The 57,187-nt window shown below is 69.3% G+C and carries 52 protein-coding genes (1 of these 52 cut by a window edge); 28 read left to right on the top strand and 24 right to left on the bottom strand.

Translation table 11 applies throughout. The features are described from left to right. Both lgt and D9V41_RS08215 read left to right on the top strand, forming a co-directional pair. Positions 1–733 carry the 3' portion of a prolipoprotein diacylglyceryl transferase gene (lgt, locus tag D9V41_RS08220; protein WP_121794080.1) on the top strand. 131 nt of this gene lie to the left of the window's left edge, so the window shows 733 of its 864 coding nt (coding positions 132–864); the start codon falls outside the window, past its left edge; the stop codon is at positions 731–733. A gap of 17 nt (positions 734–750) precedes the next feature. Then, positions 751–1,356 (top strand): class III extradiol ring-cleavage dioxygenase family protein, encoded by a 606-nt coding sequence (locus D9V41_RS08215; protein ID WP_133434142.1) that lies wholly within the window; start codon positions 751–753, stop codon positions 1,354–1,356. A gap of 13 nt (positions 1,357–1,369) precedes the next feature. On the opposite strand, the gene D9V41_RS08210 is transcribed toward D9V41_RS08215, so the two are convergent. Continuing rightward, complete coding sequence (locus D9V41_RS08210; RefSeq protein ID WP_121794078.1) at positions 1,370–1,600, bottom strand: antitoxin; 231 nt, start codon at positions 1,598–1,600, stop codon at positions 1,370–1,372. Positions 1,601–1,673: 73 nt separating this feature from the next. Here D9V41_RS08210 and miaA point away from each other — a divergent pair, with 73 nt between their 5' ends. Genes miaA through galE form a run of 5 tightly spaced genes read left to right on the top strand, consistent with a single transcriptional unit; the run spans position 1,674 to position 7,790 of the window. After that, positions 1,674–2,591 (top strand): tRNA (adenosine(37)-N6)-dimethylallyltransferase MiaA, encoded by a 918-nt coding sequence (gene miaA, locus D9V41_RS08205; protein ID WP_243697202.1) that lies wholly within the window; start codon positions 1,674–1,676, stop codon positions 2,589–2,591. 10 nt (positions 2,592–2,601) lie between these two features. Further along, positions 2,602–3,423 (top strand): diaminopimelate epimerase, encoded by an 822-nt coding sequence (dapF, locus tag D9V41_RS08200; protein WP_121794076.1) that lies wholly within the window; start codon positions 2,602–2,604, stop codon positions 3,421–3,423. Then, entirely contained in the window at positions 3,420–4,802 is a 1,383-nt protein-coding gene (gene hflX, locus D9V41_RS08195) for a GTPase HflX (protein ID WP_243697201.1), read from the top strand. The genes dapF and hflX overlap by 4 nt, the downstream gene beginning before the upstream one ends. Before the next feature lie 58 nt (positions 4,803–4,860). Further along, on the top strand, positions 4,861–6,804 hold the full coding sequence (locus D9V41_RS08190; protein WP_121794074.1) for an ATP-dependent DNA helicase: 1,944 nt from the start codon (positions 4,861–4,863) through the stop codon (positions 6,802–6,804). A gap of 26 nt (positions 6,805–6,830) precedes the next feature. Continuing rightward, positions 6,831–7,790 carry a UDP-glucose 4-epimerase GalE gene (gene galE / locus D9V41_RS08185; protein ID WP_121794073.1) on the top strand — a complete coding sequence of 320 codons (960 nt, stop codon included), beginning with the start codon at positions 6,831–6,833 and terminating at the stop codon, positions 7,788–7,790. Between the two features lies 1 nt (position 7,791). Here the strand turns inward: galE and lexA are convergent, their stop codons facing one another. Together lexA and D9V41_RS08175 are read right to left on the bottom strand one after the other, a co-directional pair. Then, positions 7,792–8,514 (bottom strand): transcriptional repressor LexA, encoded by a 723-nt coding sequence (lexA, locus tag D9V41_RS08180; RefSeq protein ID WP_121794072.1) that lies wholly within the window; start codon positions 8,512–8,514, stop codon positions 7,792–7,794. 65 nt (positions 8,515–8,579) lie between these two features. Next, the gene (locus D9V41_RS08175) at positions 8,580–9,530 is read right to left on the bottom strand and encodes a YihY/virulence factor BrkB family protein (RefSeq protein ID WP_121794071.1); all 951 of its coding nucleotides are present in this window, start codon (positions 9,528–9,530) and stop codon (positions 8,580–8,582) included. Between the two features lie 213 nt (positions 9,531–9,743). Here D9V41_RS08175 and D9V41_RS08170 point away from each other — a divergent pair, with 213 nt between their 5' ends. Continuing rightward, positions 9,744–10,145 carry a LysM peptidoglycan-binding domain-containing protein gene (locus tag D9V41_RS08170; protein ID WP_166375956.1) on the top strand — a complete coding sequence of 134 codons (402 nt, stop codon included), beginning with the start codon at positions 9,744–9,746 and terminating at the stop codon, positions 10,143–10,145. Positions 10,146–10,235: 90 nt separating this feature from the next. Here the strand turns inward: D9V41_RS08170 and D9V41_RS18320 are convergent, their stop codons facing one another. Beyond that, positions 10,236–12,038 (bottom strand): DUF6596 domain-containing protein, encoded by a 1,803-nt coding sequence (locus tag D9V41_RS18320; protein ID WP_208006791.1) that lies wholly within the window; start codon positions 12,036–12,038, stop codon positions 10,236–10,238. Between the two features lie 315 nt (positions 12,039–12,353). On the opposite strand from D9V41_RS18320, the gene nrdR reads away from it, so the two are divergent. From nrdR to D9V41_RS08105, 12 genes are all read left to right on the top strand, one after another. Beyond that, a complete protein-coding gene (gene nrdR, locus D9V41_RS08160; protein WP_121794069.1) occupies positions 12,354–12,869 on the top strand; it encodes a transcriptional regulator NrdR in 516 nt (171 codons plus the stop codon). Between the two features lie 38 nt (positions 12,870–12,907). Next, complete coding sequence (locus D9V41_RS08155; protein ID WP_121794068.1) at positions 12,908–15,808, top strand: vitamin B12-dependent ribonucleotide reductase; 2,901 nt, start codon at positions 12,908–12,910, stop codon at positions 15,806–15,808. Positions 15,809–16,013: 205 nt separating this feature from the next. Further along, complete coding sequence (locus tag D9V41_RS08150; protein WP_121794067.1) at positions 16,014–16,313, top strand: hypothetical protein; 300 nt, start codon at positions 16,014–16,016, stop codon at positions 16,311–16,313. A gap of 4 nt (positions 16,314–16,317) precedes the next feature. Then, the gene (locus D9V41_RS08145) at positions 16,318–17,511 is read left to right on the top strand and encodes a hypothetical protein (protein ID WP_121794066.1); all 1,194 of its coding nucleotides are present in this window, start codon (positions 16,318–16,320) and stop codon (positions 17,509–17,511) included. Next, positions 17,508–18,158 (top strand): hypothetical protein, encoded by a 651-nt coding sequence (locus D9V41_RS08140; protein ID WP_121794065.1) that lies wholly within the window; start codon positions 17,508–17,510, stop codon positions 18,156–18,158. The genes D9V41_RS08145 and D9V41_RS08140 overlap by 4 nt, the downstream gene beginning before the upstream one ends. A 34-nt stretch (positions 18,159–18,192) precedes the next feature. Further along, positions 18,193–19,275: a hypothetical protein gene (locus tag D9V41_RS08135; RefSeq protein WP_121794064.1), complete on the top strand. Its 1,083-nt coding sequence runs from the start codon at positions 18,193–18,195 to the stop codon at positions 19,273–19,275. Next, positions 19,272–20,396: a hypothetical protein gene (locus tag D9V41_RS08130; protein WP_121794063.1), complete on the top strand. Its 1,125-nt coding sequence runs from the start codon at positions 19,272–19,274 to the stop codon at positions 20,394–20,396. Before D9V41_RS08135 ends, D9V41_RS08130 begins: the two co-directional genes overlap by 4 nt. Positions 20,397–20,492: 96 nt before the next feature. Then, positions 20,493–22,127: a phosphoglucomutase (alpha-D-glucose-1,6-bisphosphate-dependent) gene (pgm, locus tag D9V41_RS08125; protein ID WP_121794062.1), complete on the top strand. Its 1,635-nt coding sequence runs from the start codon at positions 20,493–20,495 to the stop codon at positions 22,125–22,127. 87 nt (positions 22,128–22,214) lie between these two features. Next, positions 22,215–22,607 (top strand): acyltransferase family protein, encoded by a 393-nt coding sequence (locus D9V41_RS08120; protein ID WP_121794061.1) that lies wholly within the window; start codon positions 22,215–22,217, stop codon positions 22,605–22,607. 171 nt (positions 22,608–22,778) lie between these two features. After that, complete coding sequence (locus D9V41_RS08115) at positions 22,779–23,216, top strand: SRPBCC family protein (RefSeq protein WP_121794060.1); 438 nt, start codon at positions 22,779–22,781, stop codon at positions 23,214–23,216. Beyond that, the gene (locus tag D9V41_RS08110) at positions 23,213–24,793 is read left to right on the top strand and encodes a phytoene desaturase family protein (RefSeq protein ID WP_121794059.1); all 1,581 of its coding nucleotides are present in this window, start codon (positions 23,213–23,215) and stop codon (positions 24,791–24,793) included. The genes D9V41_RS08115 and D9V41_RS08110 overlap by 4 nt, the downstream gene beginning before the upstream one ends. Positions 24,794–24,851: 58 nt before the next feature. Beyond that, positions 24,852–26,030, top strand: coding sequence for an alcohol dehydrogenase catalytic domain-containing protein (locus tag D9V41_RS08105; RefSeq protein WP_121794058.1), 1,179 nt, complete (start codon positions 24,852–24,854; stop codon positions 26,028–26,030). Between the two features lie 65 nt (positions 26,031–26,095). Here the strand turns inward: D9V41_RS08105 and D9V41_RS08100 are convergent, their stop codons facing one another. The 3 genes from D9V41_RS08100 to D9V41_RS08090 all read right to left on the bottom strand — a co-directional run bounded on the left by D9V41_RS08100 (position 26,096) and on the right by D9V41_RS08090 (position 28,860). Further along, positions 26,096–27,430: a stress response protein gene (locus tag D9V41_RS08100; RefSeq protein WP_121794057.1), complete on the bottom strand. Its 1,335-nt coding sequence runs from the start codon at positions 27,428–27,430 to the stop codon at positions 26,096–26,098. 165 nt (positions 27,431–27,595) lie between these two features. Continuing rightward, positions 27,596–28,540 carry an ADP-ribosylglycohydrolase family protein gene (locus D9V41_RS08095; RefSeq protein ID WP_121794056.1) on the bottom strand — a complete coding sequence of 315 codons (945 nt, stop codon included), beginning with the start codon at positions 28,538–28,540 and terminating at the stop codon, positions 27,596–27,598. Next, on the bottom strand, positions 28,537–28,860 hold the full coding sequence (locus tag D9V41_RS08090; RefSeq protein WP_121794055.1) for a putative quinol monooxygenase: 324 nt from the start codon (positions 28,858–28,860) through the stop codon (positions 28,537–28,539). Before D9V41_RS08090 ends, D9V41_RS08095 begins: the two co-directional genes overlap by 4 nt. Before the next feature lie 106 nt (positions 28,861–28,966). On the opposite strand from D9V41_RS08090, the gene D9V41_RS08085 reads away from it, so the two are divergent. The 4 genes from D9V41_RS08085 to D9V41_RS08070 are packed head-to-tail and all read left to right on the top strand — an operon-like array spanning position 28,967 to position 32,881. Beyond that, a complete protein-coding gene (locus D9V41_RS08085) occupies positions 28,967–29,995 on the top strand; it encodes an iron-siderophore ABC transporter substrate-binding protein (RefSeq protein WP_121794054.1) in 1,029 nt (342 codons plus the stop codon). An 11-nt stretch (positions 29,996–30,006) separates the two neighbouring features. Next, the gene (locus D9V41_RS08080) at positions 30,007–31,038 is read left to right on the top strand and encodes a FecCD family ABC transporter permease (RefSeq protein ID WP_121794262.1); all 1,032 of its coding nucleotides are present in this window, start codon (positions 30,007–30,009) and stop codon (positions 31,036–31,038) included. Next, positions 31,035–32,060, top strand: coding sequence for a FecCD family ABC transporter permease (locus D9V41_RS08075; protein WP_121794053.1), 1,026 nt, complete (start codon positions 31,035–31,037; stop codon positions 32,058–32,060). Before D9V41_RS08080 ends, D9V41_RS08075 begins: the two co-directional genes overlap by 4 nt. Continuing rightward, positions 32,057–32,881 carry an ABC transporter ATP-binding protein gene (locus D9V41_RS08070; RefSeq protein WP_121794052.1) on the top strand — a complete coding sequence of 275 codons (825 nt, stop codon included), beginning with the start codon at positions 32,057–32,059 and terminating at the stop codon, positions 32,879–32,881. The genes D9V41_RS08075 and D9V41_RS08070 overlap by 4 nt, the downstream gene beginning before the upstream one ends. On the opposite strand, the gene D9V41_RS08065 is transcribed toward D9V41_RS08070, so the two are convergent. The 8 genes from D9V41_RS08065 to trxA form a co-directional block, all read right to left on the bottom strand. Beyond that, positions 32,874–33,728: a hypothetical protein gene (locus D9V41_RS08065; RefSeq protein WP_121794051.1), complete on the bottom strand. Its 855-nt coding sequence runs from the start codon at positions 33,726–33,728 to the stop codon at positions 32,874–32,876. The two genes, D9V41_RS08070 and D9V41_RS08065, sit on opposite strands and share 8 nt — an antisense overlap. Positions 33,729–33,777: 49 nt before the next feature. Then, positions 33,778–34,488, bottom strand: a complete 711-nt coding sequence (locus D9V41_RS08060) for an anti-sigma factor (protein ID WP_243697200.1) — start codon at positions 34,486–34,488, stop codon at positions 33,778–33,780. Next, entirely contained in the window at positions 34,488–35,081 is a 594-nt protein-coding gene (gene sigK / locus D9V41_RS08055; protein WP_121794049.1) for an ECF RNA polymerase sigma factor SigK, read from the bottom strand. Before sigK ends, D9V41_RS08060 begins: the two co-directional genes overlap by 1 nt. Positions 35,082–35,101: 20 nt before the next feature. After that, complete coding sequence (locus D9V41_RS08050; RefSeq protein ID WP_121794048.1) at positions 35,102–35,725, bottom strand: fasciclin domain-containing protein; 624 nt, start codon at positions 35,723–35,725, stop codon at positions 35,102–35,104. 73 nt (positions 35,726–35,798) lie between these two features. Continuing rightward, on the bottom strand, positions 35,799–37,304 hold the full coding sequence (locus tag D9V41_RS08045; protein WP_121794047.1) for a molybdopterin-dependent oxidoreductase: 1,506 nt from the start codon (positions 37,302–37,304) through the stop codon (positions 35,799–35,801). Positions 37,305–37,339: 35 nt separating this feature from the next. Beyond that, positions 37,340–39,916, bottom strand: coding sequence for a DEAD/DEAH box helicase (locus D9V41_RS08040; RefSeq protein WP_121794046.1), 2,577 nt, complete (start codon positions 39,914–39,916; stop codon positions 37,340–37,342). 144 nt (positions 39,917–40,060) lie between these two features. After that, positions 40,061–41,566: an acetyl-CoA hydrolase/transferase family protein gene (locus tag D9V41_RS08035; RefSeq protein WP_121794045.1), complete on the bottom strand. Its 1,506-nt coding sequence runs from the start codon at positions 41,564–41,566 to the stop codon at positions 40,061–40,063. 50 nt (positions 41,567–41,616) lie between these two features. Then, positions 41,617–41,988, bottom strand: a complete 372-nt coding sequence (trxA, locus tag D9V41_RS08030) for a thioredoxin (RefSeq protein WP_121794044.1) — start codon at positions 41,986–41,988, stop codon at positions 41,617–41,619. 102 nt (positions 41,989–42,090) lie between these two features. Between trxA and D9V41_RS08025 the strand changes: the two genes are divergently transcribed. Beyond that, entirely contained in the window at positions 42,091–43,215 is a 1,125-nt protein-coding gene (locus D9V41_RS08025) for a PQQ-dependent sugar dehydrogenase (protein ID WP_208006789.1), read from the top strand. A 175-nt stretch (positions 43,216–43,390) separates the two neighbouring features. Here the strand turns inward: D9V41_RS08025 and D9V41_RS08020 are convergent, their stop codons facing one another. Then, complete coding sequence (locus tag D9V41_RS08020; protein WP_121794043.1) at positions 43,391–43,594, bottom strand: cold-shock protein; 204 nt, start codon at positions 43,592–43,594, stop codon at positions 43,391–43,393. Between the two features lie 424 nt (positions 43,595–44,018). On the opposite strand from D9V41_RS08020, the gene D9V41_RS08015 reads away from it, so the two are divergent. Then, entirely contained in the window at positions 44,019–46,397 is a 2,379-nt protein-coding gene (locus tag D9V41_RS08015; RefSeq protein WP_121794042.1) for an immune inhibitor A domain-containing protein, read from the top strand. A gap of 60 nt (positions 46,398–46,457) precedes the next feature. Here D9V41_RS08015 and D9V41_RS08010 read toward each other — a convergent pair whose 3' ends face one another. From D9V41_RS08010 to D9V41_RS07975, 8 genes are all read right to left on the bottom strand, one after another. Further along, on the bottom strand, positions 46,458–47,264 hold the full coding sequence (locus tag D9V41_RS08010) for an exodeoxyribonuclease III (protein WP_208006787.1): 807 nt from the start codon (positions 47,262–47,264) through the stop codon (positions 46,458–46,460). A 453-nt stretch (positions 47,265–47,717) separates the two neighbouring features. Then, positions 47,718–48,542 carry an aldo/keto reductase gene (locus D9V41_RS08005; protein ID WP_121794041.1) on the bottom strand — a complete coding sequence of 275 codons (825 nt, stop codon included), beginning with the start codon at positions 48,540–48,542 and terminating at the stop codon, positions 47,718–47,720. A 34-nt stretch (positions 48,543–48,576) separates the two neighbouring features. Beyond that, positions 48,577–49,821, bottom strand: coding sequence for a geranylgeranyl reductase family protein (locus tag D9V41_RS08000; protein WP_121794040.1), 1,245 nt, complete (start codon positions 49,819–49,821; stop codon positions 48,577–48,579). Then, complete coding sequence (locus tag D9V41_RS07995; RefSeq protein WP_121794039.1) at positions 49,818–50,552, bottom strand: queuosine precursor transporter; 735 nt, start codon at positions 50,550–50,552, stop codon at positions 49,818–49,820. Before D9V41_RS07995 ends, D9V41_RS08000 begins: the two co-directional genes overlap by 4 nt. 12 nt (positions 50,553–50,564) lie before the next feature. Next, positions 50,565–51,758: a tRNA guanosine(34) transglycosylase Tgt gene (gene tgt / locus D9V41_RS07990; protein WP_243697199.1), complete on the bottom strand. Its 1,194-nt coding sequence runs from the start codon at positions 51,756–51,758 to the stop codon at positions 50,565–50,567. Between the two features lie 5 nt (positions 51,759–51,763). Next, positions 51,764–52,417, bottom strand: a complete 654-nt coding sequence (locus D9V41_RS07985) for a M50 family metallopeptidase (RefSeq protein ID WP_121794038.1) — start codon at positions 52,415–52,417, stop codon at positions 51,764–51,766. A gap of 3 nt (positions 52,418–52,420) precedes the next feature. Continuing rightward, the gene (locus tag D9V41_RS07980; RefSeq protein ID WP_208006786.1) at positions 52,421–52,825 is read right to left on the bottom strand and encodes a hypothetical protein; all 405 of its coding nucleotides are present in this window, start codon (positions 52,823–52,825) and stop codon (positions 52,421–52,423) included. Positions 52,826–52,857: 32 nt separating this feature from the next. After that, positions 52,858–53,520 (bottom strand): hypothetical protein, encoded by a 663-nt coding sequence (locus D9V41_RS07975; protein ID WP_121794037.1) that lies wholly within the window; start codon positions 53,518–53,520, stop codon positions 52,858–52,860. Positions 53,521–53,590: 70 nt separating this feature from the next. On the opposite strand from D9V41_RS07975, the gene D9V41_RS07970 reads away from it, so the two are divergent. Together D9V41_RS07970 and D9V41_RS07965 are read left to right on the top strand one after the other, a co-directional pair. After that, positions 53,591–54,721 carry a metallophosphoesterase family protein gene (locus tag D9V41_RS07970; protein WP_121794036.1) on the top strand — a complete coding sequence of 377 codons (1,131 nt, stop codon included), beginning with the start codon at positions 53,591–53,593 and terminating at the stop codon, positions 54,719–54,721. Further along, positions 54,718–57,187: AAA family ATPase (locus D9V41_RS07965; protein ID WP_133434141.1), on the top strand; the 2,470-nt coding region annotated here is incomplete at its 3' end. The genes D9V41_RS07970 and D9V41_RS07965, both read left to right, overlap by 4 nt.

The following is a 57,187-nucleotide window of genomic DNA, read 5'->3' as shown; positions in this document are numbered from 1 at the left end:
GGCCAAGGGAGGTCGCGTCGGGACGATCGGCGACATCGCGATCTGGGCGATCCCGTTCGGCATCGTCGGTGGGCGCCTGTACCACGTCATCACGGACCCTCAGCTGTACTTCGGCGAGGGTCGCAATCCCGTCGACGCCCTGAAGATCTGGGAAGGCGGCCTCGGGATCTGGGGAGCGATCGCGCTCGGCGCCGTGGGAGCGCTCATCGCCTGCCGCCGCTACGGTGTCGCCTTCTGGCCGGTCGCGGACGCGCTCGCGCCCGGACTGCTCGTCGCGCAGGGAGTCGGTCGTCTGGGCAACTATTTCAATCAGGAATTGTTCGGCCGTCCGACCGACCTGCCGTGGGGACTCCAGATCGACCCGCGGTTCCGGCCCGAGGGTTTCGAGCAGTTCGCGACCTTCCACCCGACGTTCCTGTACGAGTTGGTCTGGAACCTCATCGCGGCCGCGCTCATCGTCTGGCTGGACCGGCGGTATCGCCTGACCCACGGACGCGCTTTCGCGCTCTACGTGATGTTGTACACGGCTGGACGGCTGGTGACCGAGGCGCTGCGGATCGACACCGTCAACCACATCGGCCCGTTCCGGCTCAACATCTGGACCACGATCATCGTGTTCGCCGGCGGCCTGGTGCTGTATCTGTGGGCGCGGCGACGGGCGGCGGACGCGCCCGAGCGCCTGACCACGCGCGAGGACGAGCCTGCTGGCGACGAGGACGCCGAGTCGGAGTGACCTCGATGTGGGCCTTCGTGCCCAGCGCGCCACTGCTCGCGCTCTCGGGCGACGATGCGCTGGTGTCGGTGCGTGATGCGGCGCAATCGGTCGTGGCTGAGATCGTCGCGCACACCACGACGTCCATCACCGTGCTGGCCGACGGCGAGGGCGCGGCGGTGCGGGACGAGTCGGCCGGCGGAACCCTGCGCGAATACGGACTCGATGTCCACGCCGGCGGAGAGCAGATCGCCCTCGGCCTCGGCCACACCATCGGGGCTTGGCTGCTGGATCGTGCTGGATGGCGGGGCCGCCGGCGCTACGCGACGGACGTCGACTCACCCGACGGGACCGTGCTGGTCGTGGCCGACGGTGCTGCATGCGTCGAGACGAACTCCCCGCGGGGCTTCGATCCGCGCGGACCCGGCTTCCAGAACGCGCTCCTGGCCTCACTCGGGAGTGCAGACGCGGCGCTTCTGGCCTCGCTGGATCTCGAGGTGGCCGCTGAGCTGTGGTGCTCGGGCGCCGCGGTGCTCTCCCGGGTCGGCCGAGCGACGCAGGAACGGACGTGGCGCGGCGAGATGCGGTACGCCGGCGCGCCGCTCGGGGTGGGCTACTGGGTCGCGCTCTGGCGCTCGCCGTAACGGCCGGACGGATTCACCGTCGAGGCGGGTCACCCTTGCCGTCGTCGTCCATGTCCTGAGCAGCCTTCTTGAGTCGAGCGGCGGCCTCGTCGATCTTGCTGGAGTACTTGCCGCTCGTCGCCCGGTCCGCGAGGCCGGCCACCGTGTCGACGGCCTGGTCGATGTCGTCCTCGCGACCCTGCATCATCTGTCCGGCGCGCTTCTTGGCGTCACCGCGACGCGTCAGCTTGTCGAGAAAGCCCATGGTCTCGTCCTTCCACGTCGACGCGAGGGCACTGGCCCTCGTCGGCTCTCACGCTACCTGCGAGACTGAACACGTGCCTGAAACCCGTCGTCGCGTGGTTGCCGTCGTCGGTCCGACCGCCGCTGGCAAGACCGCGCTCTCGGTCGCGCTCTGTCAGCGGATCGGGGGAGAAGTGGTCAACGGCGACGCCGTCCAGCTGTTTCGCGGCATGGACATCGGCAGTGCCAAAGCCGAACCGGCCGAGCGTGCGGGCGTGCCGCATCATCTGCTCGACGTCCTCGACGTGACCCAGGAGGCCAACGTCGCCGAGTTCCAGCGTGACGCTCGCGCGGCCATCGACGCCGTCCGCTCGCGCGGAGCAACTCCCGTACTGGTCGGCGGATCGTCGTTGTACGTGCGCGCGGTGCTGGACCCGCTGGACTTCCCCGGGACCGATCCAGCAGTGCGGGCACGGTGGTCGGCGGAGCTGGAGAGTCGCGGGCCCGAGGCCTTGCACGCGGTGCTCGAGGAACGGGATCCGCAGGCGGCCGCGCAGATCCTCCCGAGCAACGGGAGGCGTATCGTGCGCGCCCTCGAGGTCGTCGAGCTGACGGGCCGTCCGTTCACCGCGGCCATGCCCGGCTACCGCTCGGTGTACGACGACCTCGTGATGATCGGTCTGAGCGTGCCCCGCGATGTGCTCGATGCACGGATCGAGAAGCGAGTCGCGCAGATGTGGGCAGACGGCTTCGTCGAGGAGGTCCGCACGCTGCGCGCGCAGGGTCTCGAACGGAGCATGACCGCCTCGCGGGCCCTGGGCTACCAGCAGGTGCTGGCGTACCTGCGCGGCGAGATCGGCGAGCACGAAGCCATCGCCCAGACCACGGCGGGTACCCGCAAGTTCGCCAGGCGCCAGGAACGCATGTTCCGCAAGGACCCGAGAATCAGCTGGCTGGACGTCGACGACCACGCGCTGGTCGAGCGGGCCGTGGCACTGGCATCGTCGGCGTAGACTGGGTCTAATGACTTTCTCCTGGCTCAAGGGGCACGGCACCGAGAACGACTTCGTGCTGTTGCCCGATCACGACGGCTCCCTCCACGGCGAGCTCGATCCGCAGTTCGTCGCCGCGCTCTGTGACCGGCGCCGCGGCATCGGCGCCGACGGAGTGCTCCGCGTGACCACCCCCGCGGCGCTCGGTCTGGAGTCGGACGCCGCGTGGTTCATGGACTACCGCAACGCCGACGGTTCCCTCAGCGAGATGTGCGGCAACGGCGTCCGCGTCTTCGCCCGGCACCTGATCGAGGAGGGTCTCGTCACCGACGACGACTTCCTCGTCGGAACGCGCGACGGCGACAAGCGCGTGGTCGTCGACGGCGACCAGATCCGCGTGGACATGGGCCGCTACACCACCGGCGGCACCAGCAAGGTGACGACGGCCGAGGGCACGACGCTCGAGGCGCGCGAAGTGCACACGGGCAATCCGCATGCCGTCGCCTTCGTCGACGACTTGTCGTCGGCGGGGTCCCTGCTCACCGAACCGGAGTTCGACCCGATCGTCTATCCCGAGGGCGTCAACATCGAGTTCGTCGAGCGACGCGCCGCCGGGCATGTCGCGATGCGGGTCCATGAGCGTGGCTCGGGTGAGACTCGATCGTGCGGCACCGGCGCCTGCGCCGTGGCGATCGCCGCAGCGCTCGCCGACGGCCACGATGCGGCTCACCCTCGTTACCGGATCGACGTCCCCGGCGGTACGGTGCTGGTCGACCTGACCATCGACGGACACGTGCACCTCACCGGGCCCGCCGTCATCGTGGCCTCCGGGACGATGGAGTGGCGCGCGTGACCGAACCCAACGAGCACGACCGCGGAGACCTCGAACTCGAGGAGCGGTCGTCCCTGCGCCGCGTCGCCGGCCTCTCGACCGAGCTGCGCGACATCACCGAGGTCGAGTACCGCCAGCTGCGGCTCGAGCGCGTCGTCCTCGTCGGCGTCTGGACCGAAGGTACGGCCGATGACGCCGAGAACTCGCTCACCGAGCTCAAGATGCTCGCCGAAACTGCGGGTTCGGAGGTGCTCGACGCGCTCGTGCAGCGCCGTCAGAAGCCCGACCCGGCCACGTACATCGGCCGGGGCAAGGTCGAGGAGCTGCGGGCCGCGGTGGAGGCCAGCGGCGCGGACACCGTCATCTGCGACGGCGAACTCGCGCCCAGCCAGCTACGCAATCTCGAGGACCGGGTCAACGCCAAGGTCGTCGACCGCACCGCGCTGATCCTCGACATCTTCGCCCAGCACGCGAAGAGCGCTGAGGGCAAGGCTCAGGTCGAGCTCGCGCAGCTGCAGTACCAGACCCAGCGGCTCCGGGGTTGGGGCGGCAACCTCTCGCGCCAGGCCGGCGGTCGCGCCGCCGGTGGTGAGGGCATCGGCGGCCGTGGTCCCGGTGAGACCAAGCTCGAGACCGACCGGCGCCGCATCCAGGCGCGGGTGGCCAAGCTGCGTCGCGAGCTGGCCGAGTTGCGCGGCACTCGCGACACCAAGCGAGCCAATCGCCAGCGCCACCAGATCCCCTCGGTGGCGATCGCGGGGTACACGAACGCCGGCAAGTCGAGCCTGCTCAATCGGCTCACCAAGGCCGGTGTGCTGGTCGAGGACGCCTTGTTCGCGACGCTCGATCCGACCACCCGTCGCACGCAGACTCCCGACGGACGCATCTACACGCTGTCGGACACGGTCGGTTTCGTCCGGCACCTGCCGCACCAGCTGGTCGAGGCCTTCCGCTCCACGCTGGAGGAGGTCGCCGACGCCGACCTCGTCGTCCATGTGGTCGACGGTTCTCACGTCGACCCGCTCGGTCAGATCGCCGCGGTGCGCGAGGTGTTCGCCGAGATCGGTGCGAGCCAGGTCCCCGAGATCATCGCGATCAACAAGGCCGACGCGGCCGACCCTGACACCGTCAAGCAGATCGTCGCCAAGGAGCCGCACGCGGTGGTGGTGAGCGCCCGCACCGGCGAGGGCATCGACGAGCTGCTCAACGCGATCGAGAGCGAACTGCCGCAGCCGGCGGTCGCGGTCGACGTCGTCTTGCCCTACGACCGCGGAGATCTGCTCAATCAGATCCACGAGCACGGCGAGATCGACGCGGTCGAGCACCGGGGCGACGGCACGCACGTCTCCGCCCGCGTCGACGCCGACCTCGCCGCCGACCTGGCTCCCTACGCACGGTGACCGCGACGCCTGTGGACACGCGGCCGAGAGCACGGCCGCGAACGATAACCTGCTCGGCATGACGCCCACCGTTCGCGATGTGCTGGATGCCGCCGTCGCCTCGGTCGGCGGGTCCCAACGGCCGGGCCAGGTAGCCATGTCCGAAGCCGTGGAACGGGCGTTCCAGGAGAAGAAGCACCTGCTCGTCCAGGCCGGGACGGGCACCGGCAAGTCACTCGGTTACCTCGTCCCGAGCCTGCTGCACGGCGAACGCGTGGTCGTGGCCACCGCGACGCTGAATCTGCAGCATCAGCTGGTGGAGCGCGACATCCCCGCGCTCAAGGACGCGGCCCGGTCGACCCTCGACGAGGTGCCGCACCACGCGGTGCTCAAGGGGCGGAGCAACTACGCGTGCCTGCACCGGGTGCGCGAAGGCGCGCCCGACGACCAAGGGGTTCTCGTCGAGGTCCCCGAGGGCACCCTCGGAGCGGAAGTCGTCGCGCTGCGCGAGTGGGCCGAACACGCCGCCGACGAGGGGCACAGCGGCGACCGCGACAGCGCTCCGTCGCACACCGAGCGTTCCTGGCGGCAGGTGAGCGTCAGCGCCCGCGAGTGCCTCGGCGCTTCGCGGTGTCCCTATGCGATCGAGTGCTTCGCCGAGCGCGCTCGCGAGGACGCTCAGGACGCGCAGATCGTCGTGACCAATCACGCGATGCTGGCCATCGACGCGATCGACGGCGTCCCGATGCTGCCGCAGTTCGACACCGTGGTCATCGACGAGGCGCACGAGCTGGCCGCTCGGGTCACACAGGCCGCGACCCAGGAGCTCGACCCGGCCGGGATCGAGCGCGCTGCACGCCGCGCGCGGTCGCACCTCGATGAGCCGCACGCTGCCGACGACCTCAGTGACGCCGCCGATTCGCTCGCCGACACCCTCACGCATCTGCACCCCGGCCGGATCGACGAGATCTCCCAACCCCTTCGCGCCGCGCTCGAGTTCGTGCGAGACACCGCCCGCGCCTGCTTCTCCGGGTTCGGCAAGGAGTCCGGGGGACCGGCCGGCGAGGCCGACCCCGCCCGTCAACAGGCGCGCAGCATGGTCGACGAGTTGCGGCAGGTGGCCGAACGGATGGCGCGCGGCAGTGAGACGGACGTCCTCTGGTTGGGAGACACCCGCAGCGGCCTGCAATTGCGCGTCGCGCCCATCGACGTGTCCGCCGCGCTGCGCGACAAGCTGTTCGGCGAGAAGACGGTCGTCCTGACCAGCGCGACGCTCACCCTCGGCGGCTCATTCGACCCCGTTGCCCGCTCCCTCGGTCTGTGGGAGGACGAGGAGTGGACCGGTCTGGACGTCGGGTCCCCGTTCGACTACGCCAAGCAGGGCGTGTTGTACGTCGCCCGACATCTGCCCACACCCGGCCGTGACGGGCTCGAGGAGGACCAACTCGGCGAGATCACCGCGCTCGTGAAGGCCGCCGGCGGGCGTACGCTCGGGCTCTTCTCCTCGCGACGCGGGGCCGAGCGTGCCGCGGAGTACGTCCGGCTCGCGCTCCCCGATGTGGACGTTCTCTGCCAGGGCGACGCCCAACTCCCCGAACTCGCCCGGCGGTTCGCCGAAAATCCCCGCACCTGCCTCTTCGGTACGTTGAGTCTGTGGCAGGGCGTCGACCTGCCCGGCGACACGTGCACGCTCGTGATCATCGACCGCATCCCCTTCCCGCGACCGGACGATCCGCTCATGAGCGCCCGGCAGCGGCTCGTCGAGAAGCGTGGCGGGAACGGGTTCATGCAGGTCGCCGCGCATCACGCCGCTCTGCTGCTCGCACAGGGAGCGGGTCGGTTGATCCGGCGGGCGGACGACCGCGGTGTCGTCGCGATCCTCGATCCGCGGCTCGTCACCGCTCGGTACGGCAGTTTCCTGGCCGCTTCGCTACCGGGTCTGTGGCGGACCACCGATCGCGCGACCGTCGTGGGGGCGCTACGGCGACTCGACGAGGCCGCTTCTGCCCGTGAGGGCATCTGAGCGCCGCTCACCAGTAGGCTGACGCCATGGCGGTCTTGGTCACCGGTGGTGCTGGGTACATCGGCTCGCACATCGTTCGCGCGTTCCGGCTCGCCGGACTCGATCCCGTCGTCGTCGACGACCTCTCCAGCGGGCACCGTGACTTCGTGCCCGACGACGTCCCGCTCATCGAGCTCAACATCGTCCGCACGAAGAAGCTCACCGAGGCGTTGCGGCACCATGCGATCGACGCCGTCGTGCACCTGGCGGGCTACAAGTACGCCGGCGTGTCCGTCCAGCGTCCGCTGCACACCTATCAGCAGAACGTGCAGGGCACCGTGAGCCTGCTCCGCGCCATGGCCGAGCACGGCATCGACAACATCGTCTTCTCCTCGAGCGCCGCGGTCTACGGCACCCCGGACGTCGCTCTGGTCACCGAGGAGACGCCGACCCGTCCGGAGTCGCCGTACGGGGAGAGCAAACTCGTGGGGGAGTGGGTCATCGCCGACCAGGGGCGGGCGACCGGACTGCACCATACCTCGCTGCGGTACTTCAATGTGGTCGGATCCGCGACCGACGAGCTGTACGACTCGAGCCCGCACAACCTCTTCCCGCTCGTGATCCGTGCGCTCACCGAGGGGCACCAACCCAAGATCTTCGGCGGCGACTATCCGACGCCGGACGGCACCTGTGTGCGCGACTACGTGCACGTCGCCGATCTCGCCGACGCCCATGTCGTGGCTACCCAGAAGCTGCTCGCCGGCCGGGAGCTGGAACCGGTCTACAACCTCGGCAGTGGTGAAGGCGTGTCCGTCCGGCAGATCATGACGGCGGTGGCGCAGGTGACGGGCATCGACTTCGAGCCCGTGGTGGCGCCGCGGCGACCGGGCGACCCGGCGCGGATCGTCGCCTCGGGTGATCTCGCGGCCCGGGATCTGCAGTGGACGATGCGCCACACGCTCGACCAGATGGTCACGAGCGCGTGGCGGGCGCGCCACCAGAACTGAGTCAGACGCGGCGCAGGACGGCCGTGACCTTGCCGAGGATCGTGGCGTGCGTACCGTCGATCGGCTCGTACGCCTCGTTGTGCGGCAGCAACCAGACTTCTCCGTTCTTGCGCTGCAGCGTCTTGACCGTGGCCTCGCCGTCGATCATGGCGGCGACGATCTCGCCGTTCTCGGCCGTCGGCTGCTGCCGGATGACGACGTAGTCGCCGTCGCAGATGGCCGCGTCGACCATCGAGTCGCCGCTGACCTCGAGCAGGAAGAGGGTGCCGTCGCCCACGAGCGAACTGGGCAGCGGCATGACGTCCTCGACACGTTCCTCGGCCAGGATCGGGCCACCGGCCGCGATGCGGCCGACGACCGGAACGTAGGTGGCGGTTGGCCGCGCGTCGCCGGACGCCGTGACGTCGCCGACCTCGTCGGGATCGGCGCCGCCGAGGGACCGTCGCACCTCCGGGAGGTGGATCTCCAGCGCGCGTGGGCGGTTGGGGTCGCGCTTGATGAAGCCCATCTTCTCGAGCATCCGCAACTGGTGGGAGACCGAGGAGGTGCTCGCGAGGCCGACCGCTGCGCCGACCTCGCGCATGCTGGGCGGATAACCGCGCTCGCGGAGGCTGTCGCGCAAGAACTCGAGCACCTTGCGCTGCCGGGGCGTCAGTCCGGTCGCGTCGGCCGGGCCGTCGGGTAGTTCGCTGACCGAATCGGTGGGGCGCGCATCGCTGCTCATGGCCTTGACCGTAGCGAGCGGCCCGGTCGAAATCAAACACGTGTTCGAACCCGGGCGCGTCGCGGCTATCGGTGGTCGGGCTCCTGGCGGCCGCGCAGGTCGTCCAGGAATGCGTCCAGGTGTTCCTCGATCTCGGCATGGGCGCGCTCCTGCTCGGTGCGCGCGAGCGAGGCCGCCTGGTCTTCCGCGACGGTGGCGGCGGTCACGACGGTCTCGTCCACGGCTTGGAGCGCGGCTCCGAGAAGCACGGCGAAGAGTCCGATCCAGAGCCAGAGGAGCAGGACGACCACGCCGGCGAGGGCGCCGTACGTCTTGCCGTAATTGCCGAACGAGTTGACGTACATCGAGAAGCCCACCGAGACGAGCAACCACAACAGCGATGCGACGACCACGCCGCGGCTGATGAATCGACTGGGGTGGGGGCGGTTCGGCGCCAGGCGGTACGTCACGGCGATCACGGCCATGACCAAGATGACCAGGACGAGCCAGCGCGCGACCTCCGCGCCCCAGCGGACGCCGGGGACCGCGTCGATGACGTTCAGGACGGCGGGAACGACGGCCACGAGCGCGATCGCCACGATCGCGAACAGGATCGCCGTGACGGTCATACCGAGCGCGAGGGCCTTGCGCTTGACGAATCCGCGGTCGTCGCCGAGGCCGAACATGAGGTTGACGGCGGTGAGGAGGTTGCCCACGCCCCCGGAGGCGCTCCACAGCGCCACGGCGAGGGCGACCACCGTCGTCACGCCGAGGGTGCCGCTCGAGGTCGCGGTCAGTTGTTCGATCTGGCCGGTCACGAGGGAGGCGGCGTCGGCTGGCAGGAGATCTCGGAGGCGATCGGACTGCTGGGCCACGGTCTGAGGCGATGCGACGAGCCCATAGAGCGACACGCCGGCGATCAGGGCGGGAAACAGCGAAGTGAAGGAATAGAAGGCGACTCCGGCGGCGAGGAGGGGCGCCTGGCGAGACGATGCCTGTTTCCAGGCCAATTTCACGGTCCGGAGGAAGGCTCGCATGGAACGAAACTAGCGGTCCGCGCGGCATCGTGCCGAGTCCATGCGGCGAAAGATTCGAGCACGTGTTCGAATCTCGCTTGTTTTGTCAGTGGGCCGCCGTATAGTCGTACACGTGTTCGATCGAACGTCTGTTCACTTCGAATGACATCGTACGCCAGGCGTTCGGCCGGACACACCAGACCTGACCTCTTCTTCCCCTCTGGAGGACCAGCAATGAGCACCATCGCCTACCACGAGCTCCCGGTTCGTCCCGCCCCGCAGCGCCAGCGTCACCTGTCCGCCGTCCCGCTCGCCGCGCCTGCGCAGCCCGCCGCGGCACCGCTGCGTCTCACCCGCCGCGGGCGCATCGTCGTGTTCGCCGCGGTCGCGCTGCTGCTGGCCGTGTCGAGCATCGTGCTCGGCGCCTCGGTGGCGGCGACGGACGACGCCGCCACGCTTCCCACCACGACCGTCCAGGTGCAGCCCGGGCAGACGCTCTGGGAGATCGCGGCCGAGGCCAATCCCGGTGGCGATATTCGCACCACCATCGACGAGATCGTCCGGCTCAATGCGTTGCCTAACGCCAGCGGCCTCAAGATGGGTACGACGTTGGCGGTCCCCGTCTACGAGGGCTGACACCACGACACCGGTCCCGGCGTCACCACCTGGGGAAGGGTGGGTCGCCGGGACCGATGTCTGTGGTGCCGGTCGAGAACCGCTGCGCGGTCAGCTCTCGAGCTGGCCGCCCTGGTTCTCGAGATGGGCTCGCACGAACCAGTGGAACAGCTCCATCGTCTTGATCTGGCCGATGACCATGTCCTCGGTGATCGGATCGAGCTCGGCAACCTGGGCCTGCACCTTACGGTGATCGTCGAGCAACCCGACGTAGACCTCGTCCAGGGCCTTGAGGTGCTCCGTCGTGGTCGCGCGGTCCAGCGGGTAGCCCTTCCACGTGCGGCCTTCGACGATCGCCGACGGCGTGCCCTGCGGGGCGACGCCGAGGGTGGCGATGCGTTCGGCGGTCTCGTCGACCATGTCGCGCACCTCCACCACGTGGGGGTCGATCATCTCGTGCACGGCGATGAAGTGCGGGCCCACGACGTTCCAGTGCACGTGCTTGAGCGTGAGCATGAGGTCGTTGAGTGCGTTGAGCCGGTCCTGCAGCATCGCGGCGACCTGCTGGCCGTCCTCGAGCGACAGTCCCGGAACCGTGTACTTCGGCGTAGCTGGCATGTCTTCACCGTACGGCGGTGCGTCATCCTCGCAACTCGACGCGTGACGGGCCGACCGTGGCGTCATATAGGCCTGTTCGGTGACGTTGCCGGCGAGTTCGGCGGCGGCGCGCCACGTTTGCGCGGCCTCCTCGTGACGGCCGAGCCGGTCGAGCAGGTCGGCCCTGACGGCGTACCACAGGTGCGACTGCGAGGGCACGGCGTCGACGGCCGCGAGCGCGACCTCGGCTCCCTCGACCTCGGCGAGCGCCACGGCACGGTTCAGTTCCAGGGCCGGACTCGGGGCGAGCCCGCGCAACTCGTCGTAGCCGACGAGGATCCGGTTCCAGTCCGGTGCCGACCCGTCGATCGTGGCGGCATGCTCCGCCTGGATGCGCGCCTCCACCGTGTACCGGTGACGACGGCTTGAGCGTTGCGCTTGACGCAGCAGGAAGCGCGCTTCGGCGATCGCCGTTCGATCCCAGCGCGTTCGGTCCTGCTCTGCCAGCGGTACGAGTTCGCCGCCGGGACGCACCCGCGCCTCGCGACGGGCCTGGATGAACAGCATGAGGGCGAGCAACCCCCGCACGTCCTCCTCATGCGGCAGCAGTTCCACGAGCATCCGGGTCATCGTGACGGCCGTGCTGGAGAGGTCGTCGGGCGCCTGGGACGTGCTCTGCGAACCGACGTAGCCCTCGTTGAAGATGAGGTACAGCACGGCCATCACCGCATCGAGTCGCCGGCGGTAGTCCTGTGGCTCCGGCTCCGCGAAGGCGATCGTGCCGTTGACGATGGCGGCCTTGGCGCGCGTGAGCCGTTGCGCCATGAGCGGTTCGGGCGCGACGAACACGCGAGCGATCTCGGCGGTCGTGAGCCCGCCGACGAGTCGCAGGGTCAGCGCGACCTGGGCCGGGACGGCCTGGGCGGGATGGCAGCAGGTGAAGATCAGGGCGAGCCGCTCGTCGGGTTGGCTGCCGTCCCCGGACTCGCGCATCAGGGCGTCGATGGCGACGCGACGGTCCGCTTCCGCGCGGTGCAGTCGTTCGGCGGCGTAGCGGCGTGCCGTGCGGACGATCCAGTGGCCGGGGGAGGGCGGTGCACCTCGACCGGGCCACTGCCGGATCGCGTCCTCGAAGGCGTCGGCGACCGCTTCGACGGCAAGCTCGACGTCCCCGCCCGTGGCGTGAGCGACGGCCGCGACGGCGCGCGCGTGCTCGGAGCGGAAGGCGCGGGCGATGTCCTCGATCGGTGCCTCCCAGGCCGCTGGGAAGGGTCGACCGGGCCACGCGGCACCATCGCGACGTTCTGCATCGGCCACGTCAGCGTCTCCTCGTGGACGGTATGAGCCCCTGGTGGCGTGTGCTCGGATTCGTGGTCATGGCTGTTGTGATCATTCCCGACACGCCGCGATAGCGCATGCTCAGGGCTGTGACCAGGGCAAACGCGAAGTGTCAGACCCACCGGCGAAGCTGTTTGCATCGCTGGAATCGGCGACGTAGAGTAACCACTAGATATAGTAGTTACAGACGTGTAGTTCTCCACATATAGCCCACAGGCACTGTCGAGTTTCCCACAGGAATCCCGACCGTCCACACCGAGATCCACGGTTTGTCCACAGCGAAAGGAGTCGCGGATGCGCTGCCCGTTCTGCAAGAACGACGACACCCGAGTGCTCGACAGCCGTGCGTCCGACGACGGCGGAGCGATCCGTCGCCGGCGCGTCTGTCCCGCGTGCGAGAAGCGCTTCACGACCCTCGAGCAGATGCAGCTGACGGTGGTCAAGAAGTCCGGGGCGACCGAACCGTTCCAGCGCGAGAAGGCCATCGCAGGAGTCGCCAAGGCCTGCAAGGGGCGTCCGGTCTCGGCCGACGACCTCGCATGCCTCGGCCAACAGGTCGAGGACGCCCTGCGCGCGAGCGGCGCCGCCGAGATCCCGGCTCATGAGATCGGCCTCGCGATCCTGGAACCGCTGCGCTCGCTCGACGAGGTCGCGTATCTGCGGTTCGCGAGCGTCTACAAGGCCTTCGACTCCGCCGACGACTTCGTCGCGGAGATCGCCTCCCTGATGGCCGCGGCCACCGACGGCGAACTCGCCGAGGAGACGGCCCGCTCAGGGTCGCGCACCCACGACACCGACACCACGAACTGACACCACCACCACCACCGGAGAATCAGGAGCACCAAGGCATGACGGAGACGGTCAGCAACAGCCGAGCATCCCGCGGCGGGGCCGGCGCTCGCAAGGGCGCCAAGAAGGGCCTGTCGATCGAGCGGGTCTACACGACCGAAGGGGTCCACCCCTACGACGAGGTCACCTGGGAGCGCCGCGATGTGGTGCAGACCAACTGGAAGACCGGCGAGAACGTCTTCGAGCAGCGTGGCGTGGAGTTCCCCGACTTCTGGAGCGTCAACGCGTCCACCATCGTCACCACCAAGTACTTCCGTGGCGCGGTGGGCAGCGAGCAGCGCGAGACGAGCCTCAAGCAGCTGCTGGACCGCGTCGTGCTCACCTACGTCAAGGCGGGCAAGGAGCACGGCTACTTCGCGACCGACGCCGACGCCGAGATCTTCGAGCACGAGCTGACCTACATGCTGTTGCACCAGGTGTTCAGCTTCAACTCCCCGGTGTGGTTCAACGTGGGCACGTCGAGCCCTCAGCAGGTCAGCGCGTGCTTCATCCTCGCGGTCGACGACTCGATGGACTCGATCCTCAACTGGTACCGAGAGGAGGGCCTGATCTTCAAGGGTGGTTCCGGTGCGGGCCTCAACCTCTCGCGCATCCGCTCGAGCAAGGAGTTGCTCCGTTCCTCCGGTGGTACGGCCTCCGGTCCGGTCTCCTTCATGCGCGGCGCCGACGCCTCCGCCGGCACCATCAAGTCCGGTGGCGCCACGCGCCGCGCCGCCAAGATGGTCGTGCTCGACGTCGATCACCCCGACATCGTCGAGTTCGTCGAGACCAAGGAGCGCGAGGAGGAGAAGATCCGCGTCCTGCGCGACGCCGGCTTCGACATGGACCTCGGCGGCACGGACATCACCAGCGTCCAGTACCAGAACGCCAACAACTCCGTGCGCGTCAACGACGCGTTCATGGAGGCCGTCGAGAACGGCACCGATTTCGGGCTGACCGCGCGCACCACCGGTGAGGTCATCGAGAGCGTCGACGCCCGAGAGCTGTGGGGCAAGATGGCCAAGGCCGCCTGGGCCTGCGCCGATCCGGGCATCCAGTACGACTCGACCATCAACGACTGGCACACGACGCCGGAGTCGGGTCGCATCACCGCCTCCAACCCGTGCAGCGAGTACATGCACCTGGACAACTCCAGCTGCAACCTCGCCAGCCTCAACCTGCTGAAGTTCCTGGGCGACGACGGCACGTTCGCGGTCGAGAAGTTCGTCAAGAGCGTCGAGCTCATCATCACCGCGATGGACATCTCGATCACCTTCGCCGACTTCCCGACCGAGGCGATCGGTGACACCACGCGCAAGTTCCGTCAGCTCGGCATCGGTTACGCCAATCTCGGCGCGCTGCTGATGGCCTCGGGCCTGGCGTACGACTCCGACGGCGGTCGGGCGCTCGCCGCGGCGATCACCTCGCTCATGACCGGCACGTCGTACCGTCGCAGCGCCGAGCTCGCCGGCATCGTCGGTCCGTACGAGGGCTACGCCAAGAACGCCGAGCCGCACCAGCGGGTCATGCGCAAGCACCTCGCCGCCAACGACGACATCAAGACCAAGCACGCGATGGACATCGCGGTGCAGAAGGAAGCCACCAAGCAGTGGGCCGAGAACCTCAAGATCGGTGAGACCAACGGTTGGCGCAACGCGCAGGCCTCGGTCCTCGCGCCCACCGGCACGATCGGCTTCATGATGGACTGCGACACGACCGGCATCGAGCCGGACTTCTCGCTGGTCAAGTTCAAGAAGCTGGTCGGTGGCGGCTCGCTGCAGGTGGTCAACCAGACCATCCCGGTCGCGCTGCGCAAGCTCGGCTACACCGGCGAGACCATCGAGGCGATCGTGGAGTACATCGCCGAGCACGGCCACGTCATCGATGCCCCGGGTCTGCGCCCGGAGCACTACGAGGTGTTCGACTGCGCCGTCGGTGAGCGGGCGATCAAGCCGATGGGCCACGTGCGGATGATGGCGGCCTGCCAGCCGTTCCTGTCCGGTGCCATCAGCAAGACGGTCAACCTGCCCGAGACGGCCACCGTCGAGGACATCGCCGACATCTACTTCCAGGGCTGGAAGCTCGGGCTCAAGGCGCTCGCGGTCTACCGCGACAACTGCAAGGTCGGTCAGCCGCTGTCCAGCCAGAAGGCGCAGGACAAGGCGACCTCCGGGTCGACCGAGACCGAGGTCAAGACGGTCGTCGTCGAGAAGCCGATCCGTCGTCGTCTGCCCAAGAAGCGTCAGTCGATCACCACGAGCTTCAGCGTGGGCGGCGCCGAGGGGTACATGACCTCCGGCGCTCACGAGAACGGCGACCTCGGGGAGCTGTTCCTCAAGCTCGGCAAGCAGGGTTCGACGCTCGCCGGCGTGATGGACGCGTTCAGCATCGCGGTGTCGATCGGCCTGCAGTACGGTGTGCCGCTGGAGACCTTCGTCACGAAGTTCACCAACCTCAAGTTCGAACCGGCCGGTCTCACCGACGACTCGGACGTGCGCATGGCGCAGTCGATCATGGACTACGTCTTCCGCCGCCTGGCGCTGGACTACCTCGACTTCGACACGCGCTCGGCCCTCGGCATCTACTCGGCCGAAGAGCGCCAGCGTTACCTCGACACCGGCTCGTACGAGCCGACCGAGGGCGACGGCACGACGGCCGCTGAGCTGGTCAGCGACGAGCCGAAGGCCGACCGGCAGGTGACCAAGCAGGTCGAGGCCGAGTCCGACGTCGCCTCGGCGACGGTTCAGGCCGAGTCCGCCCGTCCGGCACCCTCGACGGCGCACACCTCAGCCGAACTGCTCGAGGAGATCACCGGTGGGGCGATCGACAGCCCGCTGTGCATGACCTGCGGCACCAAGATGCGTCCGGCCGGGTCGTGCCACGTGTGCGAGGGCTGCGGCAGCACGAGCGGCTGCAGCTGATCTCGTCGCCAGGACGAGGGGCGCGAACCACGTGGCTCGCGCCCCTCGTCCTGTCAGCGCTGGTGAACAGCACCGGCCGAGGGCGTACAACGATGCGGTGATGAGGTGGTCACGGAGCGCTGCAGCGAATCTGGATTACTGCTATCGCCGCGAAGCGGACCGCCGATACACTGCTCTCGACGCTCATGACGACATAGGGGGATGCGTGTCCGGCGACCTGTACATCGACGGTGCGATGCTGCGCCGAGTCAAGACCAATTTCGGTGACATCGAGTCGTTGCTCTCGACGCCGGCGCGACGGATGCGCAACATGTCCGCCGACCAGGTGGGACCGCGCACCCTCGTCCAGCGGGTCAACGAATTCGGCGACGACTGGGGCTACGGCATCGAGCAGCTCGGAGAGTTCTCCGCGTCGGTGGTGCAGGCGCTCCAGTCGATCGAGGACGCCTTCGACGCCGCCGACGACAATCTCGCCGCCGCACTCAACGAAGCCAAGGAGGGCTGAGGCGATGGCGCCCACCAGCGCGGCTGACTACCCGAATCTCGGATTCGACCCGACGCCCGGTGACGTGGACGAGGTCAATTACCTCGAATCCACCCTGCGCGATGTCTCCGGCGCGATGTCGGAGATCTCCAGCGTCCTGCACGGTGCCGCGGACGGCGACTGGCGCGGACAGGCAGCCATCGCGTTCCGCGACATGCTCGACGACGACCTGCGCCCCAAAGTGGACGACGCGTACGAGTCGTTCAGCGACGCCAAGCGTCACGTCGCGAATTGGTCGATCTGGCTGGGCATCTACCAGAGTCGAGCGCGGTCGCTGGAGTCCGACGCCGCCGACGCTCAACAGCGGATCCACACGGCGGACAGCACGCTGGCGGGTCTCCCGTCAGCGCCCCCACCAGGCGCCGAACCGCCCGAAGATCCGGCCGAACGCAGCCGGCTCGAACGGCAGGCGGAGCAGCGCAGCACTGCGTCGAGCAACCGCGCCGCCGCAGTCTCCGATCTGGAAGCGGCGCGCGAGGCCGCTCGTACGCTGCAGGACGAGTACCTGGAGAAGGCCGAGGAGATCGGGCGCCTCTTCCGCGACGCCATCGACGCTGCCCCCTCCGAGCCCGGGTGGCTCGAGTCGGCGGTCGACGCGATCGGGGATTTCTTCGACGAAATCGGCGATTTTCTCGCCGACGTTATGGATCAGTTCGTCGAGCTTCTCCACGAGATCGCCCCGCTGCTCGATCTCATCGGTGACGCGCTGGGCCTCGTGTCGTCGATCCTCGGGCTTCTCGCGTTCATTCCTGGATTGCAGTTCCTCGCACTGCCGGCGCTGGTTTTGGGCGGGTTGTCGTTGCTCGCCCACTATGGTGCTGCCGTCGGCGAGACCGGCAGCTTCCTTGAGGCACTGACTGACCCCACTGTCCTCATGGACGCAGCCGGGGTGGCGTTGGGCGTCGCCGGTTTCGGGGTTGCTCGCCAGCTGGGCAGACTGGGGCAGCACACCGGAACGCTCCAGAACTTCTTCCAGATCGCCAACGGCACGGTGACCGAGATGGATCAAGGCGTCATGGTCTGGCGCCTCGTCCAGCTCAAGGTCGATCAAGCGACCCTGTTCCACACTGGTTTCGGCGCACCTGGCGGCGTCGAAACGGTTCAGGAATTCGTCGGGGGTAACGTGCGCGATCTGACGCAGGCTCCGGTGACCCGATGAACGAGATCGCTCGCCCGCAGACCGACTTCGGAACCGCAGAACTTTACGTCCCCGAGGGGATGTTCGACCTGCTCGCACCCGACAGCGATGCCGAGGCGCGATCGTCGTTCGTCGACGTGTTCGCACAGATGCTTCCCCGTGCGACCGCAGCGGACCTTGAGACACTCACTGACGGGCTCATGACATGGCGCCGCCGGTTACTGAACGACGGCATGCTCATGCACGCGGTCGTGGCCGTGCCTGCCGGACACCTCGCGGAGACTCCCGTTCACTGGCATATCCTCGTCGGCCCGGTTCGAGTTCCCGAAGCTGGGGAACTCAACGCCGGCGAAGTCGTTGCGCGCTACCTCGGCCAGTCCTTCGATCCGGCGAGCACCTACACCGAGTCGTTTGCCACGCGGTTGGGTTGGGGTGCGGGTCTCATTACGCGTACGCCGTTCCCATTCCAGGTCGAGGGACCAAGCGCCGCTCAACTGCCCCCGGTGGTGGGTCTCAGTGCCGCTGTCACCGCACCGCAGCATGGCACCCAAGGTCTGTTGGTCGTCGGCGTCGCCTTCGACGTCGAACGAACCGAAGACATGGCGCGCCTGGTGGCGGTGATCGCCGGGCAATCTGTCGTCCACCCGCCCAGCGACGATGAGATCTGAGCCGGCTGAATTCGGTGATCGCCATGAGTTGCTCATGCGCCGACAAGCCGAACTCGACCGCGTGCGTCGGCGCCGATGGGCATGGACATCTCTCACCGCCGACGCAGCTGCCGTCTTCCTCGGGCTGATCGCGGCCGTATCGAGCGGAAACCCGACTGCTGTGGCGACGGTTCTCGGCGTGATCGCGGTCGTGGTGCTGGCATGGCGACTCCTGCGGTGGGCGACGATCTGGCGCGCTACAGGCAACGACCTTGGGCACTGGCGCGACGTTCACCGGGCCCCCGGGGCCCCTGCGCCGGACCCGAACGTGCCGCCGGACGTGGCCACCGTCGACGACGTCCGTCACGCCCCTGACTTCGAGAGCCGAGCCCCCGTACTCCTTCGTCGACAGTATGCGGCGGTACTGCCGTTGCGGGCGGGAATGATGGCGGTGCTCAGTGGTGTGCTGCTTGGCATCGCCCTACTCGGCATCGTCGGCATCGCCCGGGCCGAGGGGGTCGTCGATCGCGTCGTCGCCGGCGCGATCGTCGTCCTTTCCACCGCTCTCATGGGAGCTCGGATTGGCGTGCTGTGTTCAGAGAGCTGGCAGGAGCAGCAGCGGCTCAACCGGCTGCGCACCGAGCTCGACGTCCTAGCGAGGCAGAGCGGCCAGGCACGACCCGTGGCTGGTCTGGCCGCCGCCGCCGTGGTGCTTGCCGTGGGTGTCGTCGCGCTCCTGGTGCGACGGATTCAGGACAGTGGCCTGGTACCCCTCCTCATCGCCGTGGCCCTCATCGTGGTCGCGGCCATGGTCGCGTTGCCCTTCGTGCTACGTCGCCGGCGACTTCACGTTGTGGCATTGCGCCCTCCGGGGGACTCGTTAGTGGACGCGCCGGACCGCTATGTCGAGGTCGAACTGAACGGCGACGTGATCACGCTTCGTGACCACGCTGGGCTCGCTGCACCATTCGAGCTGCGTAGGGATCACGTAGTCGAAACTTTCCCGGTGTCCCTGCACTGGCCGCTGGCGCCACCAGCGATCGCGATGGTGCTCCACGACAAGAGCGTCATCGTGCTTGCCGGACGCAAGGTCCACGAAGCGCTGCCGCAGCACTGGGCACAGCCTGATCGGCGATGACCGAGTTCGCCGATCGGGCGGCGCTCCTGCGTGAGCGTCAGCAGCGGCTCGACGTGCTTTTCGCCACGCGGGACCGTTGGCGCTCGTTACTCGCCGACGCCGCCGTCCTCGTCCTGGGTTTCGTGGCCGTGGTGGCGGTCGGTTCCGAGAGTATCGCCGCCGCCGGTTACGTGCTCGCGGCATTGATGATCGCCGGATTGGTGTGGCGTTGGATCCGCTGGTCCCAGACGCGACGGAAGGTCGCCGGTCCGATCCGCTACTGGACCTTCATCGATCGCGCTGTCTGGGCACGACACCTCGGCGGTGAGGTTCCCGACCGCCTGGTGACCGCGCACGAGGTGGCGCGCAGTGACGACTTCGACCGCCTGGCGCCGCGCGCGGTCGCCCTGGGTTACGGCAACGTATGGCATCCGCGGGTATTGATCGCGTCATGCGCGGTCGGGGCGTTGTTCGCCGTCACGGTGCCCGGCATCATCATCGTGCTGCTGGACGATCTCGACGCTGCCGCGCGGGCCGTGGCCGTCGTGGTCGTCGTGGGCTCGGTCGGCCTCGCCGGGGCTCGCCTGGTCGGCCTGGTACGGGATGTCTGGCTTCAGCAGCAAGTGCTCGATCTGACCCGGCTGGAACTGCGCACGATCGCGCGCTGGCGTGGGGTTCGCGAGCCCTCGTCGGGCCTCGGGTGGCGCTTGGTCCCGCTGGCATTGGTCCTGGTCTCACTGTTGGTCACGCGCGTCATCAGCGATGGCTGGCAGCCCTTTCTGGTGGCCGTGCTCGTCGTGCTGCTGCTGGCGCTCGCGTGCGTGCCGGCGCTGTTGTTGCAGCGGCGTTCGCACATCGTGTCTCTTCGGTCCTATGGCGATGCGCTCCTGGATCGGCCGAACCGTCGCGTCGCCGTGGACACGTCGGGCGACGCGGTCGTGCTGCGGAACCCGTCGTCGTCCGAGGCGCTGCGCCTCGACCCCGATCAGATCAGCGGGGCGCTCGACGTGCCGCTCGGCTGGCCGCTGGCTCCTCCCGCGACCGCGCTGGTCCTCGCCGACGGGGACATCGTCATCGTGGCCGGAGAAGCCGCTCGTCCGCTGCGCGAGCGATTCGCCGACCGTGCGCCGGTGCAGGACTGATCATCCGGGCCGCAGCGGCGGCGTGCCCGTGACTCAGATCGTAGAGTGGGCTCTGCCCCTGGAACCGCGCAGCGTCGCTGCCGACCGAAAGGACTCATGAGCGCTGCTGACTCGCGCGCCGGCCAGCTGGCCGAGCCCGCCGATCTCATCGACCTCGCCCACCTGGTGACCGCGTACTACACCGTGCGCCCTGACCCGGACGACCCCGCACAACAGGTGGCGTTCGGCACCAGCGGGCATCGAGGGAGCAGCCTCAACGGATCGTTCAACGAACACCACATCCTGGCCACCACCCAGGCGATCTGCGACTACCGCCGTTCTCAGGGGATCGACGGACCACTGTTCATCGGCCGCGACACGCACGCCTTGTCCGAACCGGCCTGGGCGACCGCGCTCGAGGTGCTCGTCGCCAACGACGTGACCGTGCTCGTCGACGCACAGGACGGCTTCACCCCCACTCCCGCGGTCTCGCATGCGATCCTGCGTGCCAACCGGGGCGGGGGAAGGGCCGACGGGATCGTGGTCACCCCCTCGCACAACCCGCCCGCCGACGGGGGATTCAAGTACAACCCGCCGCACGGCGGCCCGGCCGGCTCGGATGCGACGACGACGATCGCGGCGCGGGCCAACGATCTGATCGCCGACGGACTGCGCGACGTGCGACGGGTGCCGTTCACGAACGCTCGCGGCGCGTGCGAGGCGTACGACTTCCTCGGCACGTACGTCGACGACCTCCCGTCGATCGTCGACCTGCAGCGCATCGCAGACGCGCACGTGCACATCGGAGCCGATCCGCTCGGCGGCGCCAGCGTCGCGTACTGGGAGCGGATCGGTGAGGTCTACGGCCTGAATCTGGAGGTCGTCAATCCGCTCGTCGACGGAACGTTCCGGTTCATGACCCTGGACTGGGACGGCAAGATCCGCATGGACTGCTCGAGCCCGTCGGCGATGGCCTCGCTGGTCGAGCGCCGCGACCGGTTCGACATCGCGACCGGGAACGACGCGGATTCGGACCGTCACGGCATCGTCACGCCGGACGCGGGACTGATGAACCCCAACCACTACCTCGCCGTCGCCATCGACTACCTCTTCGGTGGGGCTCGTCCCGGCTGGGGGGACCGGACGGCGATCGGCAAGACTCTCGTCTCGTCGTCGATGATCGACCGGGTGGCGCAGGGTCTCGGCCGGCCGCTCACCGAGGTTCCGGTCGGGTTCAAGTGGTTCGTTCCCGGCCTCCTCGACGGCTCGTTCGGCTTCGGCGGCGAGGAGTCGGCGGGAGCCTCGTTCCTTCGCCAGGACGGCACGGTCTGGACGACCGACAAGGACGGGATCATCGCGTGTCTGCTGGCCTCGGAGATCCTCGCGGCCACCGGGAACACGCCGAGTCAGCGCTACGCCGACCTCGTGGCCCGCTACGGCGACCCCGCGTACGCGCGCACCGACGCGCCGGCGTCGCGTGAGCAGAAGGCCAAGCTCGGCACGATCGGTGCCTCCGATGTCACCGCGACCGAACTCGCCGGCGAGGAGATCACCGGGGTGCTCACCGAGGCGCCGGGGAACGGCGCCGCCATCGGGGGAGTGAAGGTCACCACCGAGTCGGCCTGGTTCGCCGCGCGGCCGTCCGGAACCGAGGACGTCTACAAGATCTACGCCGAGTCCTTCCGCGGCCCGGACCACCTCGCCCGCGTGCAGTCCGAGGCGCAACAGCTCGTCGACACCGTTCTCGCCTGACGTTGCACGCCCGCTGGTAATCTGGCGCGGTTTGCGGAGGGAGACGCAGACGTGACCGCACCACGATCGCCACGGGAGTACGAGTAAGTGGGTTCAACGGGGCTCCATGCCGTCGGCCGCGAACGGCAGAGCCCGCACGCGGAGACGGTGCCGCAGAGCGACTTCATCAGTGAACTCCACGGAGTCCGCGGCATCGCGCTCGCGCTCGTCGTCGTGTTTCACATCGTCGGCCAGGGCCGCGTCTCCGGCCGTGTCGACGTCTTCCTGCTCTTCTCGGGATATCTGCTGACGGCGAGCATGTTCCGCCGGTCGGTACGAAACGAGCCGGGGCGCGTCGCGCGACATTACGGGCGGACGCTGACGCGGCTCGTCCCGGCCGCGGTGACCGTCCTCGCCGCGGTGGTGGTGGCCGTCGTGGCCTTGCGCCCCCTCGGTGCTCAGCCCCAGGACGCCCTGAATCCTGGCGCGCGATCGGCCTGACGCAGCTGTACCTCGCCAGCGGCGTGTGCCACGCCGTCCTCGGGAACGTGATCACCCATCGAGACACGCGCCACTTCTCTGGGGCGTTCGCCCGCACCCTCGGCATCGCGTAGCGGCGCGTCGCTCCACAGCTCGGCTGCGAGGGAGCCGAACCTCTGGTGGACTGTCCCCATGACGACGATCACCCGGACGATCAAGGCCACGCCCGACGAGATCTGGGCGGTGCTGGCCGACGGATGGCTGTTTCCTTCCTGGGTCGTCGGAGCCTCCCGCATGCGCGATGTCGAAGAGACGTGGCCGGCGCAAGGGTCGCGCATTCACCACTCGGTCGGCGCCTGGCCCCTTCTCATCGACGATGCCACCATCTCGACTGGATGCATCCCCGGACGAGAGCTGCAGATGCGGGCCCGCATCTGGCCGGCGGGCGAAGCGCAGGTGCGCCTGACGCTCACTCCGCAGGGAGGCGAGACCCTCGTGGAGATGGAGGAAGACCTCGTCGCCGGACCGGCGACGTTGGTGCCCGGGATGCTGTCCGCCCCGCCGCTGAAGTGGCGCAACATCGAGACCCTCCGGCGGCTGGCATTCCTCGCCGAAGGGAATGCTCGGTGAGCCGAGTCGACGCGGTCGTCATCGGCTCCGGACCGAACGGTCTGGTCGGTGCCAACCGGCTCGCCGATGCGGGATGGTCGGTGCTCGTCCTCGAACAGCAACCCGACTTCGGGGGAGCGGTACGTCACGACACCGAGGTGTACGAGGGCTTCCGGCACGACACATTCAGCGCCTTCTACCCGCTCGCCGCAGCCTCTCCGGCGCTGCTCGCGCTGGATCTGGAACGGTGGGGGGTGCGCTGGCGACACGCGCCTGCCGTCCTCGGCCACCCGTTCCCCGATGGTTCCTGGGCCTTGCAGACGCGCGATCGTGAGCAGACCGCCGCGGGGTTCGAGCAGGCCCATCCCGGGGACGGCGAGGCGTGGCTGCGGCTCTGTGCGCTGTGGGACGAGATCGGCGAGCAACTGATCGGAGCGTTGTTGTCGCCGTTCCCGCCCGTTCGGCACGGCGCCGGTCTCGCCGCGAAGCTGCCCAAGGCCGGCGGCCTCGATCTCGTCAAGATGCTGCTCACACCCGCCATCGACCTCTGGCGCGGCCGTTTCCAGGGGCGGCACCCCACGATCCTGCTGGCGGGCAACGCCGGCCACTCGGACATTCCGCTTGCGGCTCCCGGCTCCGGCGTCATGGGTCTGCTCATGACGATGCTGGGACAGACCGTGGGATTCCCGGTGCCCGAAGGGGGTGCGGGAGAACTGTCGGCGGCCCTGGTCCGACGGCTCGAGGCGCACGGCGGAGCCGTCCGGTGCAACGCCGAGGTCACCCACATCGACGTCGACCGAGGGAGAGTCACCGGCGTACGGACGGCGGACGGCGAGCGATACGAGACCGACGTCGTCCTGGCCGACGTGAGCGCACCGGCGCTGTACGGGCGCCTGCTCGACGAGCATGATGTGCCCGCGCGCGTCCGCCGCCGCATGAGTACCTTCCAGTGGGACCCCGGCACGGTCAAGGTCGACTGGGCTCTCGACGGTCCGGTTCCGTGGGAATCGCCGCCGACGCACACGCCCGGAACCGTGCACATCGCCGACTCCCTGCCGCAGATGAGCGAGGCACTCTCGCAGGTGCACGCGGGCCTCATCCCGGACCGCCCGTTCCTGTTGACCGGTCTCATGGCCACCACGGATCCGACGCGTTCACCGGAGGGCACCGAGGCGATGTGGGCGTATACCCATGTGCCGCAGCAGGTCCGCGGGGATGTCGGGGACCAGCTCGCCGGCACCTGGGACCCCGACGAACGCGAACGGTTCGCGGACCGTATGCAGGCCCGCATCGAGGCGCTCGCTCCGGGCTTCGGTTCGCGGGTGCTGTCGCGTCGTGTGCTCGGGCCGCGCGAGCTCCAGGCGCGTAATGCGAATCTCTTCGGTGGCGCGGTCGGCGGGGGCACCCAACAACTGCACCAGGAACTCATCTTCCGACCGGTCGCCGGCACCGGGCGGGCCGACACCGCGATCCGCGGGCTGTATCTCGCATCGAGTTCGGCTCATCCCGGTGGTGGAGTGCACGGGGCGGCCGGCAACAACGCGGCTCGAGCCGCGCTGTTTCGGGCCCGGCTCCCACGCGCGCTCGGGATGCGTTGACCGGCGAACCGTGGCAGCGTCGAAGGCACGCCAACGAGCCTGAGGAGGCAGCCCACTCATGCGAGCTCTGACCTGGCAAGGCCGACGCGACGTGAGCGTCGAGAACGTCCCCGATCCGACCATTCACCACGACACCGACATCATTATCAAGGTGACCTCGTCGGGTCTGTGCGGCTCGGATCTGCACCTGTATGAGGTCCTGGGAGCCTTTCTCCACCCCGGCGACGTCCTCGGTCACGAGCCGATGGGTGAGGTCGTGGAGAAGGGGTCGGCCGTCACGAACCTGGAGCTCGGTGACCGCGTCGTGATTCCGTTCCAGATCTCCTGCGGCCACTGCTTCATGTGTGAACAGGGCCTGCAAACCCAGTGCGAGACGACGCAGGTCCGCGAGAGCGGCATGGGTGCGGCGCTCTTCGGTTACACGGACTTGTACGGGGGCGTTCCCGGCGGCCAGGCCGAGTACCTCCGGGTGCCGCACGGCGACTACGGACCGATCAAGGTCGACCAGGGACCTCCGGACGACCGTTTCCTGTTCCTCTCCGACGTCGTGCCGACGGCGTACCAGGCGGTGGCCTACTCCGGCGTCCGCGAGGGGGAGACCCTCGCGGTACTCGGTCTCGGCCCGATCGGGGAGATGGCCTGCCGCATCGCGCTGCAGCAGGGGGTGCGCGTCATCGGGATCGACATGGTGCCCGAGCGGATCGGCCGCGCCGCGTCGCGTGGTGTCGAGACGATCGATCTGTCGAGCGAGGACGTGCCCGTGGTCGTGCGCGAGAAGACCCAGGGCCGAGGTGCCGACGCCGTCGTCGATGCGGTCGGGATGGAGGCGCACGGCTCACCGGTCGCCGAGACGGCCCAGAAGCTCGTCGGGTTCCTGCCGCGGAAGGTCGAGCAGACGGTCATGACGAACGCGAGTATCGACCGCCTCGCGGCGTTCTACAGCGCCATCGACATCGTTCGCCGGGGCGGCACCATCTCGCTGAGCGGCGTCTACGCCGGTGCCTCCGATCCGCTGCCGATGCAGACCATGTTCGACAAGCAGATCACCGTGCGCATGGGCCAGGCCAACGTGCGGCGCTGGCTCGACGACGTCATGCCGCTCGTCGAGGACGCCTCCGACCCGCTCGGGCTCGAGACCTTCGCGACCCATCACGTCCCCCTCGAGCAAGCTCCCGAGGCTTACGCGACCTTTCAGGCCAAGCAGGACGGCGCGATCAAGTACGTCTTCCGCCCCTGAGCGGCGCGGAGTCGTTCGTTCTACGTCTTCGTAAACCCCCGGCGTCCACGACGAGCGCTAGGCGCTCATGCGGGCGCTACGGCTTGGTCCTGAGAGGAAAGGTCCGTCGACGATAGGGTGTCGCCGTCGAGTTCAGGAGAAGGACGCATTTTCGGAGGGCTCGGTGACCAAGGCTTGATGTTTTGAATCACGTCACCGTAGAACTCATCGACGGTTTCGACGACCGAGTCGATGAAGCTCCCTCGACCTCGACCACGTTTAGGTCCCATCGCAACGGAGAGCGCAACGCGGAAGCCCTTGATCTCCCGGTTCGAGTCGGGCGCGATCGACTTCGGGTCTTCGCGCACCTTCTCCAGTAGCTCCGTCGGCCCTTCTCCCCGGGCTCTCGCGATGAGCGTCTCGATACGGACGTCGGGGCGAGCGTTCTTCAATTGGCGGACGACCCAGTTCACTCTGGTGAGTTGGCGGCCGGTCTGGGGAGCAGGGATGTCCACCTGACAGGTCACGCGGCCAGCCCGAAGATCGGCCGACACCGTCAGGGGACCAACGGCATGAGGAATCCGCAAGCCGCCGGTAAGGCTGCCGTCTGACGCAAGCTGCTTCAACAGAGCTTCCATCCGCTCTTGCGGCTCAGCGATTTCTGCGCGGGTGAGCGCCGGCGTCACGTCGATGCCCAGCTGCTGCCCTAGACGCAAACCGGCGTAGCGCAGTAGCGCGTCGAAGCGCGAGGCCACCTCCGCGCCTCCAGCATCATTGGCGCGGAAAGTGCCAGAGGCGACCGACTCTCGGATCGAGACCCAGTGCTTACCCATGTCGTCGAGCTCGAGCGCGCCTGACTTTGAATGTTCGAGATAGCGGATGAGCTCGCCCAGGATCCACGCCTGCTCCGGATCGGAGACACCGCGGTGCTCCTTTTGCATGATCGCGGTAAAAAGCACGAACGACCACGGGATGTGGTGAAGTGCGACTTTGCGGAGCTTGCGGCGATCGACGGAAGTGGGATGGTGTCCAGGAATCGGAGGAATCTCGTTACTGATCGTGATGAGGGCATCGAAGCCCTCCGCCCGAGCGATATCCAGATAAGACTCGAGCTGCTGCGCCTCGAGTTCGTTCTTCCCGGTCTTCACCTCGATGAGCGCCGTCCACTGTCGTGATCCTCGGCGGATCCGGATAAGCCCGTCAGGGAACACCTTCCCCTCAGGACTCTCGAACGGAACTTCGATGAACGTCTCGGTGGTTCCGCGGATGGCCCCCAGCGGCGCTAGCAGTGCTTTCGAGAATTCGGGTACGACGCTGAGTACCGCAAGCGGGGCCGAAGTTGCGCGGCGCTCCTGTTCCTGGGCCCCGTTGATGCCGGATGTCGGGATCAGGCGGGCCTGATGCCAGCTCTCCTCATGCATACTTCCACCTCTCGTGATCAGAATCACGTTAGCCCAGAGGCGGACGGCAAGAGTTCATTTCCATGTGGTCGGCTGCGGTGTCGTCAGAGTCAGGCTGTGCCGCTGGGCCCCCACCGCAGACTGCGGTCGCCGGCGACCCCATCGCACAGGGACGCGGCCGTCGTCTCAGTCCTGGGTTGAGCCCAGCACCTGATCGGCAAGGGCGACGAGCCCGGCGCCGTCCAGCCCGCCGTAACCGTGAACCGCGTTGCGCCACATGTCCGGGACGGCCGAGGCGCCCCAGCGTGCTCCCAGCAGTCCGCCGGCGATGGCGGCGATCGTGTCGGTGTCACCTCCGGCACGGATCGCAGCGATCAGCGACATCGACAGGTGCACGGCGCCCTGGCCTGGCGTCGAGGTGACCGCGGCCCAGGCCGCTTGCATCGCCGCAACGGTGTAGCCGTTCGGCGTGAAGCTGCCGGGGTCGGCACCGGTCGCGGCCTCGATCCGCGCGCGCCACGAGCTCCGGCTGGTCGGTTCGAGGAGGTCGAGGCCCGCGACGAGGTCGATGTCCCCGCCCACGAGCGCGCGGCGGACCGCTTCGGTCCACAGCACGCACGACTCGACCGATTCCTGGTGCGGGTGGGTGAGGCGCGCGACCTCCGCCGCGGAGCGCGCCGTGCCGAGGCGGTCGTCAGGCCGCACGAGGGCGACGACCGCGGTACGCATCAGGGCGCCGTTACCGGCCGCGTGCGGCTTCTCCTCGAGCACCGCTCGAGCGGCACGCCGCATGGCGTCGGCCGTCGGCGCGGAGCTCGCGGCGAAGACCAGTTTCGTCTGTCGGCCGGCGTGTTTGACGCCGACGCGGCCCCACTCGAGGAAGCGCCGCGCGAGGTCGTCCAGCGCTTCCTCGTCGAGCCCGCCGTGGCGGGCGGCCGCCTCCGCGATGCAGACGGACATCGCCGTGTCGTCGGAGTACTCGCCGGGTCGAAGGTCGGACTCGGGTCGTCCGACCATCTCCGGGACCGCGTCATCGGCGAGTGGCGGACCGTACTCGTAGGGCACCCCCAGGGCGTCGCCGCAGGCCGACGCCAGCAGCACGCCCCGCGCGCGGTCACGGTGATCGGTCACTCGACGGTCAGCTCGCCCATCAGGTTCCAGTCGGAGGCGTCGATCTGTTCGCTGATGATCTGCGGCGTCGACGCGAGTGCCTGGGGAAGGTCCCTCATGGCCTGCTGGAAATGCTCCGACTGCACGTGGGCAGCGCCGGCCTCGCCGTCGCGGAACGCTTCCACCAGGATGAACAGGTTCGGGTCCTCGACGCTGCGCGACCAGTCGAACCAGAGGTTTCCCGGCTCTGCGCGGGTCGCCTCGGTGAACGGGGTGACGTGGTCGATCCAGCGATCGGCCCACTCTGGCTTGACGGGAAACTTCACGACGATGAAAATCATGCCTCCATTGTGACGCGTTCGAGTCGTGGAAGCCCTTGTGCGACCCCCCGGGGCAGGGCGTAGGCTAGGCAAGCCTTACCTACTGGAAGAAAGTTGAGTAGTGCCCATGCGCTCTTCGCGTGTCATGACCTCGGCGGTCGCTACGGCAGCCGCGGCCCTCGTCCTCGCCGCCTGCGGCTCGTCCTCCGATGACTCCGCTCTCGACGACGCGGCGGGCTCCGGCGAGTTCCCCGTGACGGTCGAGCACGCCTTCGGCGAGACCACCATCGAGTCCGAGCCTGAGCGGGTCGCCGCGGTGGGCTGGTCGAACGATGAGGTCGCGCTGGCACTCGGGATCGTCCCGGTGGGGATGACCAAGGCCAACTATGGCGACGACGACGGCGACGGCATTCTTCCGTGGACCGAAGAGCGGCTCGAAGAGCTCGACGCCGAGGCGCCCGTGCTGTTCGACGACACCGAGGGCGTCGACTTCGAGGCGGTCGCGGACACGCAGCCCGATGTTATCCTCGCCGCGTACTCCGGGCTCTCGCAGGAGGAGTACGACACCCTCAGCAAGATCGCGCCGGTCGTGGCCTACCCGGACACGCCGTGGGGTACCGAGTGGCGCGAGACGATCGAGATGAACAGCAGGGCGCTCGGGCTCGAGCAGGAGGGTCAGGACCTCATCGCCGATCTGGAGCAGCAGATCGCCGACGGTATCGCTGAGCGTCCCGAGCTCGAGGGCAAGACCGGCGCCTTCGTCTATCTCGATCCGTCGGACCTGAGCAAGGTGAGCTACTACACGACGCACGACCCGCGTGCAGCGTTCCTCGTCGACCTCGGCCTCCGGACGCCGGCGCTCGTCGAGAAGAGCAGCACGTCGACCGACCAGTTCTTCCTCGATCAAAGTGCGGAGGAGGCCGACGCCTTCGACGACACCGACATCCTCATCAGCTACGGGAGTGAGCAACTCCTGCCGACGCTGCAGGCGGATCCGCTGCTCTCGCAGATCCCGGCGGTCGCCGATGGCGCGGTGGTGATTCTCGAGGACAACACGCCGCTCGCCGCCGCGGGGAACCCGTCCCCGCTGTCGCTGCCCTGGGCGCTGTCCGATTACCTCGACCTCCTCGCCGACGCCGCTTCGAAGGTCCAGTGACCGTTACCCTCGTGAGAACAGCCGCACCGGACGACGCCGACCGGCGTCGTCCGGTGCCGGCGATTCTCGCCCTGCTGCTCGCCGGCGCCGCGGTCCTCGTTCTCGCGGCAGCGCTCTCTGTCGCGTTCGGTACCCGTGTGGTGGGGTGGAACGACCTCGTCAGCGCCTTCACCACCGATGCCGACGGCATCGCTGAGGCCGCCGTGCGCCAGCGCATCCCGCGGACCCTGCTGGCGATGCTCGTCGGCGCCTCGCTCGGAGTGGCCGGCGCCGTTCTCCAGGGTCTGACGCGCAACCCGCTCGCCGACCCGATGATCCTCGGGGTCACTCCGGGCGCCTCGCTGGCCGTGGTGTCCGGTATCGCGTTCTTCGGCCTCAGCACCGCCACCGGGTACATCTGGGTCGCCATCACCGGCGCCGCGCTCGCCTCCGCATTCGTGTACGGGATCGGCTCGCTGGGTCGCGGCGGCCCGACCCCGCTGAAGCTCGCGCTCTCCGGTGCGGCCACGACCGCCGCGTTCACCTCGCTGATCAGCGCGATCCTGTTGCCGCGCGTCGACGTCCTCAATTCCTTCCGGTTCTGGCAGGTCGGGGGCGTCGGTGGCGCCACCTACACGAAACTCGGCCAGGTGCTGCCGTTCCTCATCGTGGGGGCACTCATCTGCATCGCATGCTCTCGAGGGCTGAACTCTCTGGCCCTGGGCGACGAGCTCGCCACGGGCCTCGGCGAGCGGGTCATGGTGATTCGGGTCGCCGCCTTCGTCGGCGCGGTCACCCTGTGCGGTGCGGCCACGGCGGTCGCCGGGCCGATCGCGTTCGTCGGGCTCGTCGTCCCGCACGTCTGCCGGCTGCTGATCGGCGTCGACCACCGGTGGCTGTTGCCCTCCGCGGCGATGGTCGGTGCCCTGCTGCTCACCGTCGCCGACGTCGTCGGCCGCGTCGTGGCGCGCCCGTCGGAGATCGAGGTGGGCATCGTCACGGCCATCATCGGCGCCCCCTTCTTCATCTACGTCGTGCGCAAGCAGAAGGTGCGCGCCCTATGAGCGTCGACGTGCTTGCCGCCGGACGTACTCGCCGCGCCGTGCGCCGCCGCGGCGCTCTCGCGACGCTCGTCGTGCTCGTGGTCGCGACCTTCGTCGTAACGCTCATGGTCGGCCAGACGTTCTATCCGCCCGGCGACGTGCTGCGCGTCATCGCCGGCCAGACCGTGCCCGGCGCCTCCTTCACCGTCGGGGAGTTGCGGCTGCCGCGGGCGGTGCTCGGCGTGCTCGCCGGCGTGGCGTTCGCCCTCGGCGGCGTGACGTTCCAGACCATGCTGCGCAATCCGCTGGCGAGCCCCGACATCATCGGCATCACTCACGGTGCGAGTGCCGCCGCGGTGTTCGCCATCACGGTCCTCGCCGTGTCGGGAGCGGTGATCTCGCTCGTGGCGGTCGTCGCCGCGCTCGCCACCGCGATGCTGATCTACGTCCTGTCGTTCAAGGACGGGGTCGTGGGCACGCGGCTCATCCTCATCGGGATCGGGATCGCCGCGATGCTCCAGAGCGTCGTCTCCTACCTGTTGGTTCGTGCTGCCACCTGGGATCTGCCGGCCGCGATGCGCTGGATCACCGGCAGCTTGAACGGGGCGACGTGGAGCGAGGTGGTGACCCTTTCGGTGGCGGTCGCGGCGTTCGGCGCCCTGCTGCTGTCACACAGCCGTCGCCTCGACCTGCTGCAACTCGGGGACGACGCCGCCTCGGCTCTGGGCGTACGGGTGGAACGCACCCGGGTCACGGTCATCATCGCCGCGGTCGGGCTCATCGCGTTCGCCACGGCGGCGACCGGACCCATCGCCTTCGTCGCCTTCTTGTCCGGACCGATCGCGGCGCGCCTCGTCGGCCCGACCGGGTCGCTGCTCGTACCGGCGGCCCTCGTCGGCGCGTTGCTCGTCCTCGTTGCGGACCTGGCCGGCCAGTTCGCCTTCGGATCTCGCTATCCGGTCGGCGTCGTCACCGGAGTCCTCGGCGCCCCGTACCTCGTCTACCTGCTCATCCGCACCAATCGCGCGGGAGGTTCGCTATGACCGCCACCCACACGCTCCACACCGAGCGTCTCAGCCTCGCCTACGGGGAGCGCACCGTCGTCGACAACCTCGACCTGACGATCCCCACCGGCCAGATCACGACGATCGTGGGAGCCAACGCCTGCGGCAAGTCCACCCTGCTGCGCGCGATGTCCCGACTGATGGCGCCGACGTCCGGTCACGTGGTCCTCGACGGCAAGGAGCTGCACCGGTTGCCGACCAAGGACGTCGCCCGCACGCTGGGGCTGCTACCGCAGTCGCCGATCGCTCCGGAGGGCATCGCCGTCGCCGACCTCGTCGGGCGGGGCCGCCATCCGCACCAGAAGGTCTTCGCGCGTTGGAGTGCCGAGGACGAGGCGGCGGTGCTCGCGGCACTGGACGCCACCGACACCGTGGCGCTGGCCGATCGCGCCGTCGACGAGTTGTCCGGAGGCCAGCGCCAGCGGGTGTGGATCGCCATGGCGCTCGCCCAGCAGACGGATCTGCTGTTCCTCGACGAGCCGACGACCTTCCTCGACGTCAGTCACCAGATCGAGGTCCTCGACCTGCTCACCGACCTGAACCGCCAGCGCGGTACGACGATCGTCATGGTGCTGCACGACCTCAACCTGGCGGCCCGCTACGCCGATCACCTCATCGCGGTGGCCGAGGGGCGGCTGCACGCTGCGGGTCATCCGGCCGACGTGCTCACCGAGGCCACCGTGCGCGAGGTGTTCGGTCTGGAGAGTCAGGTGATGATCGATCCCACCTCGGGCAAGCCCATGATGCTGCCGATCGGCCGGCACCATGCGCGAGCGAACGACGTGACGCCGATCAGCTGATCGAGAGCATGGCGGTCAGGTGCTCCCACCTGGCCGTGGCGACCGGATCGCGCCGCAGCGGCTGCCCGATCGCGATCGAGCAGCGACGGGTGCGGTCGTAGAACTCGACGAGAGCGGCACCGTTCTCGGGCCGCACCACCCACGCCTCGGTGATCGCCGCCGGATCGACCCGGACGGTTCCGTTGCCGAGGCGCGCGAAGGTCATCGAAGCGCCGCCCCGCAACTCCTCGACGACGCCGTGGATCGCCAAGAGGCAGCCGGAGGCGGGGACGGCGAGCGAGACGGGAATGCGGTCGCGGTGCAGATGGTCGAGCGCGTGCAGTGCCAGCGCCGGGGCGATCGGGGTGACGAGGTGCGTGCCCCGGAGCAGATCAAGGGCGGCGCTGCGCAACGCTCCGCCGTCGGCGACGAGGGTGTCGAGGTGTCCCTGGGCGTCAAGTGACATGAGCTGGCGGGCCGCCGACTGAGGATCGCGCTCGCGCGCCCAGGGCAGGGATCGCAACGTCGTTCCCGCCCGGACCGTCGAGCCTGTGCCCTGACCTCGCGAGCAGACGACCCGGTGGACCACGTCGCCGTCCTGATTGAGGATGCGCACCATGCTGCCGTCCGCGTCGGTGGCGAAGGCATCGAGGGAGGCCGGACACAGCCGCACGGTCAACTCGTCGGCCGCCTGGCGCGGCCACGGCGCTCCCAGCCCGCCGAGCCGGCCGTAGGAGCCGGTCGCGCTCACCGCCGAGCTGTCGGTGGCGGTGGCCGCGACGGCGGTGCCGCCGAGACCGCTGAGGACGGAGCCCAGCAGGGCAAGGTCATCGCTCCAGCGCTCAGCGGGTGCGGGTTCGACGATCATGGGGGCTCACTCGGGAGGAGATAGTTAGGACTCCCTTACCTTAGCTCCTTCAGGTGAACGAGAACAGAGCCACCGGTTCACTCGTCGGTTCGGGGGTCTGCGGATCGGATTCGATGGTGATGCCCGCGCCGATGGCCGCCGCCGCGTCGCCCTTCAGCGGCATCGACGCATCGGATGCATCGGCGGGCATCGCGCCGGCGTGGTGCATCTGCCCGTCGGGCTCCTGAAGCCACACGACGTAATGCTGGCCCTCCGGGGGCGGGGCCATGTCGGAGGTCTCGATCACGGCCCGATTGAGGCTTTCGGACCGCAGCACGGTGGCGACGGAGCCGTCGTCGAACGAGACGGAGATCCGTTGCGCGTCGTCGGCACGTTCGATGCGTTCGGCGACCGTGAGCTGGGGGGCTTGCGACGTGTCCTGCCACGGCTGTGTGACTCCGACGCCCACCCCGGCGGCGACGACGGCAGCCGCTGCCACCCCGGCGAGCCAGGTGCGGGTCCGGCGGCGTGCGCGGCGATCGGCGAGCCGCGGAGGCTCGGGGCGGACGGTCGACACGCGCCGGAGGACGTCGTGGCGCAAGGAGGCCGGTGGTTCTTCGGCCGAGAGCAAGCTGAGGTCGGCAGCGGCCTCGCGGAGCGAGTCGACCTCGTCGCGGCACGCCGCGCAGTGTTCGAGGTGCTCCTCGAACGCCGCACGTTCGGCGTCGGTGAGGGCATCGACGGCATACGCTCCCGACAAGCTGTGGATGTCGTCGGTCATCATGATCCTTCTGCTCCCAGGGCGTCGCGCAGCCGGATGAGGCCGTCGCGAACCCGAGTTTTCGCGGTGCCCAGCGGGATGTCCAGCATCACCGCGATCTCGCTGTGCGTGTATCCGCCGAAGAACGCGAGGTCGACGGCTTTGCGCTGGATCGGCGTGAGCGTCTCGAGGGCGGCCCGCACCCGCCGTGCCTCCCACCGATCCTGCACGACTTCGCTGGTCGCGTCGTGGGCGACCTCCCGGTGGCGGTGGCCGTAGACGACGTCGCGCTTGCCGGCGGCTTCGGCGGAACGTACGCGGTCCACGGCGCGTCGATGCGCGATGGTGAAGACCCAGGCGAGGGCGCTCGATCGCCCGGCGTCGAAACGCGACGCGTGCCGCCACAACTCCAGGTACACCTCTTGGGTGACTTCCTCGGCTTGCCCCGGATCGCGGACGACGCGCCGCACGAGACCGAACACCCGGGGCGCGGTGAGGTCGTAGAGCTGCGCGAAGGCGACGTCGTCGTCGCGAGCGCAGCGCCGCAGCAGTTCGGTGGCCAGGTCCGTGCCCTCCGGCTCAGGGCCGGAGGGCACGGACGTCAGGTGACTCACGGGCTGATTCTTCCCGACGTTCAGGGCATCAGCACGGCGTCGACGACGTACACCTTGGCGTTGGCCGTCGGGACGTTGCCGCAGATGACCGAGGCGTCGGCGACGGTGAAGTCCTCGTCCGAGCCCTCCACCATGAGCGTGTCGCCGGCAAGGGTCTCATGCTCTCCTGCGATCTCGTCCGGCCCGAGCTCGCCCTCCACCACGTGATGCGTCAGGACCGTGGTCAGCTGATCCTTGTCGGCCAGCAGCGCGTTCAGCTGGTCCTCGGGGATCGCGGCGAAGGCGTCGTTCGTGGGTGCGAAGACCGTGAGCGACTCGGCAGAGTTCAGCGTGTCGACGAGTCCGGCCTCCTGAACGGCGGTGACGAGGGTGCTGAGCAGCGGGTTGTTGCCGGCCGCGGTGGCGACCGGATCCTCGGCCATCCCGTCGAGCGAGCCGGCGCCCGAGGTGGGGATCGCCTCGCACCCGGGACCGAAGGCGCCCATCATGTCGTCGCTCGGCTCGGAGCTCTCCTGGGACGTCGACGGCTCGGAGTTCATGGAGGCCTCGGAATCGTCGCCGCCGCTGCTGCAGGCGGCGAGACCGAGGGTTAACGAGAGGGCCGCAGTGGCGAGCCCCGCGTGGCGGATGATCGTGCGCTTCATGATGGTGCCTTTCGTTGGATGCGGTATCGGGGATTCGGAGACCGGGCTCAGCCGGATGGGTGGAGATGGCGCGTCAGGCCACCCGCACGACGATGCTGTGAATGCCGCTGGAGCCGTTCGGGAACGGACTCGTGCGCTGCGCGGTCTGCACCTCGCCGTCGCGGGTGATCGCTCGGGCCTCGACGACGTGACGGCCGGGGCTGGCGTCCCACGGCAGATACCACTGCCGCCAGTAGTCGACGCCGGCAGCCGGGCCGAGTCGGGCCGGGCGCCAGTCGCCGCCGTCGATGCGGACCTGGACCTCGTCGATTCCGCGCTGCTGAGCCCATGCGACACCCGCGATGACCCGCTCGCCGGCGTCGATCTCGCCGAGTCCGCGCGGGGTGTCGATGCGGGTGGAAATCTTGATGGGCCCGTCCACGGCCCAGTCGCGTTCGGTCCAGTAGGCGTCCTGCTCGGCGTACGTGGTGAGCGTGAGCCGCTCGAGCCACTTCGTGGCGCCGACGTACCCGTAGAGCCCGGGGGTGATGAGGCGGGCCGGAAAACCGTGGTCGCGGGGGAGCGGCTCCCCGTTCATGGCGACGGCGACCATGGCGTCGCGCCCGTCGGTGGCGACGCCCAGCGGTGTGCTGATCGTGAAGCCGTCGACCGCCGTGCTGAGGATCTGATCGGCCCGCGCGCCCACCCCGGCGCGGTCCAGCAGATCGGTGAGGCGGACTCCCAGCCAGCGTGCGGCACCGACGTACGAGCCCCCGACCTCATTGGAGACGCAGGTCATGGTGATGTCGCGTTCGATCATGTCCATGGCGAGCAGTTCGCCCCAGGTGAGGGTGAAGGGGTTGTCGACGTCGCCGTCCACGGTCAGCGTCCAGTCGTCGACGTCGACCACCGGGACGCTCAGGTTGATGTCGACGCGGTAGAAGTCCTCGTTCGGGGTGCGGAAGGGGCTGAGTCCGTCGATGTCCAGGCCGTCCGGCAGCGGTGGAGCGGGCTCCGCCGCCTTCGGCAGCGTGATGTCCGCGATGCTCCGGCTCGCCCGGATGAGGGCCTCCCCGGTGGCCGCGGCGATGGCGGCCAGCGTGACGGCAGCACCGCTACCCAGAAGGAACGCGCGGCGGGACACGCCTTCACCGCGGGCGCCGGCGGGTCGCCGAAGCCCGTGCGTCAACGCCCACAGGACGCCGAGCGCGACGATGCCCGTGGCGATCGCCGGGAGGACGTCCGCTGGGTCGGCTGCGGGCCGCGCGAGTGCCGCGGCGCCGCTCGCGGCCACGAGCGCGACGAGGAGGACGGCGCCGGCGACGAACCGCCGAGCGGCGAGGATTCCCCCGATCGCCGCGAGCGCGAGGGTCCCGAGCAGCACCGAGCCGATGAGGATCGGCTTGTCCGACGACCCGAAGGTCGCGACCGCCCGCTCCTTGACCGGCGTCGGTGTCGCATCGATGACGCTGGAACCGACCGCGAGCACCGGGGACGCCGCCGGCGCCACCAGCGCCGCCGTCAGGTGGCCCACGGCCACTGCGGCGACGGCTGCGAGGACGCCCGCACCTGCGGGCGGGAGAACCGAACGCGTCGACATGCCGGTGGTTCGTCACCGGGCGCCACGCGGATGGGTCAGCGGCGCAATCGCACGAGCGACGCGAGTTCGGCGTCGCTCAGCTCGGTGAGTGCTGCCTCGCCGGAGTTGACCACGGCGTCGGCGAGCGCACGCTTGGCCGAGATGAGCTCGGCGATGGACTGCTCGATCGTGCCCTCGGCGACCAGGCGGTGCACATGGACGGCGGTCGTCTGGCCGATGCGATGCGCGCGGTCGGTGGCCTGGTCCTCGACCGCGGGGTTCCACCAGCGGTCGTAGTGGATGACGTGGTCGGCGCGCGTGAGGTTCAGACCCGTTCCCGCTGCCTTGAGCGACAGCACGAACACCGGGAACTCGCCGTCCTGGAAGCGGCGGACCATGTCCTCGCGGGTGCGCACGGGCGTGCCGCCGTGCAAGTAGGCGTGCTCGACACCCTGCTGGTTCAGATGCCGCGCCAGCAGGTGTCCCATCTGCGCGTACTGCGTGAACACCAGAGTGCGCCCGTCCTCGGCGATGATCTCGTCGAGCAGCTCGTCGAAGACGGTCAGCTTGCCCGACCGCCCCTCGAGCCGGCCGGTGGACTGGCGCAGGTACTGGGCCGGGTGGTTGCAGATCTGCTTGAGCTGAGTCAGCAGCTTGACCACGAGGCCGCGACGCTGGATGCCCTTGCTCTCCTCGATCTCGGTCATGGTGCGTCTGACGACCGCCTCGTACAAACCGATCTGCTCGCGCGTGAGCTGCACGTGGTGGTCGGTCTCGATCTTCGGTGGGAGCTCGGGGGCGATGCCCGGATCGCTCTTGCGGCGGCGCAGCACGAACGGCCGGATCAGCGTCGCGAGTCGGCGGGCCACCTCGTCGTCGTGGTCGCGTTCGACCGGCCGCGCCCATTCCCGGCGGAACTGTTCGCGATGTCCGAGCAGACCCGGCGTCGTCCAGTCGAGGATCGACCACAGCTCCGAGAGGCTGTTCTCCACCGGCGTGCCGGTCAGCGCCATGCGCGCGTCCGAACCGATCCGGCGCAGCGCCTGGGCGGCTCCGCTCGCGGCGTTCTTGACGTGCTGGGCCTCGTCCGCGACGACCATGCCCCAGTCGTGTTCGGCGAGCTCGTCGGCGCTCTGCCGCATCGTCGCATAGGTCGTGACGACGAATCCGTCCTTCGCATCGTTCAGAGTGCGCTGCGGCCCGTGGTACCGGTGGACGTTCTCGCCCGGCGCGAAGCGGGCGATCTCGCGCTCCCAGGTGGCCAGCACGGACGCCGGGCACACGACGAGGGTCGGGGCAGCCGCCGCGCGGTGGAGATGGAGCGCGATCAGCATGATCGTCTTGCCCAGACCCATGTCGTCGGCGAGGATGCCGCCGAGGCCGAGCTCCACGAGCTGGTTCATCCACCGCACGCCGTCCAGCTGATAGGCGCGCAGGTCACCGTCGAGGTCGGCGGGTTGTTCGATGCGGGTGTCGCGCGCGCCGAGGCTGGCCAGACGCTCGCGAACGTCCTCGAGCCAGCCCACGGTGTCGACCTCGACGAGCCGACCGTCGATCTCGAGTTCGCCGATCAGCGCCGCGCGGAGCGCGTCGCTCGCGTCGAGTTCGCGTCCTCCGCCGCGGATCAGGTCGTCCAGCCGGCGCGGCTCGACGAAGATCCACTGGTCGCGAAGTCGCACCAGTCCGCTGTGGCTCGCGGCGAGCTCGTCGAGTTCGGCCTGCGTGAGGCGCTCGCCGCCGACGCTGACGCTCCAGTCGAAGCGGAACAATTGATCGCGGCCGAAGGCGCGCGGGCGGTCACCGAACGCCTCGACGCGCTGGAGGACCGGGGTGGCGGCCACATCGCGGACGAGCTCGCCCGGCCAGGCCACTTCGACGCGGTTGGCCATGAGCGGCGTGACGAGGTCCGCGGACGCCAGCCGGCCGAGTTCATCGCGGTCGAGGGCGATGGCCTCCGGGGGAGGGGTGCCGTCGTCGGGCAGCAGCCGCTGCGCCGGGTCCCAGCTCGCAGAGAGCCGCTCCAGCATGGCGCGAGTCGCGTCGCGAGCGCCGGGTCCGAAATGGTGGTCCTCGCGGGTCCACAGATCGCGTGCATCGGCTTCGCCCCACGTGCGGTCGGTGGGGCGAACGCGCAATCGGGCGGTCGCCACGGCGTCCGTGCCGGAGGGTTCGAAGGCGGTCACCAGACGATAGGCGAAGGTGCGTGGAGGCTCGATGCGCGGTCGCGGCTGCTCAGGCTCGCGGCGGCGCTGCGGGGTGGTGGCGACGGCGGGCGCGTCGACCGCCAGTGCGGCGAGGAACGCATCGATCTGCCGCTGTCCGTCCGCCGGGGTCTCGCCGATCTGGGCGCCGGCTTCGCGCAGCTGCTGCAGTTCGGCAGGCGACGGCGAGGTCAACGCACCGGCGGCCATCAGTCGGAGCGCGATAATCGACGGCCCGGCCCACGCGCGCACGCTCTCGTGGGCGTTCATCGCACGGATGCCGCCCGAAAGCGGCCCCACCGCTTCGTTCGCCGTCGCCTCCACCGGCCCCTGCGGGGCGTCGAAGACGAATCGAGAACGCGCGGGGTCCTCGTCGACGAGGAACCTCACGGGGTGGCGCAGCAGGATCATCAGCTGCGTCGAGGTCGGCATCCCTCCATTGTCGGGTACCGGTTCAAGCACCGTTCGCGTGGTCCCGGTGACCTGAGTCATGTCGGCGCCCGAATGCGCTGGCTACCGGCACAGTGGGCGATGCTGCTGGTCAGCTGCGGTGAGGCGCCGGAGTTCGGCCGGCGCTCACATCCGGCCGGCGTCGAGGTAGCGCTGGTGCCAGCTGAGCGCTTCGTGGAGCAGGTGCGGCGTGTGACGAGCGGTGGGACGGCTCGCCTTCGCTCGGGCGAGATAGTCGGCCAAGCGATCGCGGAAGTCCGGATGGGCGCACCTGGCGATGATCCGGTCCGCGCGGTCCGTGGGCGAGAGGCCGCGGAGGTCGGCCAGTCCTTGCTCGGTCACGACCACGTGCACGTCGTGCTCGGTGTGATCGACGTGGCTGACCATCGGCACGATCGTGGAGATCGCACCGCCCTTGGCTGTCGACGGCGACAGGAAGAAGTTCAGGTAGGCGTTCCGCGCGAAGTCTCCGCTCCCGCCGATGCCGTTCATGATCGCGCTGCCCATGAGGTGCGTGGAATTGACGTTGCCGTAGATGTCGGCCTCGATCATGCCGTTCATCGCGATCACTCCGAGCCGGCGGACGAGTTCTGGGTGGTTCGAGATCTCCTCGCTCCGCAGCAGGATGCGTCCCTTGTAGGAGTCGATGTTCTCCATGAAGCGCCGGACCCCGGTGTCGGAGAGACCGAACGACGTGGCGGAGGCCGCCCGCAAGGTCCCCGAGTCGAGGAGGTCGAGCATGGCGTCCTGAAGGACCTCGGTGTACGCCGTCAGCCCGGTGAACTCGCTGCCGTCGAGTCCGGCGAGAACCGCGTTCGCGACGTTCCCCACGCCGGACTGGAGCGGCAGCAGCTGCGGGGGCATGCGGCCCGCGGCGACCTCGTGGCGGAGGAAGTCGAGCAGGTGAGCGGCGATCGCTCGCGATTCCTCGCCCGGCGCGTCGAACGCCGCATTGCGGTCCGGTGCGTCGGTCTCCACGACGGCGACGACCTTCTGCGGATCGACTCGCAAGTACGGCTCGCCGATGCGTTCCATCGGGTCCACGAGTTGCAGCGGGCGGCGGTGCGGCGGCAGCGCCGTGCCGTAGTAGACGTCGTGGAAGCCCTCGAACTCGCGCGGCTGCCAGTGGTTGACCTCCAGAATCACCGCGTCGGCCTGGTCCAGCCAGGTCTTGTTGTTGCCCACCGAACTGCTGGGCACCAGGAGGCCGTCGGGCAGCGCGGCGGTCACCTCGACCACCGCGACGTTGAGCCGGCCGTAGAAACCGAACCACATCTGGGGCGCCGAATGGCTCAGGTGCGTGTCGACGTAATCGACCTCGCCGGCGTTGATGAGCGCGCGCAACGTCGGATCGGAGTTGTACGGGAGCCTCGTTCCGATGCCGTGCGCTTGGGCCAGCACTCCATCGGCCTCGGGCGCGGTGGACGCTCCGGTCCACAGGCCGATCCGGAAATCCTCACCGCGTTCGTGCGCGGCGGTGATGCGTCGTGCGAGGGCGGTCGGGACGGCCTTCGGGTAGCCCGCCCCGGTGAAGCCGCTCATGCCGACGTTGTCGCCCGGACCGATGAGGGCGGCGGCCTCGTCGGCCGTGCGCAGGCGGGAACGAAGAACGGGGCAGGACACGCGCGTCATACGACGATCGTGCCCTGCCCCTCGTCATCACTGACGCCGGGGAGCGGCGATCAGTTGCTGGTCTGCTGCTGCTCGGCGATCTGCCGGCGGACGTCGTCCATGTCCAGGTCCTTCACCGCGGTGATGACCTGTTCGAGCGCCTCGGCGGGCAGAGCGCCCGGCTGGGAGAAGACCAGGATGCCGTCGCGGAACGCCATCAGGGTGGGGATGGACGTGATCTGCGCGGCGGCGGCGAGTTCCTGCTCGGCCTCGGTGTCGATCTTGCCGAACGTGACGTCGGTGTGCTGCTCGCTCGCGGCGTCGTAGACGGGCGCGAACTGCTTGCACGGACCGCACCACGATGCCCACCAGTCCACGAGGGTGATGCCCTCGCCGGTGACGGTCGACTCGAAGGTCTCCTTGGTCAGGTCGATGGTGCTCATGACTGCCTCTCGTAGGAATCGTGTCATCGGTACAACGCCGTCGGCGGCCCGAACATTCCCGCCGGGCTGCCCTCGGTGAGCGATGCGGGCATCATCGACAGCATGAGATTTCGCGCCGTTGTGACCGTGACCGCCGTCGCCATGGTCCTCGCCGCCTGCGGGGGAGACGGAGAGCAGGACGCTCCGACGCCGGAGCCCACCACGCCCTCACCCAGCGGGGACGCACCGCAGGAGCCGCGGACGGTCGAGCCGCGGGTGGACGCCGAGGTCGCCACGGATCTCAACGTTCCGTGGGACATCGTGTTCCTCGACGACGGCAGTGCTCTGGTGACCCAGCGCGATGCTGCGTCGGTCGTGCGGGTGTCTGCCGATGGTTCGGTCACCGATCTCGGCGAGGTGCCCGGCGTCCAGCCTGGAGGTGAAGGTGGTTTGCAGGGGCTCGCCATCACGCCGGACGAGTCGACCGTGTTCGCCTACCTGACGAGTCCGACCGACAACCGCGTGGTGCGCATGTCGTTCGACGGCGCGGCATTGGGCGAACCGGAGCCGATCCTCACCGGCCTCGCGAAAGCACAGTTCCATCAGGGCGGCGCCCTGCTGTACGACGCGGACGAGGACCTGTTGTTCGTCGCGGTCGGGGATGCGGCGCAGGCCGGCCTCGCCCAGGACACATCGTCGCTGAACGGCAAGATCCTGCGCATCGACACCGACGGCAACCCCGCGCCCGGCAATCCGTTCGGCAACGAGGTCTGGTCCTATGGTCACCGCAACGTCGAGGGGCTCGCATTCGATAGCGAGGGGCGATTGTGGGCCAGCGAATTCGGCGACAAGGCCGCGGATGAACTCAACCTCATCGAATCCGGTGGCAATTACGGTTGGCCTGAGGTCGAGGGCGCCTCGGACGATGAGCGCTTCGTCGCGCCGAAGGCCACGTGGAGCGTCGAGGAAGCCTCGCCGGCCGGGCTCGCCATCGTGGGGGACACCGCCTACCTCGGAGCACTGCGGGGACAGCGGCTGTTGGCCGTGCCGCTCGACGGCGAGAACGTGGGTACTCCGGTCTCGTACCTCGTCGAGGAGTTCGGGCGAATCCGCGCTGCGGCCGCCGCGCCCGACGGCACGCTGTGGATCTCGACCAGCAACACCGATGGCCGGATCGCTTCGCGCGACGGCGACGACCGGCTCCTGCGGTTGATCGTGCAGGAGGGGTTGCCGGACGAAGAAAGATGAGGATAGCCTCATGTTGAGAGCCGGGCCCCGAGGACGCTCCCTCCCTGCTGAGGGCCCGAGGACTCTCCGGCGGCGGGCGGCACGACCTCCCTCCTGGCGCCCGCCCCACACAGCAGCACCCCCACTCGCTCGGCGAGTGGGGGTGCTGTCGTGAGTGCGGGCGGACCCGCCGAGATCACAGCGGTCGGATGTTGGCGGCCTGGAGGCCCTTCTGACCCTGCTCGACGTCGAACTCGACCTTCTGGTTCTCGTTCAGCGAACGGTAGCCGCTCGCCTGGATCGCGGTGTAGTGCGCGAAAACGTCCTCGCTGCCGTCGTCCGGAGCGATGAAGCCGAAGCCCTTCTCGGCGTTGAACCACTTGACGGTTCCGGTGGCCATGGTGTTACTCCTCTTTCGATTCTTCTAGGCGAAGGTCGGTCGCGGTTTCGTGACCGACGGTCGCGACGCACATCCAACCGCGAGAGGAACTCACCCCGGCGGGGTACTGCATTCATCTGGTCCAACGTCGTGCAACTGGCACCACCTTATGCGACCGGACCGCCATCTGGGTAGCGTCCACCGATCGCCTGCGTCAACATCAGGTGAACTATCCGGGGCCATCGCGCTGAGGACTACGCGGAGTAGTCCGATACGACTACTCGCCGCGGAAGTCAAGACTGCCATTGCACGCCGACCGGGTCGTACGGTGTGCCGTGGCGCACGTCTCACGAGGACGGCGCCTGGTGGAGTCGGCAGCGGCCGGCACCAGATCGCAGATCCACCAACTCGGGGGATCCTCGTCAAGGAGGACAATGTGAAACGCATGATGACGGGCCTCGTGGGGCTCGGCCTCGTGGCGTCGGGGTCGCTGGCGTGGGCCGCACCCGTCGCGGCGGAGCCGGCGCCGCCCGTGGCCGGACCGGACGCCACGACGAAGGTCGACGACTTCCCGCACCCGCTGGAAGAGAAGCGGCGGGAACTGCGCGAGGCGGCCATCGCCGACGTCGTGAGCGGCGAGGCCACGCCGGAGCAGCGCGGCGGCAGTACGGTCGTCAAGGTGGGTGAGTCGGGCTCGCCGGCCGAGGTCGCCGCCCAGGCCAACCCCCGCGCGCGGCAGAACATGGCGCGCAAGGGCAAGAACAAGCATCAGGACCAGTACGTCGAGCTCGCCCAGGAGCGGGCCGACAAGATCTTCGTGATCCTGGCCGAATTCGGTGACGAGCGTCATCCGGACTACCCGGATCAGGACACCGATCCGAACACGCCGGGGCCGCAGCGTTTCGACGGACCGCTGCACAACCAGATTCCCGAGCCCGGACCCAACGACAACTCCACGGTCTGGCAGTCGGACTTCAATCGCGAGCACTACGAGGAGATGTACTTCGGCACCGGCAAGGGCGTCGAGTCGGTCAAGACCTACTACGAGACGCAGTCGTCGGGCCGGTACACCGTCGACGGCACGGTCTCGGACTGGGTCAAGGTCCCCTACAACCAGGCGCGCTACGGACGTGAGGACGCCGGTGCCTGGAATCTCGTGGAGGACGCGGTCAACCAGTGGGTCGCCGACCAGCGTGCGGCGGGTCAGACCGACGAGCAGATCCACGCGGCGCTGTCGGAGTACGACCAGTGGGACCGGTACGACTTCGACGGTGACGGCGACTTCAACGAGCCGGACGGCTACATCGACCATTTCCAGATCGTGCACGCCGGAGGCGGCGAGGAGGACGGCGATCCGATCTATGGCGAGGACGCCATCTGGTCGCACCGCTGGTACGCCTTCGTGACCAATGCCGGCCTGACCGGGCCCGAGCAGAACCCGCTCGGCGGCGCCGAGGTCGGCGACACCGGCATCTGGGTCGGCGATTACACCGTTCAGCCCGAGAACGGCGGGCTCTCGGTCTTCGTGCACGAGTACGGACACGATCTCGGCTTGCCGGACGCGTACGACACCTCGGGCGGCGGCGACAACAGCAACGAGTACTGGACGCTCATGGCGCAGAGCCGGCTCAACGCCGAGGGCGAACCGCTCGGCACCCGCCCCGGCGACCTCGGTGCGTGGGAGAAACTGCAGATGGGCTGGCTGGACTATGAAGCCCTGCTCCACACCGACAAGCGGGTCATGGAACTGGGCCCGCAGGAGTACAACACCGAGAAGCCGCAGGCGGCGGTCATCGTGCTGCCGAAGAAGGAGGTCGTCTCCGACAACGGGGCGCCGGCATCGGGCGAGCGCCAGTTCTTCTCCGGGGCCGGCGACGATCTCGTGTCGTCGATGACCACCGAGCTCGACCTCACCGAGGCCACCGGTGCGCAGCTCACGTCGAAGATCCGCTACTCGATCGAGGAAGGCTACGACTACGCCTATCTGCAGGCCTCGACCGACGGTGGTCAGTCGTGGACCGACCTGAGCGGGACGATCGGTGGCGAGCCGATCGGCACCGACACCGCCGGACGCCCGGCGATCGACGGCGAGCAGGCCGACTGGACCGATCTCGTGGTGCCGCTCGATCAGTTCGACGGACAGACGATCCAGTTCCGGTTCCACTACCGGACCGACGGCGGTCTGACGATGCCGGGCCTGTTCCTCGATGACGTCGCCGTGACCGCCGGGGATACCGAGATCCTCAGCGACGATGCCGAGACGGACTCCGGCCTGTGGCAGTTCGACGGCTTCTCGATCGTGGAAGCGACCACGACGACCGAGGCCAGCCACTACTACATCATGGGGCACCGTTCGTACACGAGCTACGACCAGTACCTCAAGACCGGGCCGTACAACTTCGGGTTCATGAACACGCGTCCCGACTGGGTCGAGCACTACGCGTACCAGACGGGTCTGTTGATCTCGTACTGGGACACGTCGGTGCCCGACAACAACCAGAGCCAGCACCCGGGATCGGGCCGCAACGTGATCATCGACGCGCACCCGCGCCCGATCATCAACATCGCGACCGGCGAACCGTGGCGCGCTCGGGTCCAGATGTACGACGCGCCGTTCTCCACGCGGAAGGCCGATTCGATGACGCTGCACACCAATGGCGTCCCCAGCTACATTCGGGGACAGAACGCTCAGCCGGTGTTCGACGACACGAAGAAGTACTTCTTCGACGAGTTGCCCAACCACGGCGTCAAGCTGCCGGCCACGGGCTTCAAGGCGAGGGTGCTCAACGAGAAGGGCACCTCCCTGAGGGTCAAGTTCAACTGACCTTCCCCTGAACCGAAGGGGGCGCGCATCCGGGGGGACGGCGCGCCCCCTTCGCCATGCTCACGCGCCGTCGAGCATGTAGTCGACGACGAGGGGCGCGTGGTCCGACCAGCGCTCACCCCAGCTCGGGGCGCGGTCGACCCGGGCCGTCTTGGCCGCCTGGGCCAGCTCGTGGGTGGCGATCTGATAGTCGATCCGCCAGCCGGTGTCGTTGTCGAACGCCTGCCCGCGCATCGACCACCACGTGTAGGGGCCGTCGACGTCGCCGGCCAGCATGCGGTGCACGTCGACCCAGCCGAGCTCGCCAAAGAAGCGGTCGAAGTAGGCGCGTTCCTCGGGCAGGAAGCCGGCCTTGGTGCGGTTGCCCTTCCAGTTCTTGATGTCGCGCTCGGTGTGGCCGACGTTGAGGTCGCCGGTGATGACCGCGTGGTTGCCCGTGGCGGTCAGCTCCTGCATGCGGGTGGTCATCTGGTCCAGGAACCGGTACTTGTCGTCCTGGCGCGGTGTGCCGGCCTCACCCGAGTGCACGTAGACGGACGCCGCGGTGAGCGTGCTGCCGTCGGGCAGGGCGATGTCGGCCTCGATCCAGCGCCCGGCATCGTCGAAGTACACGTCGCCGTTGCCGATTCGGGTGGCCGTCACGGGCAGCCTGCTGAGCACCGCGACTCCTGCGCGCCCCTTGGCGGCGGCCTCGGTGTGCGCGATCGTGTACCCCGAACCATCCAACAACTCGTGGACGAGCTCGTCGGGGCAGCGCACCTCCTGCAGCGTCACGACGTCGGCGTCGGCCTCGTCGAGCCAGGGTTGCATGCCCTTGCGGAGGGCGGCGCGGATTCCGTTGACGTTGATGGTGGCGATGCGAAGCACGTGGCGAGGCTACCGGCCGCCCCCGACACCGCGGCCGGGTACTCGCGGGCCAATGACGCGACGTGGTCTCGATACGCGGCTCGCAGAGCTCGCTGCTACTCGACCACCAATGAGCGGGTTAGGTGGTTGGGTAGCCCCGAGGGTCGAGGGGCGTATTCAGCCTGTCGGGGTGGGCGTGGTCTCGATACGTTCGGCCGTGGCCGGCCTCACTACTCGACCACCAACGGCCGGGTTGGTTCGCAGGGCTCGCTGCTACTCGACCACCAACGGCCGGGTTAGGTGGTCGAGTGGTCCCGGGGGACGAGGGGCGTATCGAGACCTGTCGGGGTGGGGGTGGTCTCGATACGTTCGGCCGTGGCCGGCCTCACTACTCGACCACCAAGAACCGGGAACGTTCGGCCGTGGCCGGCCTCACTACTCGACCACCAACGGCCGGCCTCCTCGACCTGCTAATCAGAACTCCTCGTGGGTCCGGGGATCGCCGCCGATGCGGCCGCCGTGGTCCAGGTCGGCGATGCGGTCCATGTCCTCGCTGTCCAGCTCGAACGAGAACATGTCGAGGTTGCCGCGGAAGCGATCCGGCGTCGCGGACTTGGGGATCGGGGCAACGCCCAGCTGCACGTGCCAGCGCAGCACGACGCGACCGGGATCGACGTCGTGCTTCTCGGCGATCGCCCGGATCGTCGGATGATCAAGGAGATCGGACTTGCGGCCCAGCGGGCTCCAGCTCTGGGTGACGATGCCGCGTTCGGCATCGGCCGCGCGCTGCTCGGCCTGCGGGAAGTACGGGTGCAGCTCGACCTGGTTGACCGCAGGCACGACGCCCGTCTCCTCGACCAGGCGGTCCAGATGCTCGGGAAGGAAGTTCGAGACGCCGATGGAGCGCGTGAGCCCACGCTCGCGCAGCTCGATCATCGCCCGCCAGGTGTCGACGTACCGATCGACTCGGGGGAGCGGCCAGTGGATGAGGTACAGATCGACGTCGTCGAGCCCGAGCCGCTCCAGGGAGCCCTCGAGCGACGCGAGCGTGCTGTCGTAGCCCTGGTCGTCGCCGGGGACCTTCGTAGTCACGAAGAGCTCCTCGCGCGGCACCGCCGATGCGGCGATGCCCTGACCGACCTGCTCCTCGTTCTCGTAGCGCTTGGCCGTGTCCAGTAGCCGATAGCCCGCCTCGATGGCGGCGACGAAGGTGTCGGGGTCGGCGATGCTGTAGGTGCCGAAGCCCACCTGGGGCATGCGGTGGCCGTCGTTCAGTTCCAGCAGCGGCGAAGTCGTCATGTCGTCCACGCTACTGCGCACCGCTGGAAGCGGCTCAGTCGCTGAACGGGGGACGCTCGTCGAGCGCGATCGACCGGCGGCCGGCCCAGCGCCAGACCCGTGCGACGGCGTCGCGGTCCTCATCGGTCACGAGGTTGCCCATGACCCGCAGGGCGATCGTCATCAACGCGTGGCTGCGCATGCCGAGCGGACCGAGGGTGGGCAGCAGCCGGGGGACGGTGATGAGGCCGGCGAGACGGCGGGCGATCGAGAACGCCTCGCCGTAGCGGGCCGTCATCAACGCCGGCCAGGATGTGGGATCGCCACCGGCGGCCAGGAGCTCGGCGACCTCGCGCCCCGTTTCCAGACCGTAGTCGATGCCCTCGCCATTGAGCGGATTGACGCAGCCGGCGGCGTCCCCGATGAGGGCCCAGTTGGGGCCGGCGACACCGGAGACGGCGCCGCCCATCGGCAGCAGCGCCGAGGTCGGCAGGCGCAGGTCGGCGCGCAGGTCCCACTCCTGGCGGCGGAGCCCGGCGTAGTACTCCATCAGTGGACGGATCTGCACGCTCGCGGGCCGCTTGGCGGTAGCGAGCGCGCCGACGCCGAGGTTCACCTCGCCGTCGCCGAGCGGGAAGATCCAGCCGTACCCGGGGAGAATCTCACCGTCCTCGCCCCGCAGTTCCAGGTGCGAGGAGATCCACGGGTCGTCGCTCCGCCCGGACTTGACGTAGCTGCGGCCCGCCACGCCGTACGCCGTCTCGCGGTGCCACTCGCGGCCGAGGACGCGACCCAGCGGAGAGCGGACGCCGTCGGCGACGACGAGCCGCCGACAGGCGACACGGTGCTCCCGCTTGTCCGGTCCGAGCTGGAACACCACCTCGGTCACCCGACCGCGCTCGTCGCGGACGGCGTCGACGGCGCGGGCGCCCTCCACAGGCCGGGCCCCGGCGGTCAGCGCGGTGCGGAAGATCCGATCGTCGAGCTCGGTACGCGGGACGGCCGACCCGTGATCGGGCAGGGAGCCGCCGGGCCAGGGGAGCAGCAGTTCCTGACCGAATCCGGCCGCACGCAGACCCCGGTTGACCGTGTGGCCGCGCACCCAGTCGCCGAGCCCCAGCCGGTCGAGTTCGGCGATGGCACGGGGGGTGAGGCCGTCGCCGCAGGTCTTGTCGCGGGGGAAGCGAGCGGCGTCCGCGATGACGGTGTCGAGTCCGAGCCGCGCCGTCCACGCGGCGGCCGCCGATCCGGCGGGGCCGGCGCCGACGACGAGCACATCGGTCGAGGCGGGCAAGGTCATGCCGCGGTCCTCGCGTCCCAGTACGTCGGTTCGCGCCGCTTGAGCCAGCCGATCACGGCGACGGTGACCGGCATGACGGCGATCTCGACCGCCACCTTGAACAGCACGCCCACCACGAAATAGTTGAGGAAGACGCCGAAGGAGTCGATGCCGATGGCCGTGGCGGCGATCGCGCAGAAGATCAGGGTGTCGGCGATCTCGCCCACGCCGGTCGAAGCGATGAGACGGGCGACGAGGCCCTTCTCCGCGGTGCGGCGCTTCATCGCGACGAGCACCCACGCATTGAGGAACTGCCCGACGACGTAGCCGGCGAGGCTCGCGAGGACGATCTGCGCGACGGGCCCGACGACGGACTCGAATGCCGCCTGGTTCTCGTAGAACGAGGCGGCCGGGGCGTGCTGCACGAGCCAGAACGTCACGGAGGCGAGGACCGCCATGGCGAAGCCGACGACGATCGCGCGGCGCGCCGCCGCGAAGCCGTAGACCTCACCGATGACGTCGCCGAGGATGTAGGCGACCGGGAACAGGATCGCTCCGCCGTCGGTGACGATCGGCCAGAGCTGGACCGGTCCGAGCGCGAGGCTGCCGCTGCCGACCTCGATGCCCTTCGTGGCGGCGATGTTCGAGACGATGAGGACGACGCAGAACATCGCCAGCGCGACGTCGTAGTGCGAGGAACCGCGCGACGCGAAGCGCACGGCAGGTTTTGGTGAGGTTGCCTGCGAACTCATGCCTGCATCCTCTCACGCACCGTAGAACCGCCCGAGGGTCTCGGCCTTGAACTCCCAGTAGCTGCCGTCGTCGATCGAGGCGCGGATGTCGTCGACCAGGCGCACGGTGAAGCGCTCGTTGTGGATGGTGCAGAGCGTCGCGCTGAGCATCTCGTTGGTCTTGAACAGGTGATGCAGGTACGCCTTGGAGTAGTGCGCGCAGGTGTAGCAGTCGCACTCCTCGTCGATCGGGCCGAAGTCGCGGCGCGAGGCGGCGACGTTGAGGTTGTACCTGCCGGCGCGCGTATAAACCCGTGAGGACCGCGCGACGCGGGACGGGCCGACGCAGTCGAACGTGTCGCAGCCGTTCTCGACTCCGGCGAAGAAGTCGTCCGGCTCGCCGATGCCGAGCAGATGGCGCGGCTTGTCCTCGGGCAGTTCCTCCACCACCCAGCGGCAGATCGTCCCCAGGTTCTCCTTCTCGATCGCGCCGCCGATGCCGAACCCGTTGAACGGCAGACTCGCCAGGTCGCGAGCGGCCTTGCGCCGGAGGTCCTCGTACTGCGCGCCCTGGACGACGCCGAACAGCGCCTGGTAGGGCTTGTCACTGCGCTCGCGCGTCAAGCGCTCGTGCTCGACGACGCATCGCTCGGCCCACGCCTGGGTACGCGCGAGCGCCTCCTCCTGGTAGCCGCGCGTGTTCATGAGCGTGGTGAGTTCGTCGAAGGCGAAGATGATGTCGGCACCCAGTTCGTGCTGGATGCGCATCGAGACCTCCGGCGTGAACCGGTGGGTGCTGCCGTCGAGGTGGCTCTTGAACGTCACCCCGTCGTCGTCGACGTGCGCCAGTCGCTCCTTGCCGCTGGCGATGACGTCGTCGGCGGTGGCGCGGTTGCTGTCCATCGACAGCGTCTTCTTGAATCCGACTCCGAGGCTCATGACCTGGAAACCGCCCGAGTCGGTGAACGTCGGGCCTGGCCAGTTCATGAAGCGGCCGAGGCCGCCGGCCTCGTCGACGATGTCCGAGCCGGGTTGCAGGTACAGGTGATAGGCGTTGGCCAAAAGCGCCTGCGCGCCGAGTTCGGCCATGTGCTCGGGCAGGACCGCCTTGACGGTCGCGCGGGTGCCCACCGGGATGAACGCGGGCGTGCGGATCTGCCCGTGCGGGGTCGAGATGACCCCGGAGCGACCGGGCGCGTCCTCGAGGCGGCTGCCGATGGTGAACACGCCTTCTAGTGTCCCATCACGCCGAGCCAGCAGACGTAGAGGGAGAGCGCGGCGACGGTCGCGAACAGGGCGTTCCAGACGGCCGCCGGCAGGACAGTGAGCCGCGCGAGGACGTCGGCATCGCTGGTCCTGGCGCGGGTGCGGCGCCGGTGCCCCCACAGCTCGAGCGTCGCGCGCAGTCCACCGGCCGCGAGGAACCACGCCGCGGCGAAGCCGGCGGTCTCGGCCCAGGCCGGGTCCGGCGCCCGCGTCTGCAAGAGCCAGACGGCAGCGGCCGCGGGTACGAGCACGAGCAGTCCGAACCACGTCCGGATGAGGAGGATCATCGCGCCCAGGATCCCCAGGACCAGCCACCAGGCCCAGGCGCTGCGCCCGGCGAGCACCAGCAGCATCATGAACGCGCCGAGCACCGGCGCGAACGTGTAACCGGCGAAGGCCGTGGCCACCATCCCGAGGCCGGACGGGCGGCCGATCGATTCGGTGATCCCGGACGTGTCACGGTGCAACCGCACCGCGCGGACCCGCCGCCCGGTGAGGACGGCGGTGACCGCGTGGCCGGCCTCGTGCATCACGGTGACGACCTGACGGCTGTAGCGCCAGGCGCCGGGCACGAGAACGGCCAGCGCGGCCACCGCCGCACCGATCCAGGCAGGTTCCACCGATCAGACGATCGGCTTGTCCACGAGCTCGACGCGGGTGGCATCGCGCTCGTTGGCGCCCATGGCCGCCGCGATCCGGTGATGGAGCGCGCCCTCGCGGTGACGGCTCTGCCGGTCGAGGGTCAGCCCGAGCGCGGTCTGCGCCCACGCGCTGGTGGGCTCGAGTTCGACGAGGCGGCGGAACGCGTCCTCGGCGGGCTTGAGGAGCGCCGCGGCGAACTGAGCGCGTCCGTACAGCTCCCAGGCGGCGGCGTTGGAGGGCTCGGCCTCCAACACCGGGCCGAGGACTCGGGCGGCCTCGCGGGGGTACCGCGACTCCAGGAGCTCTTCGGCCAGGCGGAAGGCGTCGAACAGGTCCATCGCGGCGATCTTCTCGTCGGTCAGGGTGGGCTTCATGTAGATGGTCACAGCGCCTCCTTCCAGGCTCGACTGGCTCAACGTCAGGGGAGCGGCGAAGATTCCCCGGGCGTCGGTGCGGGGGTCGGCGCCTCCGGGGCCTCGGCGGTCGGTTCCTGCGAGGGGGTGACCGAGGGCGTGGGTGTGGGGCCGGGATCGGGGTCGTCGGGGCCGGTCGTCGTGGTCGGGGTCGGTGCCGGCGCGTCTGGCCCCTGCGGCGTGGCATCGCCGTCGCGCGTCACGCTGCTGGGCACGATGCGCGAGTTCGACTCGTTGCCGAACGACCTGCCGCTGACCACCTCGTACGCGCCGATCACGGCGACCGCGATGAGCAAGGTGGCGACACTCACCAGCGCGACCGTCTTCCAGTTCACGCGGGACAGCAGCGCCGCCCGGTCCGACGCCGTCGCCGGATCGTCGTCGGCGACGGCATCGGCCTCGACGACGGACTCCTCGCCTTGGGACGCACCTTCGACGACGCTGCCCTGCTCGGTGACCAGCAGGGTCTTGCTGCGCTCGATGCCGCGCTGCAGGCTCGCCGAGTACAGCGTCGAGGCGGTACCGGCGACGACGCTGCCGACCGCCGCGCCGATGAGGGTGCCCGCCACGCCGAGCCAGGAGGCGAGCCAGGCGGAGGTCATCGCGGCCAGTGCGCCGGCGACGAGCTGGAGCGCCGACAGCTCGCCGAAGATCCCTTTGCGCGCCATGACCTCGACACTAGCGAGGGCTGCAACGCGCCTGCCCAGTTCTGTCCGTGCCGCTGGTTATCGTCGAGACATGCGCTTCGTGGCCACCGCCGACTGGCAACTGGGGATGCCGGCGGCCTTTCTGCCCGACGAGGCGCGGGCCCGCTTCGCGCAGGACCGCATCGAGGTGCTGCGGCGGGTCGGCGACGTCGCCCGCGAGCACGACGCCGATTTCGTGGTCGTCGCCGGCGACGTGTTCGACGCGAACCAACTCCACCGCTCCGTGGTGGCGCGTGCGTTCGACGCCCTGCGGGAGTGGAGCGTGCCGGTGTACCTGCTTCCGGGCAACCACGATCCGCTGGACGCGTCCAGCATCTACCGGTCCCGTGAGTTCGTCGAGGCCCGACCCGATCACGTGCACGTCCTCGAGACGCCGGGCCTCCAGCCGGTCGCCGAGGGCGTCGACGTGGTGGCCGCGCCCTGGTTCACCAAGTTCCCGCTCAATGACCTGGTCGCCGACGCGCTCGCGGAGGTCCGACCCGACCCCGATCGCCTCCGCATCCTGGTCGGCCACGGCGGGCTGCTCGGCATCGATCGCGCCGATCCCGCGTTGATCGACCGAGACGGGCTCGAGCAGGCGCTCGCGGACCGGCGCGTCGACGTCGCGATCCTCGGCGACCGGCACTCGTGCACCGAGGTCGCGCCCCGGCTCTGGTACCCCGGAACGCCGGAGGTCACGCGCCATCGCGAGACCGATCCCGGCCACGTCCTGGTCGTCGAGATCGACGACGCCTCGCACGAGGTCGCCGTCACCCCCGTGCGGGTCGGCCGATGGTCGTTCCTCACGTTGGAGGCTCCGCTCGACGGGCCGCAGGACCTCGAGCTGCTCGAGACCGCACTCGAGGAGGTCGAGGACAAGCACCTCACCGCGGTGCGCCTGGTGCTGACCGGCACGCTCACCGTGGGCCAGAAGGCGCGTCTCGACTCGTTGGTGGAGCAGAGTGCCGATCGGTTCGCCGCCGTCCGTGTGTGGGAGCGGCACAGCGACCTCGCCGTCCGGCCCGACGACGAGGAGTTCCGCGACCTCGGCCTCACCGGCTTCGCCGCCGACGCCGTCGACGATCTCGTGGCCCAACTCGACACCGAGCACGCCCAGGAGGCGCGCGACGCGCTGGGGCTGCTCTACCGTCTGGTCGGCGGGCCCACGCGGGGGCGCGCATGAGGTTGCTGCGGATGGTCCTGGAGAACTTCCGGGGCATCGAAGGGCCGCGGGAGATCGTCTTCGCCGAGCGCGGCATCACCCTGGTGGAGGGCCCCAACGAGGCCGGCAAGTCCTCCATCGCCGAAGCGCTCCGTCTCGTGCGCGACTTCAAGGCGTCGTCCCAGGCTGCCGACGTCCGGGCGGTCCGGCCCACGCACGTCCAGGCCGACCCGCGCGTCGAGATCGAGGTGCGCAGCGGGCCGTATCACCTCGTGTACGCCAAGACCTTCGGACGCAAGGGCACGACCCGGCTCACCGTTCACGCCCCGCGTCCGGAGAGCCACACCGGCGACGCCGCACACGACCGGGCCTCGGCCATCTTCGCCGAGACGGTGGACGCCGAGTTGTGGCGCGCCCTCCATCTCGTCCAGGGACAGCCGCTGGATCAGCCGGTGCTCGCGGATCTCGAACCGCTGCACCTCGCGCTCGCCGAGCGCGACGCCGGCGAGGGGGCCGAGGTCCATGCCGATGTGCTGGATCGGGTCGAGGCGGAGTACCTCACGTACTTCACCGCGACGGGCCGGCCCACCGGCGACTACGCCCGGCTACGGGACGCGCTCGACGCCGCCGTCGCTCGCGAGCGCGAGGCCCAGGCGGAGGTCGAGAACGTCGCACGCCTCGTGGAGAAGCACGAGCGGCTGCGGTTGCGGCGCGACGATCTCGCGGTCGAACTTGCCGAGCAGCGCAAGGAGGCACAGAGCCTGCGCGACCGTTCCGACGCGCTCGACCAGCTGCGCGACGAGTGCCGCGAGGCACGGCAGGTCGCCCATGGCGCCGACCAGAGCGCTCTCGCCGCGCGGCGGGCTCAGCAGCGGCGCAGCGAGTTGCTCCAGGAGTTCGAGGCCGCCGAGCAGGCGCTCAGCCAAGCCGAGGAGGCGGCCGCCGCAGCGCAGGCCGAACTCGAGGAGCTGGAAGCCCGCCCGGTGCCGGGCGACCCGGACGGGGCGATCGACGCGGCGCGCGAGGCGCTCGACGACGCTGCCGCCCGGCTCGACGCGGCGCGTGCGGAGTCCGAGTGGCGGCGCGCCAAGGAACGGCTCGATCGGGCTCGCGCCGCCGTGCAGTGCCTCACGGAGGCGTCCGAGACGCTGGCGCAGCACTCGGTCACCGCGGACGTCTTGACCGCGATCGGCGACGCCCACACGCAGTGGCGTACGGCGGAGGCGCGGAGCCTCGCGGGCGCACCCCAGGTCCGCATCGAACGACTCGGCGAGGCGATCCCCACCGTCGACGGCGCGCCGCTGGCCGGCGACACCGCCGAGATGGCGGCGCTGCGCACCACGGTGGTCGAGGTCGCCGACGGTGTTCGCGTCACGGTCGCGCCGGACGCCGAGATCGCCGAGCGCGCGGACGATGCCGAGCAGGCGCGGCGGGCCTACGAACGGCTCCTCGCCCAGGTCGGGGCCACCGATCTCGACGATGCCCGCGGGCGGGCCGCCCAGCGCGACGAAGCACAGCGTCAGGTCGACAGCGCCACCGCCGAGCTGCGGGCCGCGCTCGACGGCGCCACGGAGGCGGAGCTCGCCGCCGACGTCGCGGCACTGGACCAGCGGCGTTCGCAGGTCGACGACGTTCCCGAGGTCAACGAGGCGCGTGCCGCCCACGAGTTGGCCAAGCAGCGGTACGAGCACGTGGTCCGGGACTCGCAGCAGGCGCGCGAGGAGCGCGCTCGCCGGGCGGCGGTGGCGCAGGCGCTACGCGACCGCGTCGTCTCGGCCGGTGCCGACGTGGCGCAGGCCGCGGCACGCCTCGATCGGGCCGCGGCGGCGCTGGACGCGGCGCGGGCGGAGGCGAGCGACGACGACGTCGCCGCAGCGCTCGAACGTGCCGACGAGGCCCGGATTCAGGCACTCGCGACCGTCGAGGCCCTCGACCGCGACTTGCGCGAGCACGGCGCCGACCAGATCGCCGCCGACCTCGCCACCGCCGAGGAGGTGCTCGGGTCAACGGAGCGCCGGGCCCAGCAGCTGGCCGAAGAACTCGTCGGCGTGGACGCTCAACTGGAGCTGCTCGGGCGCGACGGCCTGCAGGACGCGGCCAACCGCGCCGCGGAGCAGGTCGCCGATCTCGAACGGCGCTGGGCGTCGATGGACGCCCGGGCGAGAGCCGCGCGACGTCTCCACACCACGCTCGCCGAGCACGCGCAGCGGGCGCGCCAGCGCTATGTGCGCCCCTTCCGCGAGGCCATCGTCGACCTCGGCCGGACGGTCTTCGGCGAGGGGTTCGATGTCGAGATCAGCGACGACCTCGCGATCGTGAGCCGTACGCTCGACGGCCGGACCGTCCCGTTCTCGTCGCTGTCCGGAGGTGCTCGCGAACAGCTCGGGGTGCTCGGGCGCGTCGCCACTGCCCGTCTGGTGAGCGAGGAGTCCGGCGCCCCCGTGGTACTCGACGATGCCCTCGGTTACGCCGATCCGATCCGGCGCC

Origin of the sequence: Aeromicrobium phragmitis (assembly GCF_003674095.1) — a bacterium.
GTDB lineage: Bacteria > Actinomycetota > Actinomycetes > Propionibacteriales > Nocardioidaceae > Aeromicrobium > Aeromicrobium phragmitis.
This window is presented reverse-complemented; position numbering and strand designations above follow the sequence as displayed.

Excerpts from the sequence above, each read along its gene's own strand:
- D9V41_RS08210 (WP_121794078.1), bottom strand. The coding sequence starts at position 1,600 with ATGGGCTTTCTCGACAAGCTGACGCGTCGCGGTGACGCCAAGAAGCGC.
- D9V41_RS08175 (WP_121794071.1), bottom strand. The coding sequence starts at position 9,530 with ATGCGAGCCTTCCTCCGGACCGTGAAATTGGCCTGGAAACAGGCATCG.
- D9V41_RS08025 (WP_208006789.1), top strand. The coding sequence starts at position 42,091 with ATGAGATTTCGCGCCGTTGTGACCGTGACCGCCGTCGCCATGGTCCTC.
- D9V41_RS08075 (WP_121794053.1), top strand. The coding sequence starts at position 31,035 with ATGAGCGTCGACGTGCTTGCCGCCGGACGTACTCGCCGCGCCGTGCGC.
- D9V41_RS08045 (WP_121794047.1), bottom strand. The coding sequence starts at position 37,304 with ATGTCGACGCGTTCGGTTCTCCCGCCCGCAGGTGCGGGCGTCCTCGCA.
- D9V41_RS08115 (WP_121794060.1), top strand. The coding sequence starts at position 22,779 with ATGACGACGATCACCCGGACGATCAAGGCCACGCCCGACGAGATCTGG.
- D9V41_RS08090 (WP_121794055.1), bottom strand. The coding sequence starts at position 28,860 with ATGATTTTCATCGTCGTGAAGTTTCCCGTCAAGCCAGAGTGGGCCGAT.
- D9V41_RS08065 (WP_121794051.1), bottom strand. The coding sequence starts at position 33,728 with ATGATCGTCGAACCCGCACCCGCTGAGCGCTGGAGCGATGACCTTGCC.
- nrdR (WP_121794069.1), top strand. The coding sequence starts at position 12,354 with ATGCGCTGCCCGTTCTGCAAGAACGACGACACCCGAGTGCTCGACAGC.
- D9V41_RS08170 (WP_166375956.1), top strand. The coding sequence starts at position 9,744 with ATGAGCACCATCGCCTACCACGAGCTCCCGGTTCGTCCCGCCCCGCAG.
- D9V41_RS08050 (WP_121794048.1), bottom strand. The coding sequence starts at position 35,725 with ATGAAGCGCACGATCATCCGCCACGCGGGGCTCGCCACTGCGGCCCTC.
- D9V41_RS08135 (WP_121794064.1), top strand. The coding sequence starts at position 18,193 with ATGCGCCGACAAGCCGAACTCGACCGCGTGCGTCGGCGCCGATGGGCA.
- D9V41_RS08035 (WP_121794045.1), bottom strand. The coding sequence starts at position 41,566 with ATGACGCGCGTGTCCTGCCCCGTTCTTCGTTCCCGCCTGCGCACGGCC.
- galE (WP_121794073.1), top strand. The coding sequence starts at position 6,831 with ATGGCGGTCTTGGTCACCGGTGGTGCTGGGTACATCGGCTCGCACATC.
- D9V41_RS08085 (WP_121794054.1), top strand. The coding sequence starts at position 28,967 with ATGCGCTCTTCGCGTGTCATGACCTCGGCGGTCGCTACGGCAGCCGCG.
- D9V41_RS08070 (WP_121794052.1), top strand. The coding sequence starts at position 32,057 with ATGACCGCCACCCACACGCTCCACACCGAGCGTCTCAGCCTCGCCTAC.
- pgm (WP_121794062.1), top strand. The coding sequence starts at position 20,493 with ATGAGCGCTGCTGACTCGCGCGCCGGCCAGCTGGCCGAGCCCGCCGAT.
- D9V41_RS07975 (WP_121794037.1), bottom strand. The coding sequence starts at position 53,520 with ATGGCGCGCAAAGGGATCTTCGGCGAGCTGTCGGCGCTCCAGCTCGTC.
- D9V41_RS08105 (WP_121794058.1), top strand. The coding sequence starts at position 24,852 with ATGCGAGCTCTGACCTGGCAAGGCCGACGCGACGTGAGCGTCGAGAAC.
- D9V41_RS08100 (WP_121794057.1), bottom strand. The coding sequence starts at position 27,430 with ATGCATGAGGAGAGCTGGCATCAGGCCCGCCTGATCCCGACATCCGGC.
- D9V41_RS07995 (WP_121794039.1), bottom strand. The coding sequence starts at position 50,552 with ATGAGTTCGCAGGCAACCTCACCAAAACCTGCCGTGCGCTTCGCGTCG.
- D9V41_RS08020 (WP_121794043.1), bottom strand. The coding sequence starts at position 43,594 with ATGGCCACCGGAACCGTCAAGTGGTTCAACGCCGAGAAGGGCTTCGGC.
- D9V41_RS08060 (WP_243697200.1), bottom strand. The coding sequence starts at position 34,488 with ATGACCGACGACATCCACAGCTTGTCGGGAGCGTATGCCGTCGATGCC.
- trxA (WP_121794044.1), bottom strand. The coding sequence starts at position 41,988 with ATGAGCACCATCGACCTGACCAAGGAGACCTTCGAGTCGACCGTCACC.
- D9V41_RS08000 (WP_121794040.1), bottom strand. The coding sequence starts at position 49,821 with ATGACCTTGCCCGCCTCGACCGATGTGCTCGTCGTCGGCGCCGGCCCC.
- D9V41_RS08040 (WP_121794046.1), bottom strand. The coding sequence starts at position 39,916 with ATGCCGACCTCGACGCAGCTGATGATCCTGCTGCGCCACCCCGTGAGG.
- D9V41_RS08155 (WP_121794068.1), top strand. The coding sequence starts at position 12,908 with ATGACGGAGACGGTCAGCAACAGCCGAGCATCCCGCGGCGGGGCCGGC.
- D9V41_RS08145 (WP_121794066.1), top strand. The coding sequence starts at position 16,318 with ATGGCGCCCACCAGCGCGGCTGACTACCCGAATCTCGGATTCGACCCG.
- D9V41_RS08005 (WP_121794041.1), bottom strand. The coding sequence starts at position 48,542 with ATGACGACTTCGCCGCTGCTGGAACTGAACGACGGCCACCGCATGCCC.
- D9V41_RS08130 (WP_121794063.1), top strand. The coding sequence starts at position 19,272 with ATGACCGAGTTCGCCGATCGGGCGGCGCTCCTGCGTGAGCGTCAGCAG.
- lexA (WP_121794072.1), bottom strand. The coding sequence starts at position 8,514 with ATGAGCAGCGATGCGCGCCCCACCGATTCGGTCAGCGAACTACCCGAC.
- dapF (WP_121794076.1), top strand. The coding sequence starts at position 2,602 with ATGACTTTCTCCTGGCTCAAGGGGCACGGCACCGAGAACGACTTCGTG.
- D9V41_RS07970 (WP_121794036.1), top strand. The coding sequence starts at position 53,591 with ATGCGCTTCGTGGCCACCGCCGACTGGCAACTGGGGATGCCGGCGGCC.
- D9V41_RS08190 (WP_121794074.1), top strand. The coding sequence starts at position 4,861 with ATGACGCCCACCGTTCGCGATGTGCTGGATGCCGCCGTCGCCTCGGTC.
- D9V41_RS08015 (WP_121794042.1), top strand. The coding sequence starts at position 44,019 with ATGATGACGGGCCTCGTGGGGCTCGGCCTCGTGGCGTCGGGGTCGCTG.
- D9V41_RS08140 (WP_121794065.1), top strand. The coding sequence starts at position 17,508 with ATGAACGAGATCGCTCGCCCGCAGACCGACTTCGGAACCGCAGAACTT.